The following is a 57671-nucleotide window of genomic DNA, read 5'->3' on the forward strand; positions in this document are numbered from 1 at the left end:
TAAGAAGAAGACTGGGAAAATAGGATTAGTCAAATAAGAGAAATGTTATAGAGTTATAGGGTTATAGCGTTTTAGGGTTTAAACACTATGAACTCTACAAACTCTAAAACTCTATAACAGAATTTAATGGAGGGGCACAATGAACAAGAACAGATTAATTTTGACAATTTATGCTGTTATGTTGTTTGGCTTGATGATAGAAGAAGTAAAAGCGGTTACGACGCCCACTCCTAAAGCTGGTATGATGTGGCAGATGACTTTTGATGATGAATTTGACGGCACTGCTATTGATACTAACAAATGGCGGGGTGGGTATTCACATTTGCAGTGGTGTGTAAATGGAACTGCTGCTGCCCAATGGACCGGACTCACAGTATCAGACGGCAGTCTTAAATTACAACCAATACTTGCACTTACACCTGACGCTACACGAGCTTATGAAAATAGAGCTATAATGCATACTGGAGGGCTGAACGCATCTGATGCAAAATTTAGCCAAAAATATGGTTATTTTGAGTGCAGAGCTCAATTCCCTAAATTAAGCGGAGGTCGTGGATTTTGGTTTTCGTTTTGGGTACTGCCTTTAGAAAAGACCGACAATACACATACTGTACCTGGAGTGCAGCAAGAAGAAATAGATATATTAGAAACTATAATGGTACCTGGTCAGACAAATCATACCGTCATTCATTTACATGATTTGATATTAGGTCAATGGGGAATGCGTTATCCAGCCCTCGGAACACCATCCATTGATGTGACTAATTCTTTTCATACATATGGTCTTTACTGGAAAAATGATGGTACTAAAAATGGAACTATACAAATTTATTTTGACGGTATTGCACAGACACAGGACGGTCAGGCACACGATGGTACTCATACTTTGGGTGGTACTTATACTTTACAGTCCCCTGCTCCCGGGCAACCAGATTATTGGGATAAGGGAATATATATCATTTTGCAGATTATTGCTTCCTCAGCTGCATGGAATTCGACCAACTCAACCAATAATCCTTTTATAGTAGATTATGTCCGAGCATACAAAGAAGTTCCTGATGGTGCTTCTCCTTCAATAGCAGTAACATCACCCAATGGCGGAGAGAATTGGCCTGCAAACAGCAATCAAACAGTAAGATGGACAAGTGCCGGCACAGTGGGTAATGTTAAAATAGATTTATCAACCGATGGTGGAAGTACATGGACAACCTTAATGCCCACTACACCAAATAGCGGCAGCCAGTCTGTAATAATACCAAATACAGCAAGCACTATAACGACATGTCGTATAAGAGTAGCAGAGACAGATGGCAGCCCCTTTGGTATATCAAATTCTAATTTCAGTATTACGGTTTCGCCAGTCACTCAGCAGGAAGCATATCCTACAGGTGTAGCGTGGCAGATAGGTACAGAGACTACAACTATACAGTCAGAGAATTATGATAAGGTTACAACCGGTATTGGTGAGGGTGAGGCATACCACGATACAACAAATGATAATAAAGGCGGTGGTGTATACAGGACAACCGAGTATGTAGATGTACAGGCATGCACCGATACAGATGGTGGGTATAACGTCGGTTGGACAATGCCCGGTGAATGGCTGGAATACAGTATAAATGTAACTCAGGGCGGCGAATATAAAATAATACTCAGGGGTGCCAACGGATTGGCAACCAACGGTGGTCCCATGCACCTTGAATTTGGCACACACAAAGAAACTCCCTATATTCAAACCGCACCAGTAAGCATACCACCGACAGGTGGGTATCAAGTATGGGCAGATGTTATACTTTCTACAGGAGTAACACTAACCGCTGGCAACCAGGTAATGAAGTTAGTTATGAATGCCAGTGCAGCAACCGGTTGCGGTAATTTAAATTACATTAAAATAATAAAAATAGGCAGCGATACAACGCCGCCAATAATAAGTGGCGTAATACCAGCAAGCATAACCGGTAGTGAAGCAGCAATAACCTGGACAACAAATGAAATTGCAACCAGTAAAGTGGAGTATGGTTTGACAACAAGTTATGGAAATGCAACACCGGTAACAGATATCGGAGGTGTAACCAGCCACAGTGTTACACTAATCAGTCTTACTGAAAATACAACATATCATTACAGAATGGTGTCCGTAGATATGAACGGTAACACAACCACGACCGCTGATTATGCTTTTACAACAACTGCAAATGATCCCAATCCGCCGGTGATAAGTAATGTAGCAGCCAGTGTAACACAAAATACTGCAATTATAACCTGGACAACTGATGAGAACTCAGATTCCCAGGTAGCATATGGACTTACAACAACATTGGGTAGTACAACTACATTAAACACTGCACCAACAAGATTACACAGTGTTCCTATTACCGGATTAGAAAAAGGTAAGACCTACTATTATAAGGTTTATAGTAAAGATGCCGTTGGTAACCTTGCTGCATCAGTACAATACAGTTTTAAAACATCTAACATAAAATATAAAATATATACCTATTACTATGATGATGGAACAATAAATGCAAGTTTGAAGTTCAAATTACAGGTATATAATATAGATGAAAACGGTATTGCAACCGATTACACAGGCACAATAACTTTTACATCAAAGAACGTCAAGAATAATGTCCTGGATACAACAGTTTCTACATTAATTTCTACAGATGCAGGCGAAAAAGAAGTTTCAGTCCCGTTTCGTAGTGATATTTATACTATAGAACTAACAGGCGACACCACGGCACCGATAGTGATAAGTTTCAATGATATGTATATTGCGAAGTTAGTTGGCTATCAGGGTGGTTCAATACGAGGTGCTAATGGGCTTAAGATATCCGTGCCGACAGGTGTGCTGTCTAATAACAAATATCTTGCGTCAATAAAGACGAATGCGGTACCTGCAGTTCAGAACTCAATGAAATATGTTAACACAGTTAATCCTATATGTTATGATTTTGGTGAGCTGACATTTACAAATAGTGCACCACTACTGCAGAACCAAACATTCACAAGGGCAGTTAACATAACAATACCCTATACAACAGCAGATATAGGGAAACTAAATGAAGATGGACTTAGGATTTACTACTGGACCGGAACAGATTGGGATTTGGTAACAGGAGTCCAGACGGTAGACAAAGTAAACAACACAGTAACTGCAACAGTAACACATTTTTCAACATACCGCATACTGGGTAGTTATATATCTGCCGATTTAAATAATATAAAAGTATATCCTAACCCATTTAATCCTACGACAGCGGTACAGGGTATGTTAAAGGTAACGAACCTGCCAACGAACAGCACAATGAATTTATATACTGTGGCTGGAAGGTTAGTCCGCGAGTTGAAAGAAGTAGATTTTGGTAACCTTGGATGGCTCGAATGGGATGGAAAGAACAATAAAGGTGATGAAGTAAGTAAAGGAATATATATTTACCAGATAGAAGATGCTGCCGGTAAGAAGAAGGCAGGGAAAATAGGATTAGTCAAATAAAAAGTTTTGGAGTTATAGGGTTATGGGGTTTTAGGGTTTAAACTCTATAACTCTATAACCCTAATACGTTACGACTAAACGACATTTTATTAAAGTGAAACTGTTTTATCGCGGAAGTGTCCTGGCGGTATGCCAAAATATTTTCTGAAAATCTTAGAAAGGTGATACACATCAGCAAATCCTACTTCTTTAGAAATAGTTTTTAATGGTAAAGCTGTAGTTAAAATCATATCTTTAGCCTTTTCGGCGCGAATAATTCTTAATTCTTTCATTGGCGATTGACCTGTAAGTTTCTTATATTTTTTAAAAAAGTGCCATTTACTCATATCAACATGACTAGCCAAATCTTCTACTGTTAAGTTTTTCTTTAAATTATCCATCATAAAACTTCTTATTTTACTGACAATAGGATGTTTTTCTTTAAATTTAGAGATTTCCGATAATTCAGTCATTATTAATTCAAAAATATTGTCTTGTAATAAACGTTTAGAAGAAGAACTTGATTGATTTGTTTCATACGCCCATTGGGCTAAATAAGTAATTCTTTTATTTATATCGTGCGTTACAACAGGAAACTTTATTTTTTTTTCTCCATACCATGCAAAAGAAATAAATTCCAGGGGATCGTTACCGGCAAGTTGTTCTTCATGATTTACTCCTGCACTATAAGACAAAATGTCGCCGGGATTTACAGTAATTATTTTTTTTGATATTTCAATATTCAATGCCCCTTTAGTAATAACCAGCAGTTCGTGAAATGGATGGTAATGTTTTCCCGCCAACTTGTTAACGGCTGGGTTAAAACGCCCGATAAAAACTAATTTATTATATCTTTTTATGTTACGACAGTAATCTAATTTCATAGCACAGTTTTAGACAAAATTATCACAGTTTTAGCCATTGACTATTTTTGCTTTGTACGTTATACTCTAACTATAAGAGACACAAATATTATATAAAAAAGGTTTAAGTATGTCAATAGCATTTATACACAAAAAAATAGATATTCAACGTAGTTACACCGATTAGTTAAATACGGAGGCAAAAAGAAAGTATTCCATATTGTTTTACCCCGCTAACTGCGGGGTCATGTGCTCATCCGGTGCAGTTGCTCCGGATTCCGCGCATAGAATCCGAAAAGGCTGCTCCCGAGAAATTGGGATGAGTTCGCAAAACCAAGGGCTAAGATAGTAACGCCAACAGGTTGCCGATAAACAAAAGGTCTTGATAATCGTGTTGTTAATAGCTGTTGTCAAGACTAAATACTATCAAGCTAGCAAGGTTACCGAAAACAAAAAAGTTGATTAGAGAATTAGTAAATTAGTTGATTAGGTTGAAAAAACTTAATTAAGTAATTATCTAGTTTTCTAGTGAGCTTTTTTTTGTTTTTTTGAGTCCCCTACCGGAGACCAATAAAACAATCCCGCAAAGCGGGGTCACCAGCTGAATTCTGAGTGCTGAATCCTGAATCCTGATTTAAAGGAGGTTTTATGAAAATCACAAACAAGGAAACAAAAAATGAAGTAAAGGGAGGAAAAATGTATAAGATGTTAAGTGCGATGATTTTGGCACTAATGGTTGTAAGTATTATTTGTACAGGTAAGTTACAAGCCGGTGTAGGCAGTTCGGCGATGGAGTTTTTGAAATTAGGAATAGGTGCCAAACAGGAAGGAATGGGTGGTGCACAGGTAGCAGTAGCCGAAGATGTCAATAGCGTATACTGGAATCCGGCAGGATTAGGTTCAGTAAGTGCGACAGAATTATCATTTATGCATTTATCATATTTTGAAGGAATAAGTTATGAATATTTAGCTATAGGTCATCCAATAAATGAAAGTTCTACAATAGGTTTACAAATAATGTACCTTAATTATGGCAGTATGGACAAAACATTAGAGAATTCAGCTGGTGGATATGATGCGGTAGGCAGTGTTGGCAGTTTTGAAGCCAAAGATATAGGCGGTGCGATAAGTTACGGCAAGCAGGTAGATGAAACAATAAATGTAGGCGGCAGTTTAAAGATGGTAAGCCAGAAGATAGATACAAATAGTGCATCAGGCTTTGGGTTAGATTTAGGAGTAGAGTACGTTCCTGTAAAAGGCGGATTACAATTAGGGTTAGCAGTCCAGAACTTAGGCGGTAAAGTGGATAGCAACAGCTTACCAGGTAATATAAAAGCAGGATTAGGTAAGAAGCTATCAGCATTTGAAGGTGAGAACAATTTAACAATGGCAGCCGATGTTAATTATGAATTAGACACAGCAACCACAAAAGAGAACATAGGGTTAGAGTTAATGGTAGCGGAGATGGTAGCAATACGTGCAGGCTACAAGATAGGCTATGATGAAGAGAGTTACACATTAGGCGGAGGTTTTAAAATGAGCGGTGCAAGCTCAACATTTAATATAGATTACGCATTTGTCCCGACAAAAGATTTAGGCGACACGCACAGAGTATCTTTAGGAATAAGGTTTGGAGGGAAAGAATAAGAGGCGTCCGAAGTCCAATGTCCAAAGTTGTAGTCGCTTGCCCTTGGCAAGCATAAGAACGATTGAAAAATTAGAAGAAAAATGATAAAATATAAGGGAATATTAAAAGATTTAAAGATTAAAAATTTCATTACACATAACACATTGAACATTACACAAATTGAAAATTGGAGGTAAATTTATGGGTAAGATTATTAGATGGTTTATGATGTTAGCGGTGGTAATGTTTATTAGTTGCATTACTGTTAGAAATCTTTCTGCATCGCCACAGCCGGGTGAGGTCTACAGGGAGTGGTGTTCAGCGTCTACCGTTACGTATGCTAATACCGGTGACTGGCGTGTAACAAGTCCGACCGCAGATAGCGTAAAGAATCCTGCCGTTTTAGCTGATTTGCCCAATGAACCTCAGGTAATAACTCTTACAGCTGCAGATTTAGTAGGTGTTCAGAGAGCTGAACTAATAATAAACAGATGGAACGGGCATCCCGGAACAGTAAACAAACAAATTAATATAAATGGTAATGCCTGGATAGCTGTACCTAATACTAATATTAATACCGCTAATTTAACAGAATGCAGTGGTAACCCGGAAAGTTATATGCTCCAGGATATTGTTGAGATTAATTTAACTGCTGCACAATTGACACCCGGCATGAATGCTATTAACTTTACATGTGGCAATAACACAGGATGCGGCGGATTCTCTTCATGGGGCCAATGGGGAACTAATGGTGCAATATTAAGATTATATTATACACCAAGTGCAGTTCCGGCGCCGTCAGGCAATATTACAGGACCCTCGACAAACGGCACAATCGCTGAAACAGCTGCAATATCAGTAAATGCAATACCTCCCAGCGGTGCAAGTATAACCAATGTTGATTATGTAGCATATTATGACGGATATGATGAAAACGGCGACAATTATTTTCTTGACTGGCATGAATGGTGGTTTAGAAAACTCGAAAATAATTATCAACGTATCACATCAACAACCTATACGGATCTGAAGTTATCAAATCATGTGGGTTCTGCAACAGCATCTCCCTGGGGAGTAACATGGAATACTAAATATATACCTGACCAGGGTAGTGTAAAATTAAAAGCAAGAATAAAAGCATCCAATGGCTACTGGTATGTAACACCTGAAATAACAAATCTTACGGTATCACATAGTGCAAACGGATACACAACAGTAATATATAAACCGGGAAGCATACCTTCATGTTGGGGACAACGCACTACAGGTACCAAGTACTGCAATATAACAATACCTGCAGCACAGCCGAGTGGTTTGCATGACTTAACTAAAACATTAGAATGTGCAATGTATTGGAAAACATGGTCAAGTGATAATGCTACTTTTACCATTAATAATAATGTTGCAACTACTGTACAAACCACATTTGATAATTACCAGTGGGTGCTTTCATTAAGACCGGTTGCTGCAACACTTTTAAGTAACTCTCAAATGGCAATTAGAGTAGTTAACACAACAGTTGAGCATGGAACTGAAGTCTTACTTCCGGGACCAGTACTTCTTGTCCGGTACAATACCAGCGGTATGTCTATGGTAGCGACACCGACATTCAGCCCTGCAAGCGGAACAGTACCGCAAACAGTTACGGTGACTTGTGCAACATCAGGGGCAGAAATAAGATATACAACAAACGGGACAGACCCGACATCAGCATCAACTTTATACACTACCGCAATCAGCATAACGAGCGCCTGCACGCTTAAAGCAAAGGCATTTAAAACAGGTATGATTGATAGCGCTACCGGTTCTGCAACATATACAGCACTCCAGGTAGCAACACCAACAATAAGCCCTACAAGCGGGACAGTGCCTGTAACAGTCACGATATCTTGTACAGAATCAGGCGCAGAAATAAGATATACGACGGACGGGTCAGACCCGACTTCAGCATCAACTTTATATACCAGTCAGTTAAACATCACCAGTGCCTGCACGCTAAAAGCAAAAGCATTCAAAACAGGAATGTCTAACAGTGCAACAGCGTCAGCAACATATACTACACAAAACACCGGCAGTCTTGTAAAGGCGACATTTTCAGAAGAAATAGTAATGGCTAACACCCCTCAATCTACAATAGCACCCTCAAATCCGGCAGCGAAAACGTTTGCGGATATAGATGGCGACGGCAAACTAGACCTTATAGTATCCGGCGATGATGCTAATTATGGCGGAATATACTGGTTTGACAACAACGGCGGTCCTGCAAGCACATGGGCAAAGAAACCAATAGCGGGTCCGGGAATATTTGGAGTAGGCACATATGCTGCAGATGTTGATGGTGACGGCGATATGGATATTGTAGCAGGTTGGTATGGTAGTACTACCGTAGAAGTAAGGTGGTACGAAAATACGGGAAATTATGCTGCTAACTGGCCAATGAGGACCGTGGGGACAGTACTAAATAATTCACACGACAAAAAGGTAGTAGATTTAGACGGCGATGGCAAAATGGAAATAATAAACCGCGGTGAGGACTTTAGAAACAAAGGCGTTACAGAAGGTAATGGAAACTATATTTATATATTTCATCAGGGAGCTAGTATTACAGCGGCATGGACTGGTATTAAAATACCCTGTTTATATGGGGAAGGGCTGCAAGTTAAAGATGTAACCGGAGATGGTATGGCGGATATAGTAATAGCGGGATGTTACTATAAAAATCCGTATCCTAATTCTGTAATGACAGTGGCAAATTGGACGCAAAAATATTATGGAACTCAGTCCGAATTTCCTACATCAACAGGATATAAAGTAGCAGTAGGTGATATAAATATGGATGGCAGACCGGATATCGTGTTGTCGGCATCAGAAAACGATTTTAATTATGATGGAGTACCTGATAATACAACATACAATTGTATGTTTGCATGGTATGAAGCACCAAGCAACCCGGTAACCGGTACATGGACAAAACATTTGATAGAACCCGGCGCACAATTTAATTTACACTCGTTACAGATAGCAGATTTCAACAAGGACGGACTTCCTGATATAGCGACGTCAAAAATGCATAATTCTATTCCCTCAGGGGTGTCTGGAGTTGGAGATGTAATGGTATATTACCAGTATCCAAAAGGCACATTTAATCCGGCTAACAAACAAGTTATTTCAACAATGGGAACACACGAGATACAGGCAGCTGATTTTGATAATGACGGTGATATAGATTTGTTCGGAGCCAATTGGAGGAACATCGGGACAATAGTAGTTGACTCCGAAGGAGCAGACATAAAGTTATGGCGTAATACGATGACAACAAAACTAGCACTTAACGATTTCACATATAAGCAAGTAGATAATAACAGGGAAAGATATTTTTGCACAACGGCTGAAAGCACAGGCGGTGGCAGCGGTACAAAATATTTTGGAACCGATGCTGCTGACTTCACAGGTGACGGCTATAAAGATATAGTTTCAGGAAAATATTTTTACAAGAACCCGGGCACAGACATGATAGGCACATGGACGAGGACGACATTCCCTGTAAATGTAGACGGTTGCCTGGCGGTTGATGTTGATGCCGATGGTGTTCCGGAAGTAATAGCGGAAGGATTATTTCAATCTGATGCAAGTCATGTCGGGGGAACAGCCGATCCCGGTGTATACTTATTAAAGAAAACAGGTAACACGGATACAACAGCAGACTGGACAGCTACAAAAATAATAGATGATACAGTTTTAGGTTCAACATTGCACGGTAACGGGCAGGGATATTTAGTAGCCGATATAGTGCGTGGCGGAAAACCTGAAATACTGTTGGAAGGAAATGCGGCAATATATTGCGTAGAAATACCTAATTCAAATTATACTACACCGGCATCATGGATAACAAAAGAGATAGCTGCTTGTAACGAGCAGGGGTTTGCGGTAGGCGATATAAATAAAGACGGGTTATTGGATGTAGTAGTCGGCGATTATACAAATCTTGCCAATGGTATATATTGGTGCAAGAATCCCGGAGCAGGAGCAGACGGGCATGTTCAACCGATTGCAAACTGGACAAGAAACGCAATAGGCAACACACAGCAGACAGGAACAGGGGTATCAACAAGATACACTACTGACAGGATAAAAGTTGCAGATATAAATAATGACGGTCGGCTTGATGTAGTAGTGAGTAATGAATATTATCAAGGCGGAGTATGGCCGTCAGATGTAAAGACGTTCTGGTTTGAGCAGACTGCTGCCGGTGGTTGGACACAACATGTAATCTGCAGCGGACAATATTCTTCAAACAGCATGGATGTGGCAGACATAGATTTAGACGGGCAGATAGAAGTGGTAACCGGCGAGATGGGTGACGGAGCTAATGCAAACAACGGAAAACACGTAAGGATTTGGGATACAACTGATAATGGCGCTACTTGGACAGCGACAACGGCAGGAACAGCAGAAAGCCATTGCGGAGCAATGTTGTATGACATGGACAACGACGGCGATTTGGATATACTCAGTAATACTTGGGGACCGAACGGGACATATGTCGGTTATGAGAGTTATAAAAATTACCATTTATGGAGAAATAATGCGATAGGTATCGGTGGAGGTACACCATCCAATCTGCCGCCTACAGCAAGCATCACAGTTCCGACCTCAGGGCAAAATTACCCGGTAGCTCCGGCAAGTGTATCAATAACAGCGACAGCAAGTGACCCGGATGATACAATAAGTAAAGTAATAATATCAGGAGATGCTACCCCGCTTACTACAATCAGCGGCGCACTGGCGTCATACACATATACATGGACCGGTGTTCCGGCAGGGAACCATTCCATATCAGTAACAGCATATGACAGTTATAGTACACCGTCATCTCCGGTAACAAGGAGTATAAGTGTTGGTTCAGTATCAACATCAGCTGAGCCGAGATTCAAAGTAAAAGAGACAATAGGGTCTGGTAGCTTCAGCAGGGAAGACAAACCTGTAGAATTATCAATTAATTTCACTTCATTGCTTGCTAATTCCAATATAGGAATTACAGGACTGGCGTTTAATGTTGATTCACTAAGAGTAAAAGAAGTAGATGGCAGTAATAACGTAATAAACCCGAATGTGCCCTTCCAGTTTGACCAGGCGACAGGTTATAATGCCGTCACAAATGCATCCGGAAACTTAACATTGATAATGGCAGGTAATACAGCAGCTAATACTGATAGATATTATGAAGTATATTTTGACACAAATCCGTTAGTATCGGCAGTAAGTGTCCCGGCACAGGTAGCAGTAACAGACGTAGCTAATTATGCGGGGCAGGATAGTTTAAAGATAGTAACAGTAAATGCAGATTATTACTATCATAAAACAGGTGGTGCTTTTGCCAGTATAATAGACAAGAATAGTAATGACTGGGTAAGTTTTCATCATACCACAGGTTCCGGTGCAGGCGGAGAATATCGCGGATTACCTAACATTGGACCCTGTGCACATCCCGGATATCCGGAAATGTCTACAACCGGACTTGGAGCAACTACAACAGTATTGGTCTCAGGTCCTATAAAAACAACGGTTAAATCAATAACAACTGATAACAATTGGGAATGGACATGGGATTTCTATCCAAAATATGCAACGATGACGCTATCTAAAAAGGATTCCACAAAGAATTATTGGTTCCTGTATGAAGGTACTCCGGGAGGCGGCGATTGTGTAAATTCAACTGACTACTTTTACAGGTCAAATGATACGACTCAGAAGAATTGTGGTTCATATACTAATTCAAGTAGTGCGACTAATTTAGCAGAAGATATACCTAATCCGGAATGGGTATATTTTGCAGATAGCACCTTAAATAGAAGTTTGTATCTTGTAAATCAGGAAGATGATAGTTATAATGATAATTACTGGTCAATGACTGCTGTAGCAACTAACTATAAAATGACAGTATGGGGATTTGGCAGGGCAGCGAGTGGTAGTGGTAATAATACACTTATGACTACAGTGCCGGCACATCTTACAATCGGACTCGCTGACAGCAGGGATAAAGCTACAACAGCAAATACAATAGAAAGTTCATGGAGACAGTTAGGTGCTATAACTCAGTCAGCGCCGGAAGTAACAGTTCCGGGACCTTCAAATCAAGCGCCTACTGCAAGCATAACCGCACCATCAAACGCAGCATCATATAATTTAGGTGATACCGTAACAATAAATGCAACAGCAACCGACAGTGACGGAACGATAAGCAAAGTGGACTTTTATGCAGGTGTTACATTGGTCGGAACAGATACAACCTTACCATACAGCTGTACATGGACACCGACAGTAGCAGGAAGTTATAATTTGACAGCAGTAGCGACAGATGACGGAAATGCAACCGGAACATCGTCTGTGATAGCAATAACAGTAAATTCGGCAGGTCCAATCCAGCAGGCATATCCTGCAGGAGTAGACTGGGCTATAGGCTCAGGGACAACAACGATACAGGTAGAAGATTACGATATGATGACGAGTGGTAAAGGTGAGGGTACGGCATACCACGATACAACAGTCGGCAACAGTAGTACGGTGTATAGAACAAGCGAGAATGTAGATGTGCAAGCGTGCACCGATACAGGTGGTGGGTATAACGTAGGGTGGACAAAACCCGGGGAATGGCTGGAATACAGTGTGAATGTAAATGAAGGCGGAGAATACAAAATAATTCTGAGAGCAGCCATGTCAGGTTCAGCAAGTCCGTTACACCTTGAATTCGGTACGCATAATTTAACGCCATATTGTATAACACCCTCGGTGACCATACCTAATACAGGTGGATGGCAGACATGGACTGATGTAACACTTTCAACCGGGGTAACACTTACCGCAGGCAACCAGATAATGAAGTTGGTCATGGATGCTAGTGCAATAACGGGTTGTGGTAATCTTAATTATATCAGTTTAATAAAAATGAGTGCAGATACGCCTAATGTAGTGGCAACACCGACAATCAGCCCGGCAGCAGGGTCATATGCAGATTCTGTTACAGTAACCTTAGGATGTGCAACCAATGCAGCAGAGATAAGATATACTACAAATGGAACAGACCCGACATCATCGTCAACATTATATAATTCACCATTTACATTAACAGCGAGTGCAACAGTCCGGGCACGTGCGTTCAAAGCTACTATGACCGATAGTTCTGTAAATAGTACGGTATATACAATAACAACCGTTTCAAACCAACAGTCATATGGAAATACTCCGGTAGGTACTCCTTGGCAGGTAGGAGCAGGGTCAACAACGGTACAAGCGGAGAATTACGATACAGTAATAACAGGTTCTGCGTCCGGTGAGACATACTTTGATACGACAGCCGGTAACACTGGCGGAGCATACAGGACAACCGAGAATGTAGATATACAGGCATGCACCGATACCGGTGGCGGGTATAGCTTAGGATATGTATACCCGACCGAATGGCTTGAATACAGCATAAATGTGAATCAGAGTGGTGACTATAAAGTAATAATACGCGCAGCTAACGGCCAGGCAAGTGCCGGCAGCCCGATACACATTGAATTCGGTCCGCACAATGCAACAACTCTTTTAACACCGGCAGTAAGTGTTCCGGCAACAGGCGGGTGGCAGACCTGGACTGATGTAGTAGTTTCAACCGATATCGCACTTGCCGCAGGTGACCAGATAATGAAGTTAGTTATGAACTCTGGCGCGGGTTCTGCCGGCAATTTCAATTACATAACTCTAGTAAGACTAAGTGCCGATACAACACCGCCAACAATAAGCGCAGTAACAACGCCAAGTATAACCGGTAGTGGAATAGTAATAACTTGGACAACTAACGAGCTCGCGACCAGTAAAGTGGAGTATGGCTTAACAACAAGTTATGGCAGTGAAACTCCGGTAACAGATACCGATGGAGTATACAACCACAGTGTTACGCTAAGCGGTCTTACTGAAAACACAGTCTATCATTACCGGATGGTGTCCGTAGATATGAATGGCAATCCAACAACAACAGGAGATTACAGTTTTACAACAATCTCTAATGATCCTAATCCGCCGGTAATAAGCAATGTAACAGCCGGCGTAACACAAAATAGTGCAGTAATAACATGGACAACTGATGAGAACTCAGACTCACAGATAGCATATGGCCTCACAACAGATTTAGTGAACACAACTACATTAGATGCAACACCAACCAGGCTACACAGTGTTTTGCTTAGTGCATTAGATAAAGGCAAGACCTATTATTACAAGGTCTATAGCCGTGACTCGTCTAATAATCTTGCGATATCAGCACAATACAGTTTCAAGACATATAACTTAAAACACAGAATATATACCTATTATTATGATGACGGGACAACTGCAACCAAGACAGGAGCATCTGCGACTGCAACTTTGAAGTTCAAGGTGCAGGTATATAATGTAGATGAAAATAGTATAGCAACTGATTATACAGGAACACTAACTCTTACAACGAAGAACAGCAATAGTAGTGTCCTGGATGCTGCAAATTCAACGTTAACTTTGGCAGATTCAGGTGAGAAGGAAGTCTCAATTCCGTTCCGCAGTGATATAAATACGGTAGAGTTAACGGGTGATACCACAGCTCCGGTAGTGATAAATTTCAATGATATGTATATCGCTAAGTTAGTAGGCTACCAGGGTGGTTCAATACGAGGCGCTAACGGGCTAAAGATAATAATACCTACAGGCGTTTTGTCTGCGAACAAGTATCTTGCCTCAATAAAGACAAGTGCCGCACCTGCTGTCCAGAACACAATCAAATATGTTAATACCAAAAATCCTATATGTTATGATTTTGGTGAGTTAACATTTAACAATAATGCGCCGGTATTGCAAAATCAGGTGTTTACAAGAGCAGTAAACATAACAATACCATATGCAGCAGCAGATATAGGGACACTAAATGAGGACGGACTTAGAATCTATTACTGGACCGGGACAGATTGGGATTTGGTTTCAGGAGTCCAGACAGTAGACAAAGTAAACAATACAATCACAGCGACAGTCAAACACTTCTCAACATACCGTATATTGGGTAGTTATGTATCTGTTGACATGAGTAATGTTAAAGTTTATCCTAACCCATTCAATCCTGACACAGCGGTACTGGGCAAATTGAAGATAATCAATTTACCGATGAACAGCAACATGAAGTTGTATACTGTAGCTGGACGGTTAGTCCGCGAGTTGAAAGAGGTTGACTTTGGCAATCTTGGCTGGCTCGAGTGGGATGGTAAGAATGACGATGGTGACAAAGTAGCCAGAGGAGTATATATTTATCAGTTAGAAGACGCTGCCGGTAACAAGAAAACCGGTAAAATTGGGCTAGTAAAATAGTGGATTAATGGATTAGAGAATTAGGGATTAGGTAGTTCAATGTCCAAATTCATAGTTGCAAAGCTCGCTTTACTGAATTAAAATATTGTGGGATTCTTGTCCGCCAAAGTATTAGCAAAAGAACTATAGAAGGTGCAGAAATAAATTCTGCACCTTCTATTTTAAAGTAGATTATAACTATCGCACCATTGCGCTATCGCACCACCGCACCGTCTCATTATCGCACCGTCTCACAGTCGCACTGTTTCATTGGGGGGTAAATGTCCATTCAAAAGTTGGTAAAAGTTGTATGCAATTTTGTCGTATGCATGTTTGTTGGCAGTTTTTTGTCAGGTGTAGCTGATACAACACCACCTGCAAAGATAGCGTATTTTGTAACTGCGTTTCCGACATCAAAGACCATAACACTCGTATGGCGGTCTGTCGGTGATGATGGTAATTCAGGCACAGCAACAAAATATGATATCAGGTACTCACTTTCACCTATAGCAACAGAATCAGCATGGAATTCTGCCACTAAGGTTAAATGTGATATTACCCCAAGTCCTGCAGGTTCTGCAGAATCGTTTATGATATCTGGTCTTTCACCTTTAAAAAAATACTACTTTGCAATCAAGTCCGGAGACGAAGTCCCGAACTGGTCACCATTATCTAAATCTCCGAGTGGGACAACACCTGCTATCACAGATACAATACCGCCCGGCAAGATAATTGACCTTACAACAAGCGATCCGTCAGCTAACTCAATTACGCTTACCTGGACCGCCCCAGGTGATAACGGCAAAAAGACCATAGATGATATGTGGATACAACCTAAAGTAAAATATTCCGCTACCGGTTTGGCTTCGAGATATATACCATATGATATAAGATATTCTTTGAAACCGATAACTGACGCTAACTGGGACTCTGCAACTAAAGTCCAGAGGACGCCAATAGCACAGGAACTGTCCAAACAGGAGAAATTTGCTGTTGCCGGTCTTTTGCCTTCTACAAAATATTATTTTGCAATAAAAACAGCAGATGATGTTCCAAACTGGTCAGGTGTTTCAAATTGTCCCAGTGAAACCACAAGAGCCACCGGTATAAATACCCCGTATAAAGGAGTCCCGTCACAAATACCGGGTAAGATAGAAATAGAAGATTTTGATAATGGCGGACAAAGTGTAGCATATTATGATACAACACCAGGTAACTCGGGAAAGCAAAATCAATGTCGCACAAATGAAAGAGTAGATATCGGTATTTGCAATGATACAGCCGGAGGTTATTATATAGGCTGGGTAGATGCGGGTGAATGGTTAAAATATACAGTAAATGTTAAGACAGCAGGAACATATACAATAGAAATCCGGGTAGCTTGTCTTGGTTCAGGAGGAACTTTTCATATAGAGTTCGACGATATAGACAAGACAGGACCAATGCTAGTCCCTGACACAGCCGGATGGGCAAGTTGGCAGACAATAACAAAGACAGGAGTAATTTTAACTGCAGGAAAACACGTAATGAAGTTGGCAATGGACAGTATCGGTTCTAATTCCACCGGTAATTTTAATTATATAAATATTATACCGGAAGCTCAACAAAAACCAAATATTACAGCAAATGCTATGACAACAAATTCTACTAATCAGCCAAATGATAAGTTACTTTTTCACGAAGGAGTATTATTCCCGGATCCTAATCTGGCACCTATAAAAACACCATATTTAATTTCGTGGCGCGCTGGTCCCGGTGAACAGCCCCATGAAACAGAAAATACTTTTGGCTATACACCGTCTATTAGACCAAGGCACGATGAAATGGTAGCAAAAGGTAAACTCCCGATACCATGGTCAGGTGCAGCACATGATGACCCTTCAAAAAGTGCGAATCCAAATTATCTTGACACTGAAGAAAAGATGTACGATAGATACTTGAAGATTGCGGAGGAAGGATATTTTGGTATAGAAATTGACGAATACTCTTCTTATGATACTGATAATCGGGTACAAGAGTCACTCAGTGCGCTAAGACGTGTTAAGAAACAATATCCAAGTATGATAATGGCCGCCGGTATTGCCGGTGCTGCGATTGATAAACCGATATCGGACGGGGCTGACGTGATAAATTTATATGAACCGGAAATATACATTTATCCGGGAACCAGGTACTACAAAACATTTATCAAGAGATGTACTGACAGTGTGAAATATTACGGGCTTGAAGCAAAAACCATAGGTATCTTTTCTGGTGGAGATGCTTACAAAGGCAACCCGGCGGATGTTGATTTATGGATAAAATATTTGAGAGCTGAATCGCCTAAGATGGCTAGTATTGGAATAGGAATATATAAACTCTATAATTCAAGTACTGAAGAAAGAGCAGTATTTGACAAAGTAATGGATGATGATTTTTTTAAATTGTCGCCGACTGTTTCTATAACTGCACCTGCAAACAACACAAAATTAAGCGGGACAGTTAAAATAACTGTAATCGCTAAGAAAAATTTCGAGACAGATAATCCTGTTGTGTCTTATCGCTATTTCATTGATAACAAACTAATAAAAATATCATCAAGCCCTGAATATCAATGGAATACTGCCGGTTATCCAAAAGGCAAACATATAATAACGGTTCATGCAGTAGCAGATGATTATCTCGCCGGTGTAAGTCAGGTAAATGTGACAACAAAGTAGTCAATAGTCAGACGACAGAAACAAGATGCAAGATGCAAGATAACATCTTACTTCTGACTTCTGACTTCTGACCTCTGACTTCTTGCTTCTTGATTATTAGCCGTTCACAAAACTGAAGGTTAAGAATAGGGGTTGTTGTTGAAGTCAAGATCAGATTAGGTGAAGCAATCTCATAGTTTTTAAATAGAGATTGCCACGGGCTTGTCGCAAGGAGATTTATTTAAGGAGTTTGTCATGGAATGTTTATGGAAGCAGAATTGGCAGGAAACGAAAAAGCATTTTACGGATTGGTGGAACCGCAAAGGACTTATACTAGGGATGTGGGATGCATTTGATGCTGCAAAACCGCATGAAATCGTATCAGACCCCGGTAAAACTGAATCAATAGAAGAATCTTATGTCAATCACGAGTTCAAGTCTAAAAAAAACCATTATTCTATATCAAAAAAATGTTTTGACGGGGATATTCTTCCAATTGCAAATGTTGATTTAGGTCCGGGTTCCCTTGCTCTTTTTCTTGGTTCGGAACCAGGTTTTTCTGAAAGAACTATATGGTTTAATCCCATTATGAAAGATGACGAGAATCCGGAAAACAGACCTGCGTTAAAGTTTAATCCCGAAAATAAGTGGTGGAAAATAACCGAAGCATTGCTAAGGGAATCTGTAAAACTTTCAAATCATAAATACATTGTAGGTTGTCATGACCTTATTGAGAATATCGATATTCTTGCTTCTTTACGCGGTACTGAAACACTGCTTATGGATATGGTTGAACGACCGGACTGGGTAAAACGGAAATTGGATGAGATTAATCAGGTCTGGTTTGAAGCATACAGTCGTATATATGACATTATAAAACTCGAAGACGATAGTAGTGCTTTTAGAGCATTTTATATTTGGGGACCTGGTAAAACAGCAAAAGTGCAGTGTGATGCCTCAGCCATGTTTTCACCAGCCATGTTTGAGCAGTTTGTTGTCCCTGCTTTAAGCAGGCAGTGTGAGTGGTTAGATTATTCCATGTTCCACCTTGATGGTCACCAATGTCTTGCGCATCTTGATAGTTTGCTTTCTATAAAAGGACTTGATGCGATTGAATGGACACCAGACCCCACCATACCTTCAGGGGGCAATAAAGAATGGTATAGTCTTTATAGAAAAATACTTGATGCTGGTAAATCGGTACAGGCGGTTGGTATTAGACATAAAGAAATAATTCCTTTGCTTGATGCAGTAGGCGGGAAAGGGATGTATATTCATACTAGTTTTGATAATGAAAAAGAATTAGAAACACTTATTAAAAAAGTTGAACCATACAGGTAAGAGACGTAGTAAGGAAGAGTTATTGGGTTATAGCGTTATAGGGTTGTAGGGTTTAAACTCTATGAACTCTATAACTCTACAAACTCTAAAACTCTACCATCCCACAATCCCACAATCCCGCTATCCCACGACCCCACCATTTCACTATCCTATATTTTATAGTTAAATTGTTTTTTTACGGAACTGGCCTGGTGGTGTGCCAAAATGGTTTTTGAATATCCTTGAAAACTGATACTCGTCAATAAATCCAACTTCTTTGGAAATAACTTTTAATGGTAAATCTGTTGTAAAAATCATATTTTTAGCAGTTTCAACACGAAGTATTCTTAAATCATCCATTGGCGTTAGTCCTGTAAGTTTCTTATATTTTCTTAAAAAATGATTTTTACTCATACCGGCATAACTAGCCAAATCTTCTAATGTCAAATGTTTTTTCAAATTGTCCGTTATAAAACTTCTTATATCACTAATAATAGGATGTTCTTCTTTAGATTTAGAAATTTCTATTAATTCAGCTAATATTACTTCAAAAATTTTCTTTTGTAGTAGACTTCTGTGAAGGGAAAATGGTTGACTTTTTTGATGCACCCACTGGGCTAAAAACCGGATTTTTTGGTTTATGTCATGAGTTAAAACAGGTATCTCCAACTTTCCCTTTTCTTTCCATATAAAATAAATAAATTCAGGTGGATTACTACTATCAGGATGTTCGTTGTGATTTACTCCTTCATGATAAAACAAAATATCACCGGTATTTGCACAAATATTTTTCTTCAATATTTTAACATACATTGAACCATTAAGAATAACTACCATTTCATGATATGGATGGTAATGGTTATCTCCTCCCCAGTTAGGGTCTGGATCAGCATGTCCTATATAAAGTAATTTATTAGTTTTATTTATTTTTAAACCAAACTTTTTACTATAATGTTCTATTTTCATAGTGCGATTTTTGACAAAAAAATAGCGATTTTAGCCATTGACGGTTTTTACTTTATACATTATACTTTAGTTAGAAGGAACAAGAAAGAACATAAATACTATACAGATAAAATTTAAATTTGTCAATATCAATTTTTTAGATGAATTTAAAATTCATTATACATAACACAGTAAGACAGGAGTAAAATATGATTAAAACTTTTAAGCAGGTATTATTAGTTGCAGGGCTAACATTAACATTTAGCACAGTAGTAACTTCAGAACCGATAAAGCTTCATCCTGACAACAATCGTTACTTCATTTATAAAGGCAAGCCCACAGTCCTTATTACCTCTAATGAACATTACGGTGCAGTATTGAATAAAGATTTTGACTATATCGCATATTTGGATGAGCTCAAGAACAAGGGGCTTAATTATACTCTTATATTTACCGGAACTTATATTGAGCCGGCTGAGAATATAGCTACGGACACATTTAGGTGGTGGAATATTGATAATAATACTCTTGGTCCAACTAACAACAACTTTCTCTGTCCTTGGGCAAGAAGTACTACTCAAAAAGGATTTGCTGGGGATCCGAACAGTTACAAGTTTGACCTATCCAAGTGGGATGATGCAGGCACACCGGCTAATTCATATTTTCCCCGTCTAAGAGATTTTATTAAGCAAGCTGATGATAGAGGTATAGCGGTAGTAATTGTCTTTTTCCTTCCTTTTAATGAGGCAAGTTTTGGTAAAATGTGGGAACGCTCTCCTATGAATGGTGGTAGTGGAATTAAAAATGGTCTCCCTGGTGTAGGTAATGATATTGACGGTATAAGTAATAATGTTAACAATGCAGGAAACATTGCGTATTTAACTTCCACTGGCGACGATAGTATTTGGGATATTCGCGATAATGGTTTGCATAATGACGGTTTGACGGTCTATATGTCTTCTATGGTTACTAAAATAGTTCAGGAATTGAATGAATTTGACAATGTCATTTATCAGTCGATTGGAGAGTCTTGGTTTGGTGGTGGTACTAGGGGAATTGAATTTGATAATTACATCATCTCTAAATTTGTCACGACAGAGGCAGCACTTCCGAAAAAACACCTTATTTGTCAAGCCAGAGATATAGGTTGGGCACCAAATTTTAACATCAATCCGAATGCGTCTCTTTTTTTCTACTCTGGTCCTCCACTTAATACTATAGTAAAAAATTACTTCCATAATATCCCTATAGGGGTTGATGAGATTACATATCTGGGCATAGCCGATGTTTCATATCGTTGTTTTGGATGGAAATGGATAATGGCTGGCGGTGCAGTATATGCCGTGCTTGACTTAACATTTACTCCGGGTCCGGGAGGTGGTTCAGGTTTAAAGGTTCTACCTTACTATACCTCCCGCTACGATTACTTCACCAACAAATCGCTCTCGTTCACCATAGGAGGCGGAGGTCCGGCATTACGTACTCAAATGGGGGTTTTGAAGAGTTTTATGGATAGTTTTGATTTTGTAAACATGCACCCTGATAATTCAATTATAACAGGAGCTCTTCCATCTGGAACAACTGCGTGGGCGTTGGTTCAGGATGGCAAACAATATGCTATTTATATACAAGGGAACATACCATCTCTTAATGTTAATCTACAAGGAGTCACAGGCACCTATAAAGTAGAATGGATTAATACTAAAACAGGGAACATAGATAAAACAGAGACATTTTCACACACCGGAGGTACAAAAGTACTGACTCCACCGAGTTATACTGAGGATATAGCATTACGGATACTGAGTAATGTTACACCAAATACTGCCCCAACAGTAAATTTGCAAAAACCTACAAATGGACAATCCTTCACTACTGGTTCAAATATATTAATAGAAGCAACAGCATCTGATGATGGTGCTGTTACAAAAGTAGATTTTTATAATGGCTCTAATTTTTTAGGAACAGATAATAGTTCACCATATAATTATACATGGAATAGTGTTTCAAAAGGTAATTATACCATAAGTGTGGTAGCAACCGACAATGGTAGTCCAGCATTAACAGGGACTGCACAGGTTAGTATTGTAGTCACAGATTCTGGTAATGCATCGCCTACAGCAAGTATAACCGCACCATCAAATGGAGCAACATATAAGATAGGTGATTTAGTAACGATAAGTGGAACTGCGTATGACAGTGATGGAACAATAACCAATGTAAAAATTTATGCAGGTAGTTCCTTGATTGGGATAATTAACGTTTCACCATATACCATAACATGGTCAACGACAGCAGCGGCTAATTACAGTCTAACAGCAGTAGCAACGGATGACAAGGGAGCAACTGGAACATCACCAGCAGTAACAATAACCGTAACACCTGAGGGGAAAATAAATTTAGCATTAGGAAAGACAGCGACAGCATCATCAGTAGAAACAGGATGGGGCAATGATAATGCAAGTTACGCAGTAGACGGAGATATGGGAACTCGATGGGCATCACAATATCCGTATAGTGATACAGAATGGATATATGTAGATTTAGGAGCAACCTATAACATAACAGAAGTAATATTAAAATGGGAAGCAGCATATGGAGCAAATTACCAGATACAAGTATCAGACAATCATACAGACTGGACAACAATAGCTACAAAGACAGGAGGAACGGGAGGAACAGATGATATTATACCATCAATAAGTGGCAGTGGAAGATATGTCCGTATGAATGGTATAGCAAGAGGACCTTACGGATATTCGTTATATGAGTTTGAGATATATGGTACTTTGGTAGGAGGGAATAGACCGCCAACAACAAGCATAACCGCACCAACAAACGGAGCTACATATAACACAGGTACTTTAGTAACTATAAGTGGAACTGCAAATGACACTGATGGAACGATAAGCAATGTAAAGTTTTATGCCGGTACTACATTACTCGGAACAGACACCAGTTCACCATATTCCATAACATGGACACCGACAGTAGCATCAAGTTACAATTTAACAGCAGTAGCAACAGACAATGGTAATGCAACAGGAACATCATCTGTTGTAACTATAACAGTCACAAATCCTGCTAATGCATCACCTACAGCAAGTATAACTGCACCAACAAACGGAACAACGTATAACACGGGTGATTTAGTAACAATAAGTGGTAGTGCGAATGACAGTGATGGAACGATAGCCAATGTAAAGTTTTATGCAGGCAGTACTTTGATTGGTACAGACAACGTTTCTCCATATACCATAACATGGACACCGACAGTAGCAGCTAGTTACAATTTAACAACAGTAGCAACAGACAATGGTAATGCAACAGGAACATCATCAGTTGTAACTATAACGGTAAGTGCCGATACAACATCACCCGTAATAAGTGGAGTAACACCAACTACCATAACCGGTAATGAAGCAGTGATAATCTGGACAACAAATGAGCCATCAGATTCACAGGTAGCATATGGACTAACAACTGCAATGGGGAGCACAACCACATTAAATGCGGCACTTTTAACCAACCACAACGTTACCCTTAGCAATTTGAAAAAAGGGAAGACCTATTATTACAGAATTTACAGCCGTGACTCATCTGGTAACCTCGCAACATCGTCACAGTATAGTTTTAAGACATCTAACAACATAAGGCAAAGCATATATACCTATTACTACGATGATGGAACAACCACAGTAGCGACCAAGGTAGGTGCATCACCATCTATGAGCTTGAAGTTCAAGTTACAGGTATATAATTTAGATTTAGGTGAGAACATCATAGCAACGGATTACACTGGCACCATAACACTTAAAACAAAGAACAGCAATGGCGAAGAATTGGATACAGTTGATACGACGTTAATTGAGACAGATGCAGGAGAGAAAGAGGTCAGTGTCCCGTTCAATAGTAATATAAATACAGTAGAGCTTACAGGTGACGTAACAGCGCCGATATTGATAAAGTTCAGTGATATGTATATAGCAAAGTTAGTGGGCTACCAGGGTGGTTCAATACGGGGAGCTAACGGATTAAAGATAATAATACCTACAGGTGTCCTGTCCGCGAACAAATATCTTGCCTCAATACGAACGAGTGCAGTGCCGTCAGCAAATAATACAATGAAATATGTTAACACAGTAAATCCCATATGTTATGATTTTGGCGAGTTAACATTTAATAATAATACTCCAATGCTGCTAAACCAGAATTTTACAAGAGCAGTTAACATAACAATACCTTATGCATCAGCGGATATAGGTACGTTAAAGGAAGATGGACTTAGAATCTACTATTGGACTGGTTCAGATTGGGAGATAGTAACAGGAGTGCAGACAGTAGATAAAACAAACAAAACAGTAACAGCGAAAGTAAACCATTTTTCAACATACCGGATATTAGGTAGTTATTTATCTGTTGATTTAAGTAATGTCCGGGTGTATCCGAATCCATATAATTTTACTACAGCAGTTCAAGGTAAATTAAAGGTGATAAATCTTCCAATAAATAGTATAATGAAACTGTATAGCGTAGATGGTGAATTAGTTAGAGAGCTCAAAGAGCTCGATTATGGTAACCTTGGTCGGATAGAGTGGGATGGCAAAGATGGTAATGGTGACAAAGTAGGCAGAGGAGTGTATATCTACCAGGTAGAAGACGCTGCCGGAAAAAAGAAGACAGGGAAGATAGGATTAGTCAAATAGTCCTTGGTCAAAAGTTCAATGTCAGATAAAGATTAATATTGAGATTAAGATTAAGAACATAAGAGCATAAGAACATGGGGACGTAAGAACATTATATTAAATGGAGGATGGATTATGAAATGGAAAGGTTTTTTGAGAGTAGCATTATTAATAACTGTGGCTATTGGTTTTTTGGTAAATGTTTCTACGGCAGCAGTAATGTATGATGCTTTTGTGGAAAACTCATTGGTAAGTATATACCGGGATAAAGTATTTACCGGTAAAACTAAATCCATGGAATTATATGCAGCGAAAGACGAATATGAACCAGCACAAATAGTTATAATACCAAAAGGCAAAGAAGACCTGAAAGGTATAAAGATTGAATTTACAGACCTTAACGGTAAATTACCGGATAATACACCAATTAAAATAAGTAAGGCTAATTTTGAATATCATCCTGCGGCATGGATAAATATAGATGAAGCAAAGTATGGTTTTCGTGACTGGAGTGAAGGACAAAAACAATCGTTCCTAAACGCACGGCGTCTTAAGGGGATAGATGAAGTTACCGGATTGCGTTCTGACCCGTTAAGATTAGACAAAGTATTTGATGCACATCCTGATAAAAATAATATAGTTTGGCTTACTTTATATGTGCCGAAAGATACGGTAGCAGGAACATATACAGGGACAGTTTCTATTATTCCCAAAAATGGAAAACGGACAGAAGTAAAGGTTTCATTAAAAGTATGGGATTTTGTTTTAATGAAAGAATGTCCTGTAGGACTAATTCCTTGGGGCGGAGATTATGGAAATGGTGCCAAAGCCGTAGGGATATCTGATTATGAATATGCAAAGATAATAGCAAAACACATGGTTAAACTTCATCGCGGAAATTCATATTTGGCGTGGAGTCCGCCATACGAAGGTCCTTATGATACTTTTAACAAGCAGACAGAAGAACTTATGCAACTCGGGATGAATAAGTTTTGGATTTTTATAGATATGCGGTATTTTTACCCTGCAGGACCGCTTCGTATTAAAAACAATGATGAACGCATGGGACCGGAACGCCAGGCAATACTTAAAAAATTATATAATTATTTAAAAGAGAAAAGCTGGTTGGATAATTTTATGTTAGTAACATGGGACGAACCCGACTTTCTAAAAACAGGCATTCTTGAGAAGTGGCAGCAATCACAACAAGAGATAAAAGATGCCGGATTTACTAATTTTCAATCAGATTTTACCGGTCGTGCTTTAGGATGTCTTGATAAAATGATAGGCTACGCCGGTATATGGACCGCTCATATGGGACTTTGGGAAGGCGAGATAACAAATTTTTTACTAGCACGTAAAAAAGCAGGCGATAGAATAGGCTGGTATTGGGGTGCCACTTTAGTTGCTCCCGGTTATATGATGCATCATCTTTTAATAGAACAGAGAAACATTTATTGGCTTGCTTATAAATATAATATTGATTTATTTGCTATTTGGAATTATGACCAGGGATTTAGAGGATATGACTATGGTGAGCGGGACGGTGTGAAGACTTTTTGGAAAACCAATGAAGAGTCATTCCCGATAACTACTCTGACAAGAAATTATGTTTATCCCAACCCCACGCTGGATAAAAACAATCCTATTTTAAGTTCAATACGGGAAGAAGTCTTGCGTGACGGCAGAGAAGACAATTGTTATCTGTATATGTTAGGCCGGTTAATTGAGAAGCATAAAAAAGATGGAAATACACAACTTGCAAAAGAAGGAGAGGATGTTCTTACCGAAAGCATGAACATGGTTGCTAAAAGTGCAACTGATTACTCTACAAATCCTTCTGATATATATCAAGCGAAAAAAATGGTAGCAGAAGCTATTTTAAAACTTTCAAATAAAAAATAATTTAATTTTAACTATCTGATGTTCTCGGTTCGTAGTAATGCCCCTTGAAGTTAAGGGTCAGTTACATTTTGTTAAAGGTAAGATGCCTTTTTACGGAACTGGCCTGGAGGTGTTCCAAAATGATTTCTAAATATTCTTGAAAGGTGATGTTCGTTAGCAAAACCTACTCCCTTAGAAATTGTTTTTAATGACAAATCTGTTGAAAATATCATATCTTTGGCAGTTTCAACACGAATTATTCTTAAATCATCCATCGGTGTTTGTCCCGTAAGTTTTTTATATTTTTTTAAAAAATGATATTTACTCATACCGGCATGCTTAGCTAAATTTTCTAATGTCAAGTGTTCCTTTAAGTGTTCTTTCATAAAACTTCTTACCTTATCAATAATAGTATGCGGTTCTTTGGATTTAGAATTTTTTATTAACTCAGCTAATATAACTTCAAATATTTTACCTTGCAATATGCTCTTGTAAGGAGAACTTGTTTTTCTTTCTTCATATGCCCATTTAGCTAAAAGACGTATTCTTTTACTTATATCGTGGGTTAAAATAGGAACCTCAAGCTTTCGTTTTTCTTTCCATGCAAAAACAATAATTTCAGCAGGAGTAGTGCTGGTAAGGCGTTCTCTGTGATTTAATCCTGCAGGATAAAGCAGGACATCACCGGGGCTTGCATGAATATCTTTTTTTGATATTTTAACACATATTGAGCCCTTAATAAGAACTACCATTTCATGGAATGGATGATAATGTTTTTGTATTTTACGGTCAGGGTATGGATCAATACACCCTACATAAATTAATTTATTGGTTTTTTTTTCTTTCAAACTGTAATCTAGTTTCATATAAAAGTTTTTGACAAAATAACAACGATTTCTAATATTATATAAAAAGATTAAAATATTGCAATAGCGATTTTTTTAATCTTGAAAATATCAAAAGTATGTTATATAATAACAGATAGTAAGAAGATAAGTAGAGGATATTTATATGAATAAAAATTCGCCTGTAAATGATAATGATTGGTATCCTGTTCCATTTTCAGTAAAAGATTTTCCTTTTGCAATAGCCACTACAGTTGATCTTGCTGTGCGTAGTAAGTATTATCATTTTCATCCCTTTGCTATGGAGTTTCAATATATCCGTTCCGGTAAAGGTTTTTACTTTATTAACGATAAATCAAATACTTTTAAAGATAAATCAATATTTATTATTCATGGGCGGGATATTCATACCTATATAAAAGGAAAAAATCCTTCTCGGGTAAATAAGACCACTCTATATTTTAAAAAATCCTTTTTTAAGGATTCTCTTTCACATCAGCCTTTTATAAAAAGTATTTTCGATTGTAATAAAAACTTCCCGCATCAGATATGTTTTAGTGAAAAAGAAGCAGACGATATAGAGTTAATTTTACATATGCTTGAGAAAGAGTGGGAAAGGAAGGGAGAGAATTTCCGTGAGGTAATAAAATCTTTACTTACAACGTTTTTAGTGCTAATAAAAAGAAGTATGTCTAACAAGGAAAAAAATATCAGTTCTCTTAAAGAACATAATCCGATAATTGACGAAGTATTAGATTATATAGACAAACACTTCAAAGAACACATAACGCTTCCTGATTTATCAAAGCAAGTGGGATATTCTTCTTATCATATAAGCCGGTTGTTTAAAAAATTTACCGGATTAAGTTTTAGGGAATTAGTAGATAATAAAAGAGTAATAGAGGCAAAGCGTATTTTGGAAACAGACAATAGTAAGAAAGTTATTTCTATTGCATATGAAGTAGGTTTTTCAGATTTGAGCGCTTTTAATCGCAATTTTAAGCGTCTTACCAGCACAATCCCCTCTCTATACCGCAAGATTTGCGCACCCATTAACAAATAAATCCAAGACAAAAAATCAAAAGTGTGTTATAAGTATAGTAACAAGATAGTCCGAAGTCCTTGCTTGCCAACGACTTCTTGCCCGCCAAAGATTCAGTGGAGGGCGAAGTTCAATGTCCTATATCGTAGTCGCACCGTCTTACGGTGCCAATGAATCAATTGATAATTTCATTACACAATAGACACAAGAGAAGCTAAAAGCAAAATATTCTATGTTGTTTACCCCGCATACTGCGGGGTCATGTGCTCATCCGGTGCAGTTGCTCCGGATTCCGCGCATAGAATCCGAAAAGGCTGCTCCCGCGAAAGCGGGATGAGTTCGCAAAACCAAGGGCTAAGATAGATAACGCCAACAGGTTGCCGATAAGAGACAAATAAAGACAACGAACCACAAGCGGGTTACGCTCTTGTGGCGAGACCCAAACTATCAAGCCAGCAAGGTTATCGAAAACAGAAGAAGTAGATTAGTGAATTAGTAGATTAGCGAATTAGGTTGAAAAAACTTAATTAACTGATATCTAGTTAACTATAAGCTTCTTTTTTTATTCACGGGATAGTTCTGAATTCTGAATCCTGTTTGCTGAATACTGAATTCTGTTACCCGGACAATTTTATGACTAAACCTATTAAATTATTTTTATTATTAACATTGTTGGTATTAACAAGCATGATAACTGCAAAGACATTATCTGCGGTATTGAGTTTCAAAAGGGGAGTTATACATCTCTGGAATGATATGTCTCAACTAAGCTCCAGCCTTGATAATGCGGCATACTATGGTGCAGATGCCTTACAAACCGGAATAATTCCTACCTATATATCCGGTGTTAAAGGTGGGAAACATGATTATATAGGTGACGGCATCACTTATGCACATACAAAAGGTATAAAAATATTTCTTTTGATGGACATGAGCAATTATGCCGATGCCGATTGGGAAGCCTTTAAAAACAATACTTCTATACAGGGCCAATTTCTTTCAGACATGGATTGGATATTGCAAAGATATCCTACACTTGACGGTATAGAATTAGAAGAGCCGCACGCTCATATTATACAGACTGATGGTGGTGCCTCATGGCGTATATTTACAAACGATTTTTTTACTAAGTGCAAAAATATTATTTCCAAATATAGACCTACTGACCAGCCTGAAACCTTTTTATGGTCGTTTAATTGTGCCAGCAATTCTAAGGAAGGTGTTTGGGCGAATGGAATTGATACAGCCTATATCAATACGAACAAATTATTCAACGCATATGGAATTCAAAATGCCGCCACTACTCTTAACGATTACATGTACAATATTACAATATGGCAGTCAAGGTTTCCAAATCTTGAAATTTTTTCGGGTACACTTTTGACATGGTCAGGCCTTATTGACGGTTGTGCGTCCCAGTATCCAAGTTGGGACAGTCCAAAATGCTGGAGTCCGGCATTCTTTGACCAACTTAAATGGGCTAATTCTGTCGATCATTCTGTGCAGATATTTACATTACCTAGATTGGCTGAGTCCGCCTCAATGTGGCCGAACGACACTACACCGGGCACAACAGCCGGTGATAAAGTAATATATATATGGGGCGGCGTTCAGCAGGCATATCCTGCAGGAATTCCTTGGGTAATATCATCCGACACAATTACCCCGACAACAATACAAGTGGAGGACTTTGATATGATGACCGCTGGCTTGGGTCAAGGAGAAGCATACAAAGATACAGAATCCGCTAATCAAGGTGGTGTATACAGGACAGCAGATGGAGTAGACATAGAAACTTTCCCGGGAGGATACGATATCGGCTGGACAAAACCCGGAGAATGGCTTGAATACAGCATAAACGTCCAGCAAAGTGGAGAATATAACATATCATTAAAAGTAGCAGGCGGTGCAGGTGTTCATGGACCCGTGCATCTTGAATTTGGACCGCATCATGGCACACCATATGTCGTTACTAATTCAACCGCCATATATAATACTGGTGGATGGTATTCATGGACAACATTCACATTCACAGGTGTATCGCTTACTAGCGGCATACAGGTTATGAAATTAGTAATGGATAATGGAACGGCATCTGACTGTGGCAATTTTGACAACATAAGTATAGTAAAGATATTAGATGCGCTACCGCCGTCATCAGTAGGCAATTTGACAACCGGTAATCTGACAGGTGGAACAATAGTGTTAAATTGGACCTCAGTAGGAGACAACGGTAATAGTGGAACAGCAAGTGTATACGATATCCGATATTCCAATGTAAGTATAAATGAAAATAATTGGGGAAGTGCGACACAATGTAATGATGAGCCAACCCCTTTAGTATCAGGAACTACACAGAGTTATACTGTGCAAGGATTAAGTCCAAATACAAATTATTATTTTGCTATGAAGGTAGGCGATGAAGTGCCTAACTGGTCAGGGATATTAAATAGTCCTACTGGTAAAACGAATGCTAACACAGCACCGGTCTTAATTTGGACAGGTGAGTTAGGATATACCGGTGATGGATTAAATCCCGATACAGGAATAATAACTACAAGTTATGTATATAGAGTGAAATATTTCGATATAGATGATAACGCGCCGAAAGCGGGGTATCCTAAAATACACATCAAGAAAGGCGGAGTCGAGATAGCAGGCAGTCCGTTTGTAATGACTACAACAGACACAAGTTCATATAGTAGTGGTCGCATATATAGTTATACAAAACAACTGGCAGAGACAGATAAAGATTATAGTTATTATTTTGAAGCAAAAGATATAAATGATGGAATAGCGACAGGTTTACCTACAGCAACAATAGATGCACCGGATGTAAATGTAATAACATACGGCATCAAAGGCAATGTGCAAGTATATAAGAGCAGTAGCGGGATAAGCGGAGTAACAATGAATTTAAGTGGTAAATCAAACAGCGATTTGACTACCGGAGAAGAAGGCAGTTATGAGTTTGTTGGGTTGGAGAGTGGGAATTATATTATAAAACCTGTAAGTTCTAATTGGCGATTCTGGCCCAATGAGATGTCCTACACAAACTTAAGCAATGATATGGTGGAACAGAATTATGTTTGCAAGCCGTTAAGTGTGACAAAGATAGTGAGTCCGCAGATACAGATATCAAGCGGGATGGCAGTAACGCCAATAAGTGAGAATAGCAGTGTGGATAGCGAGATAAGTGTTACGGTACCGATAGGTGCGTTTTCTACTACGGCTAATTTAACGTTGAAAGCGATAGAAGTACCTGTGAGTGATAGGCGTACAATGAAGGTAGTTGGTTATGGAATAGAAATGGTAAATGACAAGAACCTGCAGCCAAAAGAAATGCTGATAACGATAAGTTATGATGACAGTTCAATAGCTGGTTATAATGAGAGTAAGTTAGTAGTAGGCTGGTATGATGAAAATAACAAGAGGTGGGAAGCATTACCGTCAACAGTATACTCAAGTTATAATAAGGTGATAGCCAAAAGTAATCATTTAAGTAAGTTTGCGTTGCTGGAATCAATACCGATAACTGATTTTAGCAATATAAAAATCTATCCTAATCCATATAATCCGGATACAGCGGTAAGTGGTAAATTGAAGATAATCAATTTACCAATGAATAGTATAGCGAAATTATATAGTGTGACAGGTGAGATAGTGAGAGAACTAAAAGAGATAGATTTTGGTAACCTTGGCTGGCTCGAGTGGGATGGTAAAAATGACGATGGTGACAAAGTCGGTAAAGCAGTTTATATTTATCAAATAGAAGACGGTACTGGTAAGAAAAAGACTGGAAAAATAGGATTAATTAAATAAGTATGATTAATAAAATAAAAGAGTGTTATAGAGTTATTGGGTTATAGCGTTTGTAGAGTAAAAATTCTAAGAGAGGAGGAAATGGAATATGTACAGTGTTAATGTAAGACAGCCGGTGCTTAATTTTTTAGATTCAAAAGAGCTTGACGGAATTCACTATGCCAGTTTGGAACTATTGGAGAGGACCGGATTAAAGATTCATAATAGAGAGTGTTGCGACCTTCTTTATAATGCCGGTGCCTATGTTGAAAATAACCAGCTTGTAAGAATTCCATCTGCATTAGTAAAAAGATGTTTGTCTACTGCTCCGGAAAAAGTAACCCTGGCTAGCCGGAAAGGCGATAGGGTTATGTTTCTTGAAGACAATAGGGTTTATTTCGGTACCGGTTCAGATTTGGAATTCACTCTTGACAATAAAACTAAAGAACACCGTATGACAAAATTAGAAGATGTTAAAGATGCTTCAATAGTAAGTGATTATCTGGAAAATATAGATTTTATAATGTCCTATGGTTTAGCTAATGATGTTGATCCTAAAGAACAGGATATTCATCAATTTCTAACCATGGTTAAGAATACTACTAAGCCGTTAATCTTAACTTCACTTTCAGGGAAAGAGAATTTGGAAAAGATTTATAAGATATCATGTGCGATTACCGGTGGCGAAGATAAGTTCAAACACAATCCCTTTTGGATAATGTATGGACAATTTGTTTCACCGTTTCAACATAACGAAGACGCTCTTGAACGGTTAATTTTTTGCGCTGATAGGCATATTCCAATTATATATGTACCTACAGTTATGAGTGGGGCATCAGGACCGGTAACAATGGCTGGTTCTTTGGCTCTTGGAAATGCGGAAGTTTTAGGCGGTTTAGTTATTCACCAACTGCGGTCCCCGGGAGCACCTTTTATATACGGGGGTTGTATAACTCCTTTTGATATGCGGACAAGCAACATACCTTACGGAGCTCCTGAATGGCATATGGGTAGTGCAATAATGGCTCAGCTTTCCCGCCGTTATAATCTGCCTATTTTCGGAACAGGAGGATGCTCAGATTCAAAATTGATAGATGAGCAAGCGGTGTCTGAGGCTACTTCTTCACTTCTTTTAGAGGCGCTTTCAGGTCTAAATTTAATACATGATGTAGGTTATCTTGAATCAGGTCTTTGCGGTTCTCTTGATTTTTTGGTTATTTGTAATGAGGTAATTGCTATGACTAAGAGAATCTTAAAAAACTTTCAAATAAATTCGGATACTTTAGCTATTGATTTAATAAATGAAGTGGGTCCGGGCGGACACTTTATGGATAAAGACCACACGTTAAAACATTTTAAAGACGGGATATGGTATCCGGAATTATTTGACCGGAATAAGCGTCAACAGTGGTCAAATGAAGGGTCAACAACTATGTGTGATAGAGCACATCTTAAATTAAATAAAATACTAAGTGAACATAAAGTAGAATCGCTAGATTCAGCCGTAGAAAAAGAGATAAACAAAATAATCAAATAGATGGTATAATATTAAAGATTGAGATTTATAGAGGCGTCCGAGGTCCTTAGTCCAAAGTCCGATGTCAAGAACATAATGAAAAAACAGTTAACTATCGCACTATCGCACCATCGCACTATCACACTGTTCCATTGGGGGGGTATTTAAATGTTCAGAAAAAAGCTAGTAAAAATATTTAGTATTTTTGTAGTATGCATTTTTGTGAGTATCAGTATTTTGTCAGGTGTAACTGACACAACACCACCTGGTAAAATAATGTATTTCGTGACTGCGTTTCCGACTTCCAAGACAGTCACGCTTGTATGGCGTGCTACTGGTGATGATGGTAATTCAGGCAAAGCAACAAAATATGATATCAGGTATTCGCCTGCTCCAATAACGACAGAAACATCATGGAACTCAGCTACTAAAGTTAAATTTGATATGATTCCAAATTCTGCGGGTTCTGCGGAATCGTTGATGGTTTTTGGACTTTCACCTTCGACCAAATACTACTTTGCAATCAGGGCAGGAGACGAAGTCACTAACTGGTCACCATTATCTAAATCACCAAGCGCTACAACACCTGCTCTTACAGATACAACACCACCTGCCAAAATAACAGATCTTGCAATAACCAACATAGCAGCAAAATCAGTTACGCTTACTTGGACTTCTCCCGGCGACGATGGTAACACAGGTCTGGCTTCAAGATATATACCATATGATATAAGATACTCATTGTCACCGATAACGGATGCCAACTGGGATTCTGCAACTAAAGCTGAAGGTGCACCAACAGCACAAGAAACATTTAGACAAGAGACATTCACTGTTCCCGAGCTTTCACCTTCAACCAAATATTATTTTGCAATAAAAACACCGGATGAAGTTCCAAACTGGTCAAAAGTATCTAATAATCCTACTGGTACTACTAAAATCGTAGGTGTATCTGTCCCATATAAGGGAGTACCATTTCAGGTACCTGGTAAGATAGAATTAGAAGATTATGATAAAGGCGGGGCTGAAACATCATATTACGATACATCAACAGGTAACGCAGGAAATGCATACCGTACAACAGAAGATGTAGATGTTGAAACTTGCAGTGATGCAAACGGAGGATATAGTGTAGGCTGGGCTATGACCGGAGAATGGTTGAAATATACAATAAATGTAAAGACAGCGGGAACATACACAATAGAGGTGCGAGTAGCATGTGGTGGTCCCGGAGGAACTTTTCATATAGAATTTGACGATATAAATAAGACAGGTTCAATGACAGTCCCTGACACAGGTGGCTGGCAGACTTGGCAAACAATAAAGAAGACAGGAGTCCGTTTAAGTGCCGGAAAACATATAATGAAGTTAACAATGGATACTATCGGTGCTATTGCAACAGGCAATTTTAATTACATAAACATAATAAATGAAGGACAATTAAAACCGGGTATAACAGTAACAGTTCCAAATGGCGGTGAGAATTGGATAGCAAATAGTCAACAGATAATAGCTTGGTCTAGTCAGGGAATAGTGGGCAATGTTAATATAGATTTATCGACAGATGGAGGAACTAACTGGATAAAATTAGTGTCAAATATACCGAATGATGGCAGCGAGACGATAACAATCCCGAATAAAGCGAGTAATACTTGCAAGATACGGGTACGAGATATAAATGGCATTCCAGGTGATTCATCAGATACTAACTTCAAGATTTCTTTTATCCAGCCAAACGACAAGTTGTTTTTCCATGAAGGAGCAGTATTCCCGAATCCTAATCTTGCACCTATTAGTACGCCATATATAATCGCGTGGTTTGCCGGTGATGGTGAGCAACCTCACGAAACCACAAACGTTCATGGTTATTTATGGGCTAGTAAGGCATGGCACGATGAAATGATAGCGAAAGGAAAACTGCCTATACCATATAGTTATGCTGAAAGGGATAATGACCAAAGTCCAAGTCCATGGAAGCTTAATAACGAAGAGAGTATGTATGAAAACTACTTAAAGGCTGCACAAGAAGGATATTATGGTATAGAAATTGACGAATATGCTGCCTGGGATTATGATTCACGGGCACAAGAATCTATTAATGCACTCAGGCGGGTTAAAAAACAATACCCAAATTTTTTCATAACTGCTGCTTTTTATGGAGATGGTATTGATGAAACAATATCAAATGGAGCGGATGTATTAAGTCTTTATGAGCCTGAGATATACATTTATCGTGGAATCATGGACTACAGAACATATATTAAAAAATGGACTGATTGGGTAAAGTACTACGGACTTGAAGGAAAAACAAATGCTATTTTTAGCGGTCAAAATGACTTTGTCGGTCTTCCGGAGGATGTTGATTTGTGGATAAAATACTTGAGGGCAGAATCACCTCAAATGGCTGGTCTTGGTATAAGAATATTTAAACTCTATTCATTAAACACAGAAGAAAGGGCAAAATTTGATAAGGTAATGGATGATAACTTCTTCAAACTATCGCCGTCTGTTTCCATAACTGCACCGGTAAAAAATACATCAGTAAACGGGACAGTAAAGATTGCGGTTAGTTCTGCTAAAAATCCCGAGACAGACAGACTTGTTGTTTCTTATCGTTATTTCATAGATACCAAACTTGTCAAGATATCATCAAGCCCTGAGTACTTGTGGAACACTGCCGGCTATTCAAAAGGCAAACATATAATAACAGTTCATGCAGTAGCAGATGATTATCTTGCCGGTGTAAGCCAATTAAATTTAACGGTAAAATAATCCGTAGTCCGGTGTAGTCGCGGTGCTGATGTTGTGTGGTGATGAGTTTTTTGTCCGCTAAAGTAATAGTACTTAGTTAAACACTAAGCCCCGACAGCATTAAATAAAAGTTAAAGAAGTGTTCTTGCGGAAATGCCACGGTGGAGTATTATTGAACAGCAAAATTTGCCTACCTATTGACAAGTAAATCCAAGACAAAAACCCAAAAGTATGTTATATATATAGTAAAGAGCAAGTAATGATTACCCATTAGCAAGTCATGAGTATTCAATAATAAAACATTATACATTTGAATAAGGAGCTAAAAGAAATACATGTTGTTTTACCCCGCTTAATGCGGGATTGTGTTCCCACGATTAACATCGGGGTTATGTTCTCGTTCGGTCCAGTAGGTCCGAACTCCGAGCATTAACTCGCTCGGTCCAGTGGGTCCGAGCTCCGAGCACTAACCCGAAAAGGCTGCTCCCGAGAAATCGGGATGAGTTCGCAAAACCAAGGGCTAAGATAGTGAAAGCCAACAGGTTGCCGATAAACGACAATTAAGTAAAAATAGGTTCTTCGTAAAGTAAAGGTAAAGGTAGAGAGATAAGACAATTACGAAGACCAAACTATCAAGCTAGCTAGGTTACCGAAAATAAAGAAGTTAATTAGAGAATTAGTTGATTAGTAAATTAGGTTGAATAAACTTAATTCGCTAAATTAACCAACTAAATATCTATTGAACTTCTTTTTATTTTGGTAGTTTCATGACACATCACACATCACACATTACACAATTTTAAGGAAAGTTTTTATGAAAAACGTAATAGACGAAATTAAGAAGAACAAGGGGGTTAATATGCGCAAGATGTTAAGTGCAGTAACGTTAGCAGTAATGGTTGTATGTACTATATGTACAAGTAATGTACAAGCCGGTGTCGGCAGTTCAGCAATGCAGTTTTTAAAGGTAGGAGTAGGCGCCAAGCAGGAAGGTATGGGTGGCGCACAGGTAGCAGTAGCAGAAGATGTAAATAGCGTATACTGGAATCCTGCGGGATTAGGTTCAGTAAGTGCAACGGAATTATCATTTATGCATTTATCATATTTTGAAGGAATAAGTTACGAATATTTAGCGATAGGCCATCCAGTAAATGAGAGTTCCACAATAGGCCTGCAAGTAATGTACCTTAATTATGGCAATATAGACAAAACATTAGAAGATGTCAATGGCGCATATGATACGGTAGGCAGCGTAGGTACTTTTGGTGCAAAAGATATAGGTGGCGCGATAAGTTATGGCAAACAGGTAGATGAAACAATAAATGTAGGTGGCAGTTTAAAGATGGCGAGCCAGAAGATAGACACAGACAACACATCCGGATTTGGGATAGATTTAGGAGTAGAGTATGTTCCTGTAAAAGGCGGATTACAATTAGGCTTAGCAGTCCAGAACATAGGCAGTAAAGTAGGCAGTGATAATTTACCCGGGAATATAAAAGCTGGATTAGGCAAGAAGCTCTCAGCATTTGAAGGTGAGAACAATTTGACGGTAGCAGCAGATGTCAATTATGGATTAGACAGTGCGACAACAAGAGAGAACATAGGTTTAGAGTTAGTGATAGCCGAGATGATAGGAATCCGAGCAGGTTACAAGATAGGTTATGATGAAGAGACATACACATTAGGCGGCGGTTTTAAGATAGCCGGCGAAAGTTCAACATTTAATATAGATTATGCATTTGTCCCGACAAAAGATTTAGGCGACACACACAGGATATCGTTAGGAATAAGGTTTGGAAATAAATAATAGAAATTAGAAATATATAGAAATTAATAGAAATAAAACAACAAATTTCAACAAATTTCAATAAGTTTCAATAAATTTCAGGAAATTGGAGGTAAAGTTATGGGTAGGATTATCAGATGCTGTATGATGTTTGCAGTTGTAATGATAGGGTTAAGTGTGGTATCGCAGTCGGCAATTGGTCCGGGCGATATATTTAAAGAAACATATGTTTGGGTATCACCTCCGGGATCTAATTGTAGTAATCTATGGTACAGGGTAACAGATCCTAATGCAACATATACACCTATAGCAGGTTTATGTAATGACCCCACAGATTTCCCAAACAATGCACAGTATTTTAGCGGTGTTGATTTAGTTGGAGCAACGAGGGCAGAGTTAGTAGTAGAGATGTGGGGTGGACATATAGGAACCAGCGGCAAACAAATAAAGGTAAATAATAATACATGGATACCGATACCGGAAAACACAGATATATCAAGTCCTGAGTGTTATCTTAATTTTAGATATCCTGCAGTTGCTATACCGCTTAATCAGTTAGTAAGTGGAACTAATAGAATAGATGTTACTGCCGGTCCGCAGATATGTGGTAGCTTTGGCTGGGGACAATTTGCACACTATGGATTAAAGTTAAGAATATATTATGATGCTAGTAAAACCCATCCGACAGGCAGTATAACCTCTCCGACTGCCAGTTCAACAATAAATGATAATCCAACAATATCAGCCACGGTAAATACATATTCCGGAGGGATAAACCGGGTAGATTTTATAGGATATTATGATGATTTTGACGAGGATGGTAATGGTATATATTCACAATGGCATTATAGGTATGTATTACGTAATGGAGCGTTTTTAGGTCACATAGGGACAGCTATATCATCACCATATTCAAAGACATGGGACACATCATGGGTTCCAGACCAGGCGGCATCATCAGTAAAGTTTATGGCAGTTATCGTAGGTAATGATGGAATGTGTTATGCGACACCCGAAGTGGCAGGTATAACTCTTGCACGCACTACCACTTCTGTTAAGATGTATAAACCGTCCAATGTACCTCAAGGTTTTTCTGTAACATCTGGTGCTAGTCCTAGTTCGAAATTTTGCGATGTTGTAATCCCATCAAACGCATCTACGGTTACCGGTGCCAGAATGTCAGTTGTTACATGGAATGGTGCTGAAGGTGGTTTAACTCAGTCAGTAACATTAGCAGGCACTGAGATAGCAACTTCTTTTCCTAATGCAGTGGATCACGAATATGGTTATAGTAACATAACAGTATCAAATAGTTTGATAACAGCTGGAACCAAAGAATTTAGAGTAACCGCTTATCATCCGAGTAATACTTCTTGGACTCACGGACCGGAAATAATCTGGCCGGGACCTGTTTTGTTTGTACAATATAATACCGGTGGAATACAATCGGTGGCAGACCCTGCAATAAATCCTAACGGTGGAACATATAGCAGCGCCCAGACAGTAAGTATAACTTGCGCAACGGGTGGAGCAATAATAAAGTATACAACCAACGGCAGCGACCCATCCTCAACAAACGGTAATGTATATTCCGGTCCAATAACATTATCCAGTGACACTACATTAAAAGCAATAGCAACAAAATCAGGTAGTTTGGACAGCAACGTAGTAACCGCAAACTTTACAATAACAGCAGCTACAACAGGTGACCCTATATATTATGTGCCGGTAAATGTGGCGGTTGGCAGTTATGCAAGGTATGATAAACCGGTAGAAGTAGCAGTTAATTTTACACAGTATCTTACAGCCCTTGGAGTTGGCGGCAGTTTAAATGACCAATCATTAAGAGTAAGAGAGACAGACAGCACAGGCACAACAGTAATAAATGACAATGTAGTATTCCAGTTTGACGAAGATTCTGCATATAATGCTTCAAACAATGCAATAGGCACAGTAACATTTATAATGAGTGGCACAACAAATGCGAGTGCAACGAGATATTTCAGGATATTTTTTGATGTAGATCCAACAATAACAAAAGTTAATTTTACAAAGCAGGTAACCTTAACAGATAATGTAGATGATGAGGGACAGTCAAGTTACAAAATAGAGACAGTAAATGCGACCTATTATTATCACAAGCAAGGCGGTGGTTTTTCCAGTATGGTCGACACTCAAAACAACGACTGGTTAGGTTATCATGCTACGGGCGGTTCAGCGGGTAATTATCGCGGAATACCTAACATGGTATATCCCGCTTCTTATTTTCATCCTGGATTTGTAAATAGCAGCAGCAGTATATTAAATCAGGGACCAATAAAGATTAAATATAAGACAGATAGTATTGATGGTTTATGGTCATGCACCTGGGAAATATTTCCTAAATATGCAAGGATGACAGTAACAAAAAAGAACAGTGCATACTGGTTTTTATATGAAGGCACCCCTGGCGGAAATTTAGATGTAACCGGCACCCAGGATTATTTCTACAGGTCAAACGATACAAGCCCGCAACTTTGCGGGTCATATCCTTCAAGCAATATATTAAACGGCGATATCCCGGCACCTGAATGGGTATATTTTGCAGATGGGACAATAAACAGGAGTATATATTTAATTAACCATCAGGATGATTCATCAAACGATTCATATTACCAGATGGAAAACAATATGACAGTATTCGGATTTGGCAGAACTGGTGTAAATTCATCTTTAAATCCTGTTGTTCCTGCATACTATACAATAGGATTTGCCGACAGCCGTGATTTGACAACAACCAAAAACACGATAGAATCATCATGGCGGGATTTGACAGAAACCATAGGAACACCCGGTAGTTCTTCAGGTCCAGTTAAAGTGGCGACACCGCAATTTAGTTTGCCGGCAGGTTCTTATTCAGGTACACAGTTAGTAATAATAACCTGTGGGACAAGTGGAGCAACTATAAAATATACAACCAATGGAAGTGACCCATCAACAAGCGGAACTTCAGGCACCTCTCCACAGGTAGCAACAATATCTGTTTCAGGCACATTAAGAGTAATCGCAGTTAAGTCAGGTAGTGAAGACAGTTATGAAAATACAGCAGTATATACAATAACACCGTCAGCCTCACCGGTTGGCTTTACGAAATATTCAAGTAAAGACGGGTATTTATCTTTACCCGGCACGTCAGGTTCTGAATATGTAGATAGTTTAATCTGTGATATAGATAATGATGGCTTAAATGATTTTGTAATAATGAAAAGAGGGGTAGCTCCCGGATTAGTGTGGTACAAGAAAAATGGTAATAACTGGGACCAAAAATCTATAGACCCTGATCTTTTAAAACTCGGGTGTTTTAGTCAACCTATAGACATGGACAATGATGGCGATATGGATATAGTAAATATGGGAGATTATAATGAGCCCCGTGGATATTGGTGGGAGAACCCGGGTCCTCAAGCAGTAGTCACAACGACCAGATGGACTAAGCACATAATAAAAGACGACAGCACAGGATTGTCAGTAACCTGGCATGATGCTTGTTTAGGTGATTTTGACGGTGATGGTGCTTTAGAGTTGGCAGCGTGGGGACGAGTGTATGCGTCTGGTGTAACAAGATTATATTTATGGGACGTACCCGCAGATGTAAAAACCCGTACTACAATATGGCCAAATCCTGCTACAATATATACAAAATCAAGTGCACCCGAATGTGAAGGAATGGCAATTACCGATATAGATTTAGACGGCAAAGTGGATATAGTCGGCGGCGGCGGTTGGTTCAAACATGTAAGCGGAACGACATATCAATTTAATTCAATAGAACCACTTGAAAGCGCCGTAAGAGGTAAATGCGCGGTTGGACAAATAATAAAAGGCGGCAGACCCGAAGTAGCTTTTTCAGCCGGTGATTTCACCGGTTTTGCAGCATGGTATGAATCTACAAATGCTGCCGCAACCACATGGACAAAGCATATAATAGATAGCAATGTAGTGCAGGCACATAGTCTTAAAATAGGTGATTTAGATACAGATGGCGATAATGATATATTTATAGCAGAAATGAGCCGCGTGGGGACTAATAGCTATCCCGCTGCAAGAATGACGGTATACAAGAATGACGGTGCAGCAAGCCCAACATTTACAGCAACCATACTTACAACAGGACAAAACAACCACGAAGATGCGATAGGTGATTTAAATGGTGATGGCCGTCTTGACATATTACAGAAGAGTTATTCCGACCCTGGTAATGAAGATAATGAAATAGCGGTATGGATACAGACCGGTGGTGGGAAAAGAGGTCTAACGGATTGGACATATAAAGAGTTAGATGTAACCCGGGCACTTTATGGTGGTTGGTTTGAATGGTTTGGTTTAGCAGCAGTTGATTTAAATAATGACGGCTACAAAGATTTATTATCAGGAAAGTACAGCTACAAAAACCCTGGTGGTGATATGACCGGGACATGGACAAGAACAACGTTTCCTGTAAATGTAGATGCCAGTTTGGTTACTGATGTAGATGGCGATGCATATCCTGATGTAATAGGTTTTGGACTTACTGCAGCTTACACTCCTAATCCCGGTGTATACTGGTTAGAAAAAACAGGTGCAGGAGACACGACAGGCGACTGGACAGCTACAAAGGTAGCAGTCATACCGCCGACTCTACATTCACAATCACAGGGAATGAGGATGGCACAAATAGTTCCCGGTGGCAGGGAAGAGATAGTATGTACCGGTGATTTGCCTTATTCAGGCGATGGAGCCAGTAGCGGAAAATTGTATTACATCCAGATACCGTTAGTAAGTCCTCAAAACGGCAATTGGCCTGTTACACAGATAAGCAATAGTGTAAGCAATAGTTCAAACAATCAAGGAATCGCAGTAGGCGATATAGACAAAGATGGCGATTTAGATATAGCAGGAGTGCTGGGTAATAATAGTACAGTAGTATGGTATGAAAACCCCGGTGTTGCCGGACAAGGGAATTGGACAGTGCATACCGTAGGCAACGCGACCCCGATAAATAACGTTACAAGTGCTGATGGACCTGACCGTGTCCAGTTGGCAGATTTGAACGACGATGGACGGCTTGACATAATACTGACAGATGAGATATGGGATGGAACAAATCCACTTCGTGCGGAAAGCCGTACATATTGGTTTAATTGTCCTGCTACTCCAAAGACAGTAGCCAACTGGGGTACCTCAACAACGATAGTAAAGCAACAGTCAACTAACTCACTGGATGTAGCCGATATGGATTTTGATGGCGACATAGATGTAGTAACCGGCGAGCATAAAGGTGCAAAAGAGACAGCTATCTGGGAAAACGACGGTAGTGCTACACCAAGTTTTACACAACATATAATATCATCAGGAAAAGAAAGTCATAACTCAGCATATTTATCTGATTTAGATGGCGATGGCGATTTAGACTTAGTAAGTATTACATGGGACGATTTCTTTTCTACGACCGGCGGTTTGATGTATATCTTGCGTAATAACAATACCTTTGGCGGTGGCGGTGGCAATCCTGTAGTAGCAATTACAAAACCAACCAATGGTCAGCAATTTGATCAAGGTTCTAATATATTAATAGAAGCAACGGCAGTTGATGATGTTTCCGTTGCAAAAGTAGAATTTTATAATGGCACCACAAAACTTGGAGAAGACACCAGTTCGCCGTATAGTTACACATGGAATAGTGTTCCATCAGGCGATTTTAACATAAGAGCGGTAGTAACAGACAATATCGGTTTAACAGGCAGTGCCCAGGTTACTATTAGTGTCAAAAACACAGGCCAGCCTACTCTTCCTGTCGGTAAATGGGACATGGAAGGCACATCAGGCAGTTCAACAGTGAGTGATACATCCGGTAATAATAATAATGGAACATTGACCGGTATGGATACCAGTACTTGCTGGATTTCCGGTGAGGTAGGCACCGGTTTAAAATTTGACGGAGTAAACGATTATGTCAGCGTCCCTAATTCAACATCGTTAGATATAAATGGTAGTCAGCTAACATTAATAGCCTGGGTTAGGGTGGACGCCATAGACCCCACGGATGTTAACGCACATCAAATATTTATAGCGAAACCGGCAGCAGACGGTAATCATACTGCACCGTATTTTGCATATTCCTTGCATGGTGTACGTGCCAGTGCAACGGAATTAACACCAAGGTTATGGTTGGATATAGGCGGAACAGGAGTAAGTGTAGCAGCCACCCAGAACATAGGTATTGGTACCTGGTATCATTTGGCTGCTGTATATAATGGCGCTACAATGAAGATATATGTAGATGGCGTAGAAAGTAACAGTTCTGCACAAACCGGTAATATAGCGGCACTTGGTACCGCGTTAAGGTTAGGTGCTAATGGCGGAGGAACAGAAACTTTCAATGGAGCTATGGATGGAGTTAAGATATATAATATAGCGCTAACCGGCAGTGAGATATTAGCTGATAAGAATTTAACATCACAACCGCCGACAATAAGCATAAGCACAATAGCGATAACAAATGGTAGTAATCCGCCTGCGACGGTCCGGATAGACGCGACAGCATCCGACAGTGACGGAACAGTAAGCAAAGTAGAATTTTTCAATGGTACCACTTTAATTGGAACAGACACCAGTTCTCCATATAGTTATACATGGAACCCTGTGCCTGCCGGGACTTACAGTATAACCGCGACAGCGACTGATAATAGCGGAGCGACAGCGATAACAGCAGCGCAAATAGTAATAATAACCAACGGTTCCGCTTCACCGCAGCAGGCATATCCTACAGGTGTTGCTTGGTTGATAGATTCAGGAACGACAACAATACAGGCAGAAGATTACGATATGGTAACAAGCGGTTCTGCCTCCGGTGAGACATATTTTGATACAACAGTCGGCAATAGTGGTAATGAATACAGAACAGATGATGTAGATGTCCGGGCATGTATTGATACAGGTGCCGGATATCAGGTAGGCTGGACAAAACCTGGCGAATGGTTGGAATACAGTGTAAATGTTAATCAAGGTGGTGAATACAAAATAATACTAAGGGGTGCCAATGGGGATAAAAACGATGGCGGTCTTATGCATCTTGAATTTGGTACACATAATTCAGCACCATATAGGACAACACCATCAGTAAGCATACCGCCAACAGGCAGTTACGATACATGGGCTGATGTAGAAATTACATCCAATGTTGTGCTTACCGCAGGTAACCAGATAATGAAGTTAGTTATGGAGAATAGTACAGCAATTGGCAATGGTGATTTTAATTATATTTCCTTAATAAAAATAGGTGCAGATACACCTAATGTAGTTTCAATACCGACAATAACCCCTGGAGCAGGGACATATTCAGGTTCTGTTACTGTAACAATTGATTGTGCAACCAATGGAGCAACAAAAAGATATACAACGGATGGAACAGACCCGACATCATCGTCAACACTATATTCCGCACCTTTTACATTAACTGCAAGTGCAACAGTAAAAGCCCGTGCGTTCAAAGATACTATGACCGATAGTTCAGTAAATAGCGTGGCATATATAGTAACAAGCGTTTCACCGCAGCAGTCATATGGAAACATTCCGTCAGGTACTCCATGGCATATAGGAATAGGAACAACAACAATAGAAGTAGAAAATTATGATGAGGCAACTACTGGTCTGTCTGATGGTGAGACATATTATGATACAACCCCCGGTAATCAAGGTGGAGCATACAGAACAAGTGAAGCAGTGGATATAGAGGCAGTCGTTGGAGCCAGTAATGGTTACGATATCGGATATGTAGAACCTGGTGAGTGGTTAGAATACAGTATAAACGTAAATGAGAGTGGCAACTACAAAATAATAGTAAGCGCAGGCATATTAGGCACAGCAAATCCATTCCACCTTGAATTTGGTCCACACGGTGCAACAAGTCTTGTAACACCATCAGTAACCGTACCTAATACCGGTGGATGGACGACTTTTACAGATGTAACAGTTGCAGATTCTGTAACGCTTGCTGCAGGCAACCAGATAATGAAGTTAGTTATGGAAAGCGGTAGTGTATCTAATAATGGTAATTTTGATTGCATCAAAATAGTAAGACTAACTGCGGATACAACCCCGCCGGTAGTAAGTGCTGTAACACCGGCAAACATATCCGGCAGTGGAACAGTGATAACATGGACGACAAATGAGCTTGCGAACAGTAAGGTAGAGTATGGTTTAACAACAAGTTATGGCAGTGCAACTCCGGTAACTGATGCTAATGGAGTATACTCACACAGTGTTACTCTAACTGGTCTTACTGAGAGCACAGGCTATCATTACAGGATGGTGTCCGTAGATATGAACGGCAATACAACAACAAGCAGTGATTACAGTTTTACAACAATTCTTAATGACCCTAATCCGCCGGTGATAAGCAATGTATCAGCCGGAGTATCAATCAACACGGCAGTAATAACCTGGAATACCGATGAAAATTCCGACACACAGGTAGCGTATGGAACTACAACGGCGTTGGGCACCACAACTACGTTAGATGCGACACCAACCAGATTACACAGTGTCTCCATTAACGGGTTACAGAAAGGAAAGATTTATTATTACAGGGTCTATAGCCGAGACTCATCTAATAATCTTGCAACATCATCGCAGTATAGTTTTAAGACATATAACCTTAAGCACAAGATATATACCTATTACTACGATGACGGAACAACAACAACAAAGGTAGGAGCATCAGCAGCTGCGAGTTTGAAATTCAAGGTTCAGGTATATAATGTAGATGAGAACAGTATAGCAACTGACTATACCGGAACTTTAACTCTTACAACGAAAAACAGCAAGGGTACAGAACTGGATACAACAGATTCGACATTAGTCACAACAGATGCAGGTGAGAAGGAAGTCGCTATCCCGTTCCGTAGTGATATAAACACAGTAGAATTAAGTGGTGACACGACAGCGCCGGTAGTAATAAGCTTCAATGATATGTATATAGCAAAGTTAGTAGGATATCAAGGTGGAACAATACGTGGCGCCAACGGGTTAAAGATATTAATACCTACTGGAGTCTTGTCAGCAAACAAGTATCTTGCTTCAATAAAGACAAGTGCATCACCGGAAGTAAAGAACACAATGAAATATGTTAACACAGTTAATCCGATATGTTATGATTTTGGCGAATTAACATTTAACAATAATGCTCCGGTATTGGAGAACCAGATATTCACAAGAGCAGTAAACATAACAATACCATACACAACGGCAGATATAGGGATATTAAACGAAGATGGACTTAGAATCTACTACTGGACAGGGACAGAGTGGGAATTGGTAACAGGAGTTCAGGCAGTAGACAAATCAAACAACACAATAACCGCAACCGTCAAACATTTCTCAACATATCGCGTATTGGGTAGCTATGTATCTTCAGATATGAGTAATGTTAAAGTTTACCCTAACCCATATAATCCCGCAACAGCGGTATTGGGTAAATTAAAGTTGATAAATCTGCCGATAAATAGTATAATAAAATTGTATAGCGTAACAGGTGAGCTCGTCCGTGAACTCAAAGAGACAGATTTTGGTAACCTTGGTTGGCTCGAGTGGGATGGCAAGAATGATAATGGTGACAAAGTAGGTAAAGGAGTGTATATATACCAGATACAAGACGCTGCCGGTAACAAGAAGACAGGGAAAATAGGACTGATAAAGTAAGAGAATTGTTATAGAGTTAATAAGGTTATGGGGTTATAGAGTTATAGGGTTTTAGGGTTTAAACTCTAAAACTCTATAAACGCTATAACTCTACGACGAGGAGGTAGTTTAAGATGAGGAACTGGATAGTTTTGGGATTAGTGTTTGGGATTTGTTTGACTTGCACAGGGCAAGTTGAGGCGAAGAAGAAAGTTATCAGTAAAAAAGTTACTACTACTAAGAAAAGTGACGATAAGGCAGGTAAAACTGCTGCTAAAAATAAATCTTCTGTCCAGGATATAAAGATTGAAGCAGAAGATTTTGATAAGGGCGGGGAAGGCGTGGGATATCACGATAAAGAAGCAAGAAATCTTGGAGATCAATATCGTACTGATGAAGGAGTAGATGTTGAAGCTAATACTACTGCCGGCGGTTATGATGTCGGCTGGGCTTTTGCAGGTGAATGGTTAAAATATACAGTAGATATAAAGACAGCGGGAACATATACAATGCAAGTGCAAGCAGGAGCAGGCGGTAAGGGTGGGGTTTTTCACATAGAGTTAGATGATGTAGATAAAACAGGACCAATAACGGTGCCTGATACAGGTGGTTGGCAAACTTGGCAAACCATAACAAAGACAGGGGTAAGTTTAAGTGCCGGAAAACATATAATGAAGTTAGTTATGGATACTAATGGTACTATGGTTGAAGCGGCTGTAGGTAATTTTGATTATATAATTTTAAAATACGAAGGTGCACAAAGCGATGCTGGTGCAGAAGAAAAACCGGTTAAAACTGCTACTAAAAAACAAGCTAGTATTACCGGTAATATTGCTAAAGGGAAACCGGTTACAGTATACTCAACAGAAGACGGAACTGGCAATGTGGCGAGTAACGCAGTAGATGGTGATACATCAACGCGATGGTCATCAGCATATAGTGACCCGCAATGGATACGAGTAGACCTTGGTGGTATTTATGATATTAAAAAAGTAGTTTTGAGCTGGGATCCTGCCTATGCTAAGTACTACGAAATACAAGTATCAAATAATGATACTGACTGGAAAACAATATATACAAAGACAGACGGTATGGGTGGTACAGAAGAAATACCATTAAGCGGAAGTGGCAGATATGTGCGTATGTATGGGACTGAGAGAGCTACAGAATGGGGATATTCATTATGGGAGTTTGAGGTATATTGTAAATAGAGAAGTAAAGATAGATGTAAGAAGCGTCCGATGTCCGAAGTCCAAAGTTAAAGTAGCCGCAGAGTCCCGCACAACAAATATGCGTGATAAACTCCGCTCTGCTTTTGTAAAGAATTAATAAAGAGTTGTCGAGTTTGTAGAGTCATTGAGTTAATATAGTTTTAGAATTGTAACGTCATAGGCAATAAAACGTTAAGAATTATGATTCCGACAGCACATTACAAGTCCCGTAGAAGCATAAAAAACGCTATTTGAAGCAAGTGCTTAATTTATAACTTAGGGGTTTTAATGGCATAAAATAGATGCATTTTTGAAAAAACTTGAAAATATTGAAAAAAGTACTTGACAAAACGTGAAAAATACTTTATAAATATAGTGTAAGCGATAAAGGCAAATGCCGATTAAAATCGGCAGACGCAAAGCCATAATCCCGCGTCGGGCGGGATGCCGGGTTACCGAAATTAGATACAATTTTTAAACAGATATTACTGCCGTGCATTAGATGGCAGTGATAAGTTGTCTGTTTAGGTTATAACTAATCCGAGTTTCGGTATCCCCGTTAGCTCGGTTTTTTGTTGTAAAGGTAATTAAGCAATAGAGGCAGCTATGAAAAAAATCAATTACCAGATATTAAATACAGTCCAATGTCCGAGGTCCAATGTCCTGGGTCAACGGCTTATATTTATATTTTTTGTTTTAGTATTGACCTTGGACCTCGGACTTCGGACCTCGGACAGTCTCTACGCTGCCTCTTCCGGCGGTCAGGTAGGTCAGTTCCTTTCCTGGGGTGCCGGTGCAAGGGCGCTTGCTATGGGTAAAGCGTTTTTAGCGATTTCAGATGATGCAACTGCTACATATTGGAACCCTGCAGGGTTAACTCAAATTGAGCGTAAGGAATTTACCGGACTTTACGCTAAGTTGTGGTATGACACGACTTATAGTTTTATTTCGTATGTTCATCCGACAACAAAATCAGGAGTCTTCGGTGTTTCACTCGTATCCCTTACATCTTCTAAGTTTGAAAAAGTTTCAATTGAAAGAAATGCTCAAAATGATGTTGTTGATTTTAAAGTTTTAGGAACATTTGATGACACGCAGACGGCAATAACCGGTTCATTTGCCAAAGACCTCTCCAAAAAACTTGCGTTTGGTGCTAATGCAAAGTATGTTTCTCATGTAATTGATGTTTACACGGTTGCGTTTATAACATCTGACGTAGCTATTATGATGAAAGATGTTTATCCGAAACTAAAACTTGCAATAAATATACAGAATATGATATCGCTAAAGTTAGGTGATACTGATGATGATTTCCCGATTGTTTTGAAATTAGGTGCTGCTTACAGGGCGTTAAAAGATAAATTAATAGTTGCGCTTGATGTTGAAAAGGGTATGAAATCTAACATAAATTATCATATTGGAACCGAATATTGGGCAATGGATTATATCGCTGCAAGATTCGGATTTGATGTCGGTGATACCGGAATAAGAGAAACAACAGCAGGTATGGGCGGAAGATATAAAGATTATTCTCTTGATTTAGCAATGGCGTTTCATGAATTAGGGGCTTCTACAAGAGTCTCTGCAAGCTGGAAATTTGGTAAATCTTCCAGGACCGGCAAATTTGAAGAAATGGCAAAATATTTCAAAGAAGGAATGGAAGCATATAAAGTCGGAGAATATCTTGTTTCTATGGATCGTCTTTCAAAAGCGTATAGTATTGACCCGACAAATGAAGACCTTTCAAGAGCGATTCCGAGAATCCAGGTTGTTTCAACTTGGATAAATGCTGAAAAAGGAACTTCCGTAGAAGCAGAAGCAACCAGGACAGGTATTGCTTATTATATTGAAAATGATATAAATAACGCGATTATGGCAATGAGACATGCATATTCTTTACAGCCACAGAATGAAAATTTAAGACGTTTATTAAACGAAGTTGAAAAAGAAGCAGGGCAGACACTTACGCCGATTTCAGGTATTAAATCCACATCAGCTCCGGCACTCAGTTTAATTGAACAAAAACAGGAAAAAGCAAGAGAATATTTCTCAAAGAAACAATATGATGCTGCTATCAATGAATGTCAGGAAATCCTTATTATTGACTCAAAGAATTTATTAGCATTAAAGAGAATGGGTTCCTGTTATTACCAGATGGGTCTTAAAGATAAAGCGATTGCAACCTGGAAAAAAGTACTTGAAATTGATCCTACTGATAAAGATGTTCTGGATATTTTAAGAATGTTCGGAGGAGAAGGAGAACAAAAATGAGAAAAGTAGTTAAGCTATTAAGTAATCAGGCGGTAGAGTGGGTTTTATTTGTTGTTTTACTACTATACCATTTTACCGCTATAATTTATGCTGAAACCGAATATTCCTCACTTCTGCAGGAAAAAATGAAGATTGAAAAAGAATATGAGAAAAGGATTATAGATATTGTAGAAAAAATTGTCGGTTCCGGAAAATCAGTTGTTTTTGTTTCAGCAGAATTACAGATTGTTAAAGCAACATCTCAGAAAAATCAGAGAGAGGGAAATGCCAGTCAAACGAATCCTTTTTCCGGGTTAAAATCCAAGCCGCAGGTTCTTCCGGGATTTGATGAAGACAGCGCAGCACCTGTTCAGCAAGCTTCTCCCGGTTCAGAAAAATCAGCAGGGTTAAGTCAGAGTATTGAACAAACTGTTATTCCGACCATACTTAAGTTATTAAAAGTTACAATTCTTATTGACAAAGGTGTTCAGGAAGCCAAAAAGACTATTATTAAGGAAGCAATTAAGCAATCGATTAGTTCTGACATAGGTGCGGATAAGCTTGTACTTGAAATAAAAGAAGCACCATTTTCGTCAGAAGCTTTTTGGGCACCTTTTATTAAACCAACTGTTTTAGTCCCGCTTATTTTAGGAGTAATATTTCTTATTGTTTTAATGGGACCGCTTCAGAGTGTACTTTTATCGTTTGCCTCAGCAATTAGAGAAGGTAAAAGTGGCGGTGATTTCACCGTTTTTTCAAAGACTGAATCAAAAGGTGAAACAAGTGGAACTGCGGGTGGCGGTGCAGGCGGTGGTGTTGCAGGCGGCGCGGGTGGAGTTGCAGATGCAGGTGGTGTTGGCGGTGAATCAATAACAGAATTAATGGAAAAGGAGGATAAGAAAGTGAAAAAGAAAGAAAAACCATTTGCATTTATTACGAAAGATAACCTAAAAAATCTTATTTATCTTATACAGGAAGAGCCTCCGGAAGTGATTGCGTTGATTGTTACCTATCTTGAACCTGAACTGTCTGCGGATGTAGTTGCATCGCTTTCTTCTGATTTACAGCTTCAGACGGCAATATGTATTGCAAATGTGAAACTCAGTTCTGAGGAAGATGTATATAAAATCCATGAAAAGATTAAGGGCAAAATTGATTTTCTTGTCGGTGGTATAGATGTCTTCATAAAGATTATTGAACAAGTTGATAACAAGGTCAGGAAAGAAATGTCGGATACCCTTGAAAAACAGTCACCAAGACTTGCAAGAAAAGTTCGTGAAAGTATTTTCATGTTTGAAGATTTGGCAAAACTGCCCGACCAGACAGTTCAGTTTATTTTAAGGGAAATAAAAACTGATCAGATAGCAATTGCCTTAAAAGGTACCGGTGTTGAAGCGGTTATGCAAAAAGTTCTGGCAAATATGTCCGAAGGTGGTAGAGTTTTACTGAAAGAAGAAATGGATTTTGGTAAACCATACAGCCAGCAGCAAATCGGTGAGGTCCAGCGTGAAATAGAAAAAACAGTTAAAAAAATGGAAAAAGATAAGAAAATTGTTTTAAGACAAGATGATGAATCAGAGAAACAAGGAGTTGAGGTTGAAGGTCGTCTTCAGAAACTGAATATTGGTGAAGAATATAGAACAGTACAGCCACAGCAATCACAACAATCACAGCAGTCCCAACAATCTCAAAAAACTACCGAGTCGCCTCAAAGAGCAATTGAATACTACAATGCCGGTATTACTTCATATTCTTCCGGTAAAATCGACGATGCAATACATTATTTCCAGCGTTCGGTTGAATATAATCAGAATTTTTGGCAGGCTTGGCAATATCTCGGGAGCTGTCTCTACTCAAAGGGAAGAATTGACGACGCTATAAAAGCATACGAGAAATCATTATCAGCAAACCCGTCAAACACGCAACTCCGTGACTGGCTCCAGGGAGAAAAACAGAAAAGAGCAGCAGCAAAATAGGAGAGTAGAGCTCTTAGCGTTATAGAGTTTTAGAGTTCGTAGGGTTTTAGAGTTTATTGATTCAAATTCTTAACCCTAAAACCCTAAAACCCTATAACTCTATAACCCTATAACACGTACGGGAGGTTTTAAAATGAGCGAAGAAAAAAAAGATGTTTTCGGAGGAGGGTTCCCGCCATTTCCACAGGAAAACAATTCAATGCCGTCTGCACTGGATTTACCACCATCATCTCAGGGTATGCCGCCTATGATTCCCAATGCACCTTTCTCATCTCAGAATGTTTCTCCTTCGTCTAGCTCGTCGTCCGTTGATTATTCGAAAAAATTTCAGGAGATGGAACAGACATATATGAATATGGCGAAAATGCTTGAAGAAGTGAAAGAAAAACATGAAAAAGAAAAACATCTCTGGGAAGAAAAAATAAATTCCCTTCAAAAGGATTCACAGGAAGCATTAGATGAATTTGCCGTTCGCCAGTTAAAAGAAGAAGAAGAAAGAACAAAAAAAGAGTCAGAAATCCGTGAAGAGAAATTGAAACTTGAAATGTCATTAAAAGAACTTGGAAATAAATTAGAGGAGGCACGGGAAAAAACATTTCTTCAGGCACTTAAGTCAAAAGAAGATGAAGCAACTTCAGTGCGACTCGAAGCTGCTATGAAAGACGTGCAGTTAAAAAGCGTTCAGGAAAATGCATCACGCGAAATAGAAGCAGTTAAAATAAATTTAGGGGCAGCTTTATCGGAAAGGCTTGTAGCCTTACAAAAACAATATGAAAATAAACTTACCGATATTTATATAAAATCGTCCCAGAAGGAAAAGGAACTAATAGGCAAACTTGATGCTTTACAAACAGAAAAAGAGGCACTTTTAAAAAAAGCAGAACACGAGAAAAATCATCTTAATAGCGACTTTAATGATAAGATTTTAAAGAAACAAAATGAAATAAATCTAATCACATCAAAATTAGATAATGTAAAAGATAATTACAATAAAATTCTTGGTTCACTCGAGAATGACCTGTCTTCTGCTAAAGCCAATATACTTATGGAAGTTGCAAAAACTAAATCAGAATACGAAGAAAAACTAAACCAGCTGAAAACAGAATATTCTGTGGTAGAGGGTCAAAAAATAACACTCAATGCACAATTAGAAGCAGAAAGGAAGATTTCAGCTGAAAAATTAAAAAATAAGGAAGACGAAATCGGCTCGCTGTATAAACAATTTACTGAAAGAGAAAACTTGTTAAAGGCTGATTTTGAAAAGCAAATTTCACAAAATATTGAAGATAAGAAACGGCTTGAAGGGGAATTCCGCCAGACAGTAGAAAAAACAAGTGAACGGGATGACGAATGGCGTTCAAAAATGGATGGCTTAAAAGTCGAATATGAAAATAAACTTAAAGATAAAGATTTACAATTACAAAAAGTTGAAATGGGTTTCAATAATAAACTTGCAGAACTGAATAATATCCACCAGCAAAACGTTGACCAGTTAAAAGAAAATATTAACCAGCAAAACCAGCTGTTATTACAGGAAAGGACGAGATTAGAAAAACTAATTTCAGAAAAAGACAAGGAAATGCTGGAAGTCAAAACCTCCCTTCAGGAGGAACTAAGAAAACAAAAAGATTTTTACGAAGAAGTGCTTTTAGAAAGGGAAGAAAAGATTTCCAGTATTAATGCAGATTTTGAAAAAAAAGAGGCAGCCATTCGTGCTGATTCTGACAAACGACTTGCTGATGCGTTGAATGAAAATCTGAAACTGGAAATGAAATTTAGAAATGAAATAGAAGTTTTAACCAACGAATATACTAAAAGACTTTCGGTATCACTTGATGAGAAAAAAAATATTGAGCAGGAATACCAATCTCGGCTAAGTTTTATTGAAAAAGAGCACTTGAGGGAAATGGATTTATTGAAGGAAAGGCAAATAACCGAAATTGAAAAACAGAAACAGGAATTCCAGAAAAAATTAGAAGCCGAAGGTGCTTCTAAAAATGAACTTGAGAAAAACCACCAGATTACTATAGAAAAAAAGGTGTCAGAATTTGAAAAAAGTTTAAGAGTCAGAGATGATGAGTGGCGATTAAAATATGAAGGGACAAAAAATGAATATGACGGCAAAATCAGGCAAATTGAATCAGAAAAAGCGTTACTGCAGCAGGGGATGTCGAAACAACTTGAAGAAATGAATAACAACTGGCTCAAAAAAATTCATTCTGAAAAATCATATATGGAAGAAAAAGTTGCAGCTCTTTCTTCCGAACTTAGTTCAAAGGAAAAGCGGTGGTCTGAAGAGAATGAAAAATACAAATTGCTAATGTCAGCTAAGGAAAACGATATTTTGTCGGTTAAAAGTCAGTACGAAAACCGTATTTCTGAAATGACAAAGACGGAGAATAATCTTAAGACGATGATTGAGAAAGTATCGGCAGATTTGGTTAATGAACGTGCAAGATTTTCAAAAGAGATTTCTACCAAAACAAAAGAATATGAAGAAAAAATGCAAGACTATATCAAAAGTAAAGAAAACGAAATTTCAACCATTAAGATGGAAACAGAAAATATCCGCAATAAATGGTTTGAAGAAAAACAACAATGGGTAGATGAACTGACAAAAAAGACAACATTTCCAGCTGAAGAATTAAAAACAATTAATCTTAAAAAAGCAGAACTGGAAGCGATGGAACTTAAATTAAAACTCAGTCAAAGCGTATTAGATGAGCGTATTAATATGGAAAAACTTAAATATGATAATATGATTGTGATAAAAGATGACCAGTTGGAATCTCTTAAGAAGCAGTTGCAAAATGCAGAAATAGATATGGAAGGGAAAATAAAATCAGCATACCAGAAGAATATGTTAGATAAAAAAATATTAGAAGAAAAAGAAATAAGCAGTTTGAACGACCAGTTGGAATCTACAAAGAGGCGGTTACAAAATGCAGAAGACAATGTAGATGAGAAAGTAAAATCTGCATATCAGAAGGACTCGTTAGATAAAAAAATGTTGGAAGAAAAAGAAAGAGAAATACGCAATTTAAATGGCCAGTTGGAATCTCTTAAAACTCAATTAAAAAATACAGAAAAGGAGATAGAAGAAAAAACAGAAATGATGTTTCAAAATGCTTCAATAGATAAGTCAATGCTAAAAGAAAAAGATACGGAACTGAATAAACTAAAAGATAGCATTCAAAATATCAAACTGGTTAAACAACAATTTGAAAAAGAACTTGCCGGAATACAGGCAGAAAATAAGAGAAAAGAGGAAGAAATTTTAATGCTTCAAAAAAATGTGGAAAACAAACTGATTTCACAGAAAGAAAAAATGGAATCGGAATTTTCTGAGAAAATGACCGTTATCGTTGAAAAATACGAGCAGGAAAAGAAAGTAATTGAGGAATCATTCCTGAATGCAAATGCACAAAATTTATCAGAAATAGAAATATTGAAAAGTGAAATTGAAACTTTTAAGAATGCACAGGCATTCCAAAAAGCAATTCTTGATTCCAGAGATACTATCATGCATCCCGAATCACCTGTTGATGTTGAAACCGGGCAATCTGATAAAAAGAAAGATTCTGTATTGGGGAAAATACTGAATTGGCTTAATTCCCCTATATAAGATTATGTAATAATTGTAGTAGCACGCCCTTGGCGTGCGTCGTTATGGTAAGGCAATGCATTTTCAGCATGTTATATAAAACCTCAGAAATTACCAGATTGCGACCCTGACAGCATATATGATAGAACTAAATTTTTTAAAAAATTATAAATTTAAGTGGTTAAGACTAAGTTTGCTATTAACTTGTCTGCTTACCTGCTTATCTTCTGTTCTTCGTTCTATTGATTTAGCTCTACCCGCCGGCATATCAGATCTTATTGCTTTAGGTGGCGATAATGAAGGGGAAGTCAGACTTATATGGACAGCTCCGGGTGATGATGAACTTGCCGGGAAAATTACCGGAT

21 protein-coding genes and 1 riboswitch (1 of these 22 running past the window's edge) are annotated in these 57671 nt (G+C 38.7%); of the genes, 18 read left to right on the plus strand and 3 right to left on the minus strand.

The window, feature by feature from the left end:
* Positions 1 to 139 precede the first annotated feature (139 nt).
* The gene (locus PHE88_05985; protein ID MDD5687360.1) at positions 140 to 3496 is read left to right on the plus strand and encodes a carbohydrate-binding protein; all 3357 of its coding nucleotides are present in this window, start codon (positions 140 to 142) and stop codon (positions 3494 to 3496) included.
* An 89-nt stretch (positions 3497 to 3585) separates the two neighbouring features.
* Here the strand turns inward: PHE88_05985 and PHE88_05990 are convergent, their stop codons facing one another.
* Positions 3586 to 4359, minus strand: a complete 774-nt coding sequence (locus PHE88_05990; protein MDD5687361.1) for an AraC family transcriptional regulator — start codon at positions 4357 to 4359, stop codon at positions 3586 to 3588.
* Positions 4360 to 4986: 627 nt separating this feature from the next.
* On the opposite strand from PHE88_05990, the gene PHE88_05995 reads away from it, so the two are divergent.
* From PHE88_05995 to PHE88_06010, 4 genes are all read left to right on the plus strand, one after another.
* The gene (locus tag PHE88_05995) at positions 4987 to 5985 is read left to right on the plus strand and encodes a PorV/PorQ family protein (protein ID MDD5687362.1); all 999 of its coding nucleotides are present in this window, start codon (positions 4987 to 4989) and stop codon (positions 5983 to 5985) included.
* 181 nt (positions 5986 to 6166) lie between these two features.
* The gene (locus tag PHE88_06000) at positions 6167 to 15337 is read left to right on the plus strand and encodes a chitobiase/beta-hexosaminidase C-terminal domain-containing protein (GenBank protein MDD5687363.1); all 9171 of its coding nucleotides are present in this window, start codon (positions 6167 to 6169) and stop codon (positions 15335 to 15337) included.
* 260 nt (positions 15338 to 15597) lie between these two features.
* The gene (locus PHE88_06005) at positions 15598 to 18015 is read left to right on the plus strand and encodes a carbohydrate-binding protein (GenBank protein ID MDD5687364.1); all 2418 of its coding nucleotides are present in this window, start codon (positions 15598 to 15600) and stop codon (positions 18013 to 18015) included.
* A 234-nt stretch (positions 18016 to 18249) separates the two neighbouring features.
* Positions 18250 to 19335: a hypothetical protein gene (locus PHE88_06010; GenBank protein MDD5687365.1), complete on the plus strand. Its 1086-nt coding sequence runs from the start codon at positions 18250 to 18252 to the stop codon at positions 19333 to 19335.
* 162 nt (positions 19336 to 19497) lie between these two features.
* On the opposite strand, the gene PHE88_06015 is transcribed toward PHE88_06010, so the two are convergent.
* The gene (locus PHE88_06015; GenBank protein ID MDD5687366.1) at positions 19498 to 20280 is read right to left on the minus strand and encodes an AraC family transcriptional regulator; all 783 of its coding nucleotides are present in this window, start codon (positions 20278 to 20280) and stop codon (positions 19498 to 19500) included.
* 188 nt (positions 20281 to 20468) lie between these two features.
* Between PHE88_06015 and PHE88_06020 the strand changes: the two genes are divergently transcribed.
* Together PHE88_06020 and PHE88_06025 are read left to right on the plus strand one after the other, a co-directional pair.
* Positions 20469 to 24965: an Ig-like domain-containing protein gene (locus PHE88_06020; protein MDD5687367.1), complete on the plus strand. Its 4497-nt coding sequence runs from the start codon at positions 20469 to 20471 to the stop codon at positions 24963 to 24965.
* 114 nt (positions 24966 to 25079) lie between these two features.
* Positions 25080 to 26849 carry a DUF6067 family protein gene (locus PHE88_06025; GenBank protein MDD5687368.1) on the plus strand — a complete coding sequence of 590 codons (1770 nt, stop codon included), beginning with the start codon at positions 25080 to 25082 and terminating at the stop codon, positions 26847 to 26849.
* Between the two features lie 71 nt (positions 26850 to 26920).
* Here the strand turns inward: PHE88_06025 and PHE88_06030 are convergent, their stop codons facing one another.
* Positions 26921 to 27694: an AraC family transcriptional regulator gene (locus tag PHE88_06030; GenBank protein ID MDD5687369.1), complete on the minus strand. Its 774-nt coding sequence runs from the start codon at positions 27692 to 27694 to the stop codon at positions 26921 to 26923.
* A gap of 145 nt (positions 27695 to 27839) precedes the next feature.
* Between PHE88_06030 and PHE88_06035 the strand changes: the two genes are divergently transcribed.
* The 11 genes from PHE88_06035 to PHE88_06085 all read left to right on the plus strand — a co-directional run.
* On the plus strand, positions 27840 to 28736 hold the full coding sequence (locus PHE88_06035) for an AraC family transcriptional regulator (protein MDD5687370.1): 897 nt from the start codon (positions 27840 to 27842) through the stop codon (positions 28734 to 28736).
* Between the two features lie 612 nt (positions 28737 to 29348).
* Positions 29349 to 32537 (plus strand): carbohydrate-binding protein, encoded by a 3189-nt coding sequence (locus PHE88_06040; protein MDD5687371.1) that lies wholly within the window; start codon positions 29349 to 29351, stop codon positions 32535 to 32537.
* An 88-nt stretch (positions 32538 to 32625) separates the two neighbouring features.
* On the plus strand, positions 32626 to 34053 hold the full coding sequence (locus PHE88_06045; GenBank protein MDD5687372.1) for a trimethylamine methyltransferase family protein: 1428 nt from the start codon (positions 32626 to 32628) through the stop codon (positions 34051 to 34053).
* 147 nt (positions 34054 to 34200) lie between these two features.
* Positions 34201 to 36804 (plus strand): carbohydrate-binding protein, encoded by a 2604-nt coding sequence (locus PHE88_06050; protein ID MDD5687373.1) that lies wholly within the window; start codon positions 34201 to 34203, stop codon positions 36802 to 36804.
* Positions 36805 to 37597: 793 nt separating this feature from the next.
* Positions 37598 to 38590 carry a PorV/PorQ family protein gene (locus PHE88_06055; protein MDD5687374.1) on the plus strand — a complete coding sequence of 331 codons (993 nt, stop codon included), beginning with the start codon at positions 37598 to 37600 and terminating at the stop codon, positions 38588 to 38590.
* Between the two features lie 99 nt (positions 38591 to 38689).
* Positions 38690 to 48286: an FG-GAP-like repeat-containing protein gene (locus PHE88_06060; GenBank protein MDD5687375.1), complete on the plus strand. Its 9597-nt coding sequence runs from the start codon at positions 38690 to 38692 to the stop codon at positions 48284 to 48286.
* Between the two features lie 113 nt (positions 48287 to 48399).
* On the plus strand, positions 48400 to 49476 hold the full coding sequence (locus PHE88_06065; GenBank protein MDD5687376.1) for a discoidin domain-containing protein: 1077 nt from the start codon (positions 48400 to 48402) through the stop codon (positions 49474 to 49476).
* A gap of 379 nt (positions 49477 to 49855) precedes the next feature.
* Positions 49856 to 49936: riboswitch (cyclic di-GMP riboswitch) on the plus strand.
* 146 nt (positions 49937 to 50082) lie between these two features.
* Positions 50083 to 51747 (plus strand): PorV/PorQ family protein, encoded by a 1665-nt coding sequence (locus PHE88_06070; protein MDD5687377.1) that lies wholly within the window; start codon positions 50083 to 50085, stop codon positions 51745 to 51747.
* The gene (locus tag PHE88_06075; protein MDD5687378.1) at positions 51744 to 53702 is read left to right on the plus strand and encodes a FliG C-terminal domain-containing protein; all 1959 of its coding nucleotides are present in this window, start codon (positions 51744 to 51746) and stop codon (positions 53700 to 53702) included. Before PHE88_06070 ends, PHE88_06075 begins: the two co-directional genes overlap by 4 nt.
* A 133-nt stretch (positions 53703 to 53835) precedes the next feature.
* On the plus strand, positions 53836 to 57327 hold the full coding sequence (locus PHE88_06080) for a hypothetical protein (protein MDD5687379.1): 3492 nt from the start codon (positions 53836 to 53838) through the stop codon (positions 57325 to 57327).
* A 118-nt stretch (positions 57328 to 57445) separates the two neighbouring features.
* Positions 57446 to 57671, plus strand: the beginning of a protein-coding gene (locus tag PHE88_06085; protein ID MDD5687380.1) for a gliding motility-associated C-terminal domain-containing protein. It continues 2138 nt past the right edge of the window; the window shows 226 of its 2364 coding nt (coding positions 1–226); it begins with the start codon at positions 57446 to 57448; the stop codon falls past the right edge of the window.

The organism is Elusimicrobiota bacterium (assembly GCA_028718185.1).
Lineage (GTDB): Bacteria > Elusimicrobiota > UBA8919 > UBA8919 > UBA8919 > JAQUMH01.

Coding starts and splice junctions, on each gene's coding strand:
- PHE88_05985 (MDD5687360.1), top strand. CDS start 140: ATGAACAAGAACAGATTAATTTTGACAATTTATGCTGTTATGTTGTTT.
- PHE88_05990 (MDD5687361.1), bottom strand. CDS start 4,359: ATGAAATTAGATTACTGTCGTAACATAAAAAGATATAATAAATTAGTT.
- PHE88_05995 (MDD5687362.1), top strand. CDS start 4,987: ATGAAAATCACAAACAAGGAAACAAAAAATGAAGTAAAGGGAGGAAAA.
- PHE88_06000 (MDD5687363.1), top strand. CDS start 6,167: ATGGGTAAGATTATTAGATGGTTTATGATGTTAGCGGTGGTAATGTTT.
- PHE88_06005 (MDD5687364.1), top strand. CDS start 15,598: ATGTCCATTCAAAAGTTGGTAAAAGTTGTATGCAATTTTGTCGTATGC.
- PHE88_06010 (MDD5687365.1), top strand. CDS start 18,250: ATGGAATGTTTATGGAAGCAGAATTGGCAGGAAACGAAAAAGCATTTT.
- PHE88_06015 (MDD5687366.1), bottom strand. CDS start 20,280: ATGAAAATAGAACATTATAGTAAAAAGTTTGGTTTAAAAATAAATAAA.
- PHE88_06020 (MDD5687367.1), top strand. CDS start 20,469: ATGATTAAAACTTTTAAGCAGGTATTATTAGTTGCAGGGCTAACATTA.
- PHE88_06025 (MDD5687368.1), top strand. CDS start 25,080: ATGAAATGGAAAGGTTTTTTGAGAGTAGCATTATTAATAACTGTGGCT.
- PHE88_06030 (MDD5687369.1), bottom strand. CDS start 27,694: ATGAAACTAGATTACAGTTTGAAAGAAAAAAAAACCAATAAATTAATT.
- PHE88_06035 (MDD5687370.1), top strand. CDS start 27,840: ATGAATAAAAATTCGCCTGTAAATGATAATGATTGGTATCCTGTTCCA.
- PHE88_06040 (MDD5687371.1), top strand. CDS start 29,349: ATGACTAAACCTATTAAATTATTTTTATTATTAACATTGTTGGTATTA.
- PHE88_06045 (MDD5687372.1), top strand. CDS start 32,626: ATGTACAGTGTTAATGTAAGACAGCCGGTGCTTAATTTTTTAGATTCA.
- PHE88_06050 (MDD5687373.1), top strand. CDS start 34,201: ATGTTCAGAAAAAAGCTAGTAAAAATATTTAGTATTTTTGTAGTATGC.
- PHE88_06055 (MDD5687374.1), top strand. CDS start 37,598: ATGAAAAACGTAATAGACGAAATTAAGAAGAACAAGGGGGTTAATATG.
- PHE88_06060 (MDD5687375.1), top strand. CDS start 38,690: ATGGGTAGGATTATCAGATGCTGTATGATGTTTGCAGTTGTAATGATA.
- PHE88_06065 (MDD5687376.1), top strand. CDS start 48,400: ATGAGGAACTGGATAGTTTTGGGATTAGTGTTTGGGATTTGTTTGACT.
- PHE88_06070 (MDD5687377.1), top strand. CDS start 50,083: ATGAAAAAAATCAATTACCAGATATTAAATACAGTCCAATGTCCGAGG.
- PHE88_06075 (MDD5687378.1), top strand. CDS start 51,744: ATGAGAAAAGTAGTTAAGCTATTAAGTAATCAGGCGGTAGAGTGGGTT.
- PHE88_06080 (MDD5687379.1), top strand. CDS start 53,836: ATGAGCGAAGAAAAAAAAGATGTTTTCGGAGGAGGGTTCCCGCCATTT.